The sequence below is a fragment of the Ruminococcoides bili genome, assembly GCF_040093295.1.
Taxonomy (GTDB): Bacteria; Bacillota; Clostridia; order Oscillospirales; family Acutalibacteraceae; genus Ruminococcoides; species Ruminococcoides intestinale_A.
Genome location: NZ_JBBNJY010000017.1, coordinates 1 through 45376, shown reverse-complemented (window position 1 = coordinate 45376; position 45376 = coordinate 1). Strand labels below are relative to the sequence as shown.

Below are 45376 nucleotides of genomic sequence, written 5' to 3'. Positions count from 1 at the left end.
TCTCGGCTTGAACACAACGGCGTTAGCCTTTAAAAGCGATAGCAACAAGAAAGCCATTCGATATATAATGAAAAATTAATCATTTCTTTTATAAAAGGCTGTCGCCTGTTTTTCAAACTATGTGCAAGCACGCAAACAGTCGCGCTGTTTGCGCCTGATAAATTGTTATACCTGAAGATTTTATGGGCGCTGCCCAAACCCGCAATTTTTGAAAAAATTGAGTAAACTTTTTTTGTTTTTGGTAGGATAATTTAGCGTTAGCTAAATTTCAATGCCCGACCGACACTCCGCTAAACCATAATTTACCCCCGTTTCTGACAAAGAACCCCATTAAAAAGTCAAAAAGACTCACAGACAACCTTTTGCAAATGCCAACAACTTAAATATTATACATTAAGTTATTAAATTAAAAACATTTCCTTTGTGCTGTCTGTGAGTCTCATCATTTAAAATATTACCGGGTGAAATTCACCAGTATGTCGATAATACTATACGCAAAAATGCGTACCGATTACTCCCTCTTAACATTAAAATCAGGAATATTTATACAATAAATTGTAATTTTAAAGTCCCATAATCAAGCCGTAAGGCCAGGCAATCAATCCACCTATATCATAAATATCGGTATAGCCGAGCTTGCACAGCGTTTGTGCCGCCATTCTGCTGCGACTGCCTGTTCTGCAATAAACCACAAGCATAGAATCCTTACTCGGTATAACTTCTTTTGCCGATTCGACGGTAATATCATCAACAGGAAAAAGCACTGCGTCTTTCACATGTCCCGTTGCATACTCCTCTTCCTCACGCACATCAAGAATTATACAATTCGGATTTTCATCTATGAGTTTTTTTGCATCCTCAAAGTTGTTTACAGTATGAATTATACACATTAATAATCACTTAGTTTTTCCAATATCGTGGCGGAAGTGCATACCCTCAAAGCTGATTTTATCAACCGCAGCATATGCTTTTGCAAGTGCCTCATCAAGTGTAGGAGCAGTTGCAGTCACACCGAGAACTCGACCGCCGTTGGTGTAGAATTTACCGTTTTCATACTTTGTACCTGCATGATAAACAGTAGCGCCCTCTACCTGACCGTTTTCGTCCATACCGAACATTTCAATGCCTTTTTTATATGCAACAGGATAGCCGCCGCTTGCCATAACTACGCAGGCAGCCGCACCGTTGTCCCATTCAATGTCGAGGTCAGCAAGTTTTTCGTCAATAACTGCCTCGCAAATATCGACAAGGTCGGTTTTAAGTCTTGGAAGAACTACCTGTGCCTCAGGGTCACCGAAACGAGCGTTATACTCAATTACCTTAGGGCCGTTCGGAGTAATCATAAGTCCGAAATAAAGACAACCCTTGAAAGGTCTGCCCTCCGCTACCATAGCGTTGATTGTAGGAATAAAGATTGTGTCCATACATTCCTTTGCGATCTCGTCTGTATAGTAAGGATTCGGGCTGATTGTACCCATACCGCCTGTGTTAAGTCCCTCATCATTATCGTAAGCTCTCTTGTGGTCTTTTGAACTTACCATAGGCTTTACGCACTTGCCGTCTGTAAATGCAAGTACAGAAACCTCCGGACCTGTCAAAAATTCTTCAATAACAATTCTGTTGCCGGATTCGCCAAACTGCTTATCTTCCATAATAGACTTAACGGCATCAACAGCCTCGTCAACAGTCTGTGCAATAATAACACCCTTACCGAGTGCAAGACCGTCAGCCTTGACTACGATAGGAGCAGTATTCTCTGCCTTTAAATATTCAATAGCATTTTCTGCGTTATCAAAGGTTTCGTATTTAGCGGTAGGAATACCGTATTTTTTCATTAAATCCTTTGAAAATACCTTTGATGCCTCAATTACAGCCGCATTTGCATTAGGGCCGAAAGCTCTGATACCGGCAGCCTGAAAAGCGTCAACAAGACCTGCCGCAAGCGGATCATCCGGAGCTACAAAAGCAAGGTCAATATTCTTTTCTTTTGCGAAAGCGACAAGTGCCTCTTTATCCATAACACCGATATTTACGGTTTCGGCATCTCTTGAAATACCGCCGTTACCGGGTGCGCAGTAAAGTTTTGTGCACTTTGGGCTTTCAAGAAGTTTTTTAATAAGTGCGTGCTCTCTTCCGCCTGAACCAATCATTAAAATATTCATATCTTCACCCCGCAGATTAATGGTGGAAAAGTCTGATGCCTGTAAATGACATAGTCATTCCGTACTTATTGCAGGTATCAATTACATTGTCATCTCTGATTGAACCGCCGGGCTGTGCAACATACTGTACGCCCGAACGCTTAGCTCTTTCAATGTTGTCGCCAAATGGGAAAAATGCGTCTGAACCGAGTGAAACGCCGCTGAATGTTGCGAGCCACTCTTTCTTCTCTTCTCGTGTAAGAGGCTCCGGCTTAGTTTTAAAGAACTGCTCCCAAACGCCGTCTGCAAGTACATCCTCATAATCGTCGGAAATGTAAACATCAATAGTGTTATCTCTGTCAGGTCTGCGGATATTGTCAACAAACGGGAGGTTAAGAACCTTCGGATGCTGTCTTAAGAACCAAATGTCAGCCTTGTTGCCTGCAAGACGGGTACAGTGAATTCTTGACTGCTGACCTGCGCCGACACCGATAGCCTGACCGCCCTTTGCATAGCAAACAGAGTTTGACTGTGTATATTTGAGTGTGATAAGAGCAATAAGAAGATCACGCTTAGCCTCTTCCGTAAGCTCTTTGTTCTCTGTAACAATGTTCTGCATAAGCATAGCTTTGTCAATTTTAAGCTCGTTTCTGCCCTGCTCAAAAGTTACACCGAATACATCCTTATGCTCAATCGGAGCAGGAACATAGTTCGGGTCGATTTTTACAATGTTATATGTGCCTCTGCGCTTTGTCTTAAGCACTTCAAGAGCCTCTTCTGTATAATCCGGAGCGATAATACCGTCGGAAACTTCTCTCTGCAAAAGTTTAGCGGTCTGAACATCGCAAGTATCAGAAAGTGCAACCCAGTCACCATATGATGACATTCTGTCTGCACCTCTTGCTGCCGCATATGCAGAGGCGATTGGTGAAAGCTCCAAATCGTCAACAAAATAAATTTTCTTTAATGTATCCGAAAGCTCGGTAGCTACCGCAGCACCCGCAGGGCTTACATGCTTGAAAGACGCAGCTGACGGCAAGCCTGTTGCCGCCTTAAGCTCACGCACAAGCTGCCATGAGTTGAATGCATCAAGAAAATTAATGTAACCCGGTTTGCCGTTGAGTACCTCAACAGGAAGTTCGCCCTCGTTCATATAAATTCTTGAAGGCTTCTGATTAGGGTTACAACCGTATTTAAGTGCAAGTTCCTTCATTGGAGTTCATCCTTTCATAATCAGATTATTTATTCTTATTAATAATTCTTGACTCTGCCGTATCTGAAGCAATGTCAATGTAACGAACAAAAAGTGATACCTTGTTGTCCTCGTCAAGTGCATTCCATACTTTTTCAGCAAAAGTATCAATGTCATCGTTGCCAATCTCTACAAGTGTAGGCTCCCCCTCAAAACTTGGGAGTGGAGTGCCGTCACCCATATAAGTGTGAATATATCTGCCAAGGCCCTGTAAAGGTGTGGAATACATAAATGTATATCTCTGACAGCTGTCAGGAATACCGTCTGCACTCTTAAGGATTGACATAGCATATTCCATAACACCGCCGCTGCACTTTACAATACCCGAAATACGAGGTGTGTAGTTAGGACCGTCAGGCTCAAACTCTCTTGTACGGAGTGATTCCTCAAAAGTTTCACCCTCGTTCATAAGCTCATAAATTGTATCTGTCTGGTCACCGTTTGTAACGATTGTCTTGTTGTCAAGCTTTCTTACAGGTGAGTAGATGATGAGTGACGGGTCAATAAGCTTTGATTCGTCAAAAGCCTGTGTCTTTATGCCGTCCTCGGTTTCAACGAAAATTCTGTTTCTGCTGTTTTCGCTTCTGCCCATAATAAAGTAAGCAATTACAGCCTTTGTGCCGTCAGCACTTCTGCCTATAACAATTCCTCTGCCCGGATAAGTAACAGAAGAGATTTCTTTTTCAAGTGAAATTGGTTTCATTGTTTACCTCCGAATTATTCGGCAATTACTGTAACATTGCCGTTTACCTTTATTTTATCTTCGCAGAAAAGCGAAACTGCCTTTGGCAGAATTTTCCACTCCGCCTGTTCCATAACTCTTTTCTGTAAAATTTCGGGTGTGTCGCCGTTTTGAATTTCAACAGCTTTCTGAATGATGATAGGACCGCCGTCACATACCTCATTTACAAAATGTGCTGTTGCACCTGTCACCTTTACTCCCCTTGCAAGAGCCTGCTCGTGAACCTTAAGTCCGTAAAAGCCCTCGCCGCAGAAAGACGGAATAAGTGACGGATGAATATTTATAATTCTGTTTTCAAACGCTCTGATTACACCTGTACCGAGGATTGTCATAAATCCCGCAAGCACAACCAAATCCGCATTTTTTGACTTTAAAAGCTCGGTTAATGCCTTATCGTATTCATCAAGGCTTGCATAATCCTTTCTTCGGATTATATCGGTAGCAATATTGTGATTTTTGGCTCTCTCAAGTGCATAAGCATTCGGATTTGAAGAAATAACGCAGGTGATTTTACCGCCCTTTATCTCCCCTCTTTCCGATGCGTCTATAAGAGCCTGCAAGTTAGTACCGCCACCGGATACAAGAACAACAATATTTTTCATTATTCAATTACAACTCCGTCATTGCCCTCTACTACTTCACCGATGATTACAGCATCCTCACCGTTTGCCTTGAGAACCTCAAGAGCCTTATCCGCATCGTTTTTATCAACTGCAACGAGCATACCTACACCCATATTGAATGTATTAAACATATCGTGCTCTGAAATACCGCCGACTCTCTGAATAAGGTCAAAAATCGGAAGAACAGGAACTGCGCTCTTGTTAATCTTAGCAGAAAGACCGTCATTTAACATACGGGGAATATTCTCGTAGAAACCGCCGCCTGTAATGTGAGATACAGCCTTTACTTCAACTTCTTTCATAAGAGCAAAGAGTGGTTTTACATATATTTTTGTAGGAGTGAGGAGAGTTTCGCCTAAAGTTTTGTCAAGCTCAGGGTATGTATTATTGATTGTGTTTTCGTTAATATCAAAAACTTTTCTTACAAGTGAAAAACCGTTTGAGTGAACGCCCGAAGAACGGAGTGCAACCAAAACATCGCCTGCTTTAAGTTTTGAGCCGTCAATCATCTTCGGCTTGTCTGCAAGGCCTACGCAGAAACCTGCAACATCGTATTCGTCAACAGGCATAAGACCCGGATGCTCGGCTGTTTCGCCGCCGATAAGTGCACATTCTGACATAACACAGCCGTCTGCAACGCCCTTAACGATTTCCGCAACCTTTTCAGGATAGTTCTTTCCGATTGCAATATAGTCAAGGAAGAATAACGGCTTTGCACCGCAGCAAATTACATCGTTTACGCACATTGCAACTGCATCAATACCGATAGTATCGTGCTTATCCATAAGAAAAGCAAGTTTGATTTTTGTACCTACACCGTCAGTACCGCTGACAAGTACAGGCTCTGTCATACCGCTTACATTTGGGGCAAAAAGACCGCCAAAACCGCCGATACCCGAAACAACGCCGTCAATTTTTGTGCGTGCAACATGCTGTTTCATAAGTTCAACCGACTTATAACCTGCTGTTACATCAACACCTGCTGCCTTGTAGCTCTCTGAAAAACTCTTCATCTTCAATCACTCCAGATTATTTTTTATTAATTTTCTTTGCGAATTTATCAACAAATATAGTTCTCGGAATTTCCGCAGGATACTCTCCTGTAAAGCAACCGTTGCAAAATCCGACATCTGCGCCCTCTGCAATTTGGTTAAGACCGGAAATGCTTAGATAGCCAAGAGAATCCGCACCGATTTTATTGCATATCTCTTCTTGTGAAAACCTATTTGCAATAAGCGACTCCTTGTTGTGAATATCCATACCGAAATAGCACGGACATACAAAAGGCGGAGAGCTTATAAGCATATGAACCTCTTTTGCACCTGCGTCACGCAAAAGTTTTACAATATGATTTGCGGTTTCGCCGCGCACAATAGAGTCGTCAACAATAATAATTCTCTTTCCGCTTACATTTGCCTTAAGGGCAGTAAGTCTTGTTTTGAGAAGTCTTTTCTTTTTATCTTTTCCCGTACCTACGGTTCTGCCAATGTATTTATTCTTAACAAAACCTGTACCGTACGGAATACCCGACGCCTTAGCATAGCCTTGTGCGGCAATAATTCCCGAATCGGGAACGCCGCATACCATATCGGCATCAATCGGATGTTCATTATAAAGCAGTTCACCTGCCTTAAATCTCGCATTATGAACACTTACACCGTCAATAACACTGTCGGGACGGGCAACATAAACATATTCAAAAATACACATAGATGTATTATATGCCTTAATTCTCGACTTGTAACTGTGAAAACCCGTTTCATCAATTACAACCATTTCTCCGGGCTCAACATCACGCAAAAATTCACCGCCAAGACTGTCAATTACACAGCTCTCGGAAGTAATAATATAGCTGTTGTTAAGTTTTCCGATGCAAAGCGGACGGAAGCCGTTTTTATCACGAAAGCCGATAAGTCTTGACGGACCGCAAAGGACTGAGGAATATGCGCCCTCAAGTTTATCCATAGCAAACAAAACCGCTGTTTCAAGTTCGTCCGTGGTACAGCGTTCGGTTGCGATTACATAAGACATAATCTCAACATTTGAGTTAGACTGAAAGATTGCGCCGCCATGCTCAAGCTGTTGGCGAATTTCGGCAAAATTAGTAATCGCACCGTTGCTTGCAATAGCAAGCGAACCGGCAATATATCTCATAACAAGGGGCTGATTTGCCGCTCTGTCAAGGCTTTCGTGCGCACTGTAACGCACATGACCGACTGCAATGTTTCCGTCGCCGAGTTTATCTATAGCCTTATCGTTAAAGACCTCTGACACCATACCGAATTCTTTTACGGTAGTAAAATTTTCATTGTTATTTACAGTAATGCCTGCACTTACCTGTCCCCTGTGTTGAAGTCCGTACAAAGCCTCACGGGTAAGGGATGCAATATTGAAATCATCACTGCTGTCTTTATAAACGCCGAACACGCCGCATTCATCGTTTACCTTGTCTTTGTCATATATATCAACATACTTAATCAAAGTTCTGCCACCTTAAGCTGCATAGCCTCATCCTTTTTGGCTACGCCCTCTTCCATATCTGCTTTCATTTTCTCGAGCTTTTCTGCAAGTGTATCGTCAGAAAGAGCGAGCATTTCGATTGCAAGAATTGCAGCATTCGCAGCGCCGTCAACAGCAACTGTAGCTACAGGAATACCTGTCGGCATCATAACTGTTGCAAGTAAAGCATCCATACCGTCAAAAGCGGCTGATTTGCAAGGAATACCGATTACAGGCAAAGTTGTTTTTGCCGCAAGCACACCTGCAAGGTGAGCAGCCATACCTGCTGCTGCAATGATTACTCCAAAGCCGTTTTTCTTTGCGCTGCCTGAAAATTCAATAGCAGCATCAGGAGTTCTGTGAGCACTCATAACATGCACTTCATATGGAACACCAAATTCCTTAAGCTTTGTGACAGCCTTTGAAACTACAGGGAAATCACTGTCAGAACCCATAATAATAGCAACCTTTTTCATCATTACACTCCTTAACTTTTAACGGCACCGTAAAAACGGTGGCAAAATTGTTTAGACAAAGTTTCTGCAAAGGCAAAAATTCATTGCCCTAAAATCACTTTAATTACCATTATATAAAAAATCAGAATAAAATGCAATATGTGACAGGAATTATTTTGAAATTCATAAGCTAATTTACAGTTTAAACGCAGTTTTGATTAAAAATTTTATAATTGACACAGAAGTCGATGTTTTTTAAACTTTCACAACAAACAATGCGCTAAACCATAAATTAACGGGCAGCAGATATATTTACCTGCTGCCCGAGTTGAACTCTGAATTTTCAATTCACTGCTAATCTTTTTCCGGTGCTTTCATATTCGGAAACAGAAATTCCATTTTCTCATCGTCAAAATGATAATCTATATACTGTATAAAAGCGTTATCCGTTTTTGGGTGTTCTGCCCTGTCCTGCCATCTGTAAACCGCCGCACAAGACATAAATGCATTAAATACCATAAATATTATGAGTACCGCCGTCATTACTCCGCCTGCACGCTTTGGAATTTTCTCAATAAGTCTTGCCATCCACGGATAAACAAAGCGTACCCATACAAGTCCCAGAAAGCCCCAGATAAGCGCATACATAAGGTTTGTTCGTCCGTTAAAATTCAGCGGAGTATCGCTGTAATCCCATGATACCGTACCAAAAACAGTTTCCTGAAACCATGAGCAAAAATACTCAAAACTTGCACCAACCACTGCGCTGATTACAAAAATAAGCGTATCGTTAAGTTTATACAGCTTATAAAGCACAACAGTCAAAAAGCACGCTCCGCCGCCGTAAACGGGAATGAACGGTCCGTACACAAGTCCCACTCTCACCTGAAAATTACCGTCAATCATAAACGCCCACAAAGTTTCAAGTATCGTGCCAAAAAACGAGCCTATCACAAACAGATAAAACAACTTTGTAAAACAAAGTCCGAACGCAAAAGGTCGTTCTTCTTTATTCTCAAAAACAGCCGTATATTCGGTCATATTTTTATCCTTGACCTCGCCCACTTTATCTGAAATCATACCGAGATAAACGCTTGTTTTAAGGTCAGGAAATGCATTTGCAAGTCTTCTTCTTAAAATATTTTCCGTAAAAAGTCTGTTACAGTTTTCGCCTATAAGTTTTATTTTTTCCTCGTCTGCATCATCTCCGAGCAATTCTTCAATATTGCTTAAATATTTTATTCTGCGTTTTAATCTTATAACCGTAATCACAGAAAAAATATAGTCAAGCAAAATTATTGCAAGCAGAGCAAACAAAATTATATAGCTGACTGTAGTCGGAATAAGCATAACAAGTGCGTCGGATACGGGCATAAATACTTTTATAAAACCAAATCCGAAAAGTCCTGCCAACAATGCATAAGGCAAAGATATATAACTGCCGATGCTAAGTTTTGACTGCGAATAATCCCATACTTTAAATCCGAGGATTTTTTCAAACAAAAATCCCGAAAGAACTATTACGGCGGTTGTAAGTGCAATCGAAGCAGCAAGCAAAAGCCACGGATAATTTGCAAGCGGAGTCAAAACCACTCTGCAAATAACAGCCGTAAGTCCGTACATAGGGAAAAACGGAGAAGTCAGAAAGCCGTTATTTTTAAACCTTTTATATACCGCAAGGTTTCGTATAACATTACCGACCCAGCCTAAAAACGAAAATATAACAAATGTCCAAAGAATAAGAACCATTAATTCACTTCCTATAAAAAAGCACCTAAGGGTGCAGATAAAAACTGCACCCTTATGCCATATTTTGATTTAGAATTATACTGTATTACTTCTTTGCAGGCTCATCTTTCCAGATTTCCTTAATTGCGGCAACATTTCCTGCAATTGACTGGAGCTCCGACGGAATAATAATCTTTGTAGCCTTACCGTCAGCTGCTTTTGCAAACGCCTCGAGAGATTTAAGCTGAATGATTCTGTCTGTAGGAGCAGCCTCATTGAGCATACGAAGAGCGTCGGCATTAGCTCTCTGTACTGTAAGAATAGCCTCTGCCTCACCGGCAGCCTCTCTGATTTTCTGTTCCTTAACAGCGTCAGCTTTTAGAATAGCAGACTCTTTAAGACCTTCCGCAATAAGAATCTGACTGCGCTTTTCACCTTCGGCGTCAAGAATCTTAGCTCTTCTTTCACGCTCTGCCTTCATCTGCTTTTCCATTGCGTCCTGAATTTCACGAGGCGGAAGAATGTTCTTAAGCTCAACACGCTTTACTCTGATACCCCATGCGTCTGTAGCCTCATCAAGGATAATTCTGATTTTATCGTTGATAGTGTCACGGGAAGTAAGTGTGCTGTCGAGTTCGAGTTCACCGATTATGTTACGAAGTGTGGTTGCTGTAAGATTTTCAATAGCGTTAAGCGGACGCTCAACACCGTAGCTGTAAAGCTTAGGGTCTGTAATTTCAAAATAAACTACGGTATCAATCTGCATAGTAACATTATCTCTTGTGATAACAGGCTGAGGCGGGAAGTCAACTACCTGCTCTTTTAAAGATACTTTTCTTGAAACTTTGTCGATAAAAGGAATTTTTACATGCAAGCCCGTACCCCAAGTTGAGTGATAAGCACCGAGTCTTTCAACTACATAAGCGTGCGCCTGCGGTACGATTTTAACATTGCTGATTATAGCAATTAAAATGATTAATAAAATAATTGCAATTACAATTAACGGTCCCATTCTGATTTCTCCATTCAATAATTATTCTCCCTGCCAAGGTTCAACTATCATTTTTACACCCTCAATGGCAAGGATTTTGACTTTGTCGTCTTTCTTTACAGGTGTAGGATTTTTCAGCTTTGCGGTCCAGACTTCACCGCTCACCTTTACCTGACCCACTGCTTCCAAAGTGTCAATATCGGTAAGCATTACACCTGTTTGCCCAATAAATCTGTCGGAATTTGTTTTTACCTCCTTATGACCTTTTTTATACTTATCCACAAGCGGTTTTGTAGCAATGAGCGTACCGCAGGTAACTACGATAAACACTATAACCTGAACAAGCACAGACGAAGTAATAAGAGAGGATACGGCAGCGCAAAGTGCACCTACGACAAACCATATTGAAACAAGCTGATTTGTTGCGGCTTCGCCCACAGCCATAACCACTGCAATACCAATCCAGACAAAAGGCATATACTCTTCCATATTCACATCTCCTTTCACAACAACATTCTACCATAAGAACAATATACAGTCAATTATTTTTTCAAATTATACTATAATTTTTAAAATATTTTTAACATTTAGGTTACTATATTATTAAAATATTTTTATTTGCGAAATTTTATGTGTGTTTATTTATAATATTTTCTCCATATCGGCAATTTTTTAAATATGAAAATTCAGCCTTAATTACTGTTAAATTAAAACATAATTAACCGCAAAAGCAATACATATCGGAATATTTTTTCGGTTATTATAAAATTTCTCTACACATTTATATTTTTATATGATATAATTAAATAAATTAAACTGAAATTAGGTGAAACTATGGCTTTTGATACATTTGACGAGGGTATTGTCCCGGGCGGAATGAGGAGCAAATACGAAATTCGTATTCTTATATGCTATCTTTTAAATTCAATTAAAGAACCCGTCAGCAAAGAAATTATTGTTGACTCAATATGTGAGGAAAGCCTTGCAAATTACTTTGAAACAAGTTCATGCTTTGACGATCTTATTGAAAAAGGAAATATAATTGAAGAAGGCTCCGACGGAGATATAAAGACATATACCGTCAGCGAAAACGGAGTTATGATTGCAAATCAGCTCGACACCATACTTGCCTACACCGTAAAAGAAAAAGCGTATGACTGCGCAATAAACCTGCTTGCGCAAAAGAAAAAAGAGCGTGAAAACAGCGTAGAAATCGTTAAAACCGATATGGGTTACAATGTAAACTGCAAAATTTCGGGCGGAAATCTTGATTTGCTGAGTTTTTCGATTTTTGCTCCGGATATGCCGCAGGCACAAATAATCAAAAAGAATTTTTACGAAAACCCAACAACTTTTTATAAAGTAATCCTCGCCATGCTCACACAAAACAAAGAAAGCGTAGGCGAAGCACTCGAAAGTCTTTTATGATTATAAAAGCAATTGATAAGATTAATATTAAGAAACAAGATACCGACTTGCAATTTTAATGCGAGTCGGTATTTTGTTATATCGATTATTCTATAAAAAGCACTTAAAATATAATGAAATCAAGCGATTAAAATATTTTTATTTTGAAATATTTTTTCAACTCGGTAACATCTCTTACAACAATAATGCCGTCTTTGTTTAAATCAGCCATTTTTAAGCCCTTATAATCAAATGAGCCGTTTTCTTTGAAAATAAAAACATTAAGTGCAGAAAAAAGCCTTGCTAATTGATTTTGCAAGGCTTTTGGATAAAAATAAAACAAACAGAAATTGATTTAAAAAAATAAATTCAGTCCAAGCATCAGCGTTACTCCGGGCACTCCGCCAAATGCGGCACAACACACCGACACAAGGCTTACAGGCAGGTACACACCTGTAAAAGAGCCTGTCAGATTTACCGCAATCAGCGTTAAAATTCCTATAGCCATTGAAAGCAGACTTCTTTTAAACGGATGTCTGCTTTTACTTATGTAATGAGCAAATGCAAACAGCAAAAATGCACCGAAAAATATTAATCCTATTCCCCACAAAGGCATAATTAACAGCTCCTTTAGCATAAACAATACTGTAAAACAGAGTCTTTTATATATGTAGGATAAATTGGTTTTGCTCTAAATGTTAGGCAAAATAATTTAAAAATTTAGGTCAAGCCTTTTTAAAGTTCGACCAAACTTTTATAATTAATTTGCAAATCAATTTGCTAAACCATAAAAACAAAAATAGACCGCAGGACTAACCTACGGTCTATAATTATGTTTGAAATTTTAAAAATATTACAAGCTTAATCAGAAACTTTTTCCGACAAAATAAGCAAGTACATTAAGTGCAATTACGATAATTACGAAAATTGCTGCAAAAAACTTTGTAAAACGAGCAAGCTTTGCATCAATCGAGCGAGCCTTATTTTTTGAGAAATAAGAGTCAGCAGCACCGGAAACAACACCGATACCCTGCTGGTTGCCCTGCTGAAGAATAATTACGATGATAATTGCAATGGCTGCTACGATAAGCACTGAACCAAGAACAATACCCCAAACGCCCATATTATACCGTTCCTTTCTGTAATATAAATGTATAATAAGTTCCAAATACAAAAACTAACTAATTTATATTAACATAAAATTATAGATTTTGCAAGATTTTTTTGAAAAAATTTAAATTTTTTTGATATATTTCCAAAGGTGAAATATACAGTTAAATCAGCGTAAGCTGTTCGTCGGTTGAATCTTCATTTGCAGGCATAGCGCCGAGAGTAGGAAGTGTTTTCGTTCTGTATCTCTGCGGCTTTGCAAATGTTCCCTCAACATACTCCGAAATTTCAAACAGTCTGTGACCTTTTTTGAGTTTCATAACCGCCACGCCCTGTGTCGAACGGGTTGTTTTCAGATTAATTGCACCCGAATGAATAAGCAACATTCTGCCTGATGACGCTTTCAACAAAAATTCTTTATCCTCTGTAAAGAATACCATTCCCGCAAGCGGTGATTTATCGGAATAAGCGCCCGTAAGTTTTTTTCGGTTTGTCTTTGTTTGATAAGCCTCAAGCGGCACTTTTGCAAGTTTACCGTTCTCAAACGCAAACAACAGAATACCCTTATAATCCTTTGTTGCAACCATATATACAGCGTTTTCGCCCTCGTCCATACCGAGTTTTGCAGGTACATAGTCGCCGAGTGTGCTTGCCTTTGTATCGGCAAAATCCGCTGCCTTTGCTTTGTAAACCTGACATTTATCGGTAAAGAACAGCAATTCGCCATTATTTGAAAATTCGCAGGTCTGGGCAATCTCATCGCCGTCCTTGAGCTTATGGTTGCTGCTCATTCTAAGCGACTGCGGAGTAATCTTCTTGAAATAGCCTTCCTTTGTAAAGAAAAGATTTACGGGGTAATCAGGAACATCGTCCTTTTCCTCCGTATAACTTACGATATCTTCGTAAATTATAATACTCTTTCGTGGCTGACCGTATTTTTCGGCAATCTCTTTGAGCTCCTTTACAATTATGGTTTTAATTCTTGTCTTGCTCTTGAGAATTTCGTCAAGTTCGGCAATTTCCTTTTCAAGTGCCTCAATTTCTGCCGTACGCTTTAAAATATATTCACGGTTCAGATGACGAAGTTTTATTTCTGCAACATACTCTGCCTGAACCTCGTCAATACCAAATCCGATCATAAGGTTTGGTACAACCTCTGCCTCTTCGTCTGTTTCTCTTACAATTTTAACCGCTTTGTCAATATCAAGCAAAATAGCCTCAAGACCCTTTAAAAGGTGGAGTTTTTCGGCTTTTTTGTTTCTGTCAAAATATGTTCTTCGTCTTACACATTCAATTCTGAATGCAATCCATTCTTCAAGCAAAGCCTTAACACCGAGCACCCTCGGCACTCCGCCGATAAGTACATTAAAATTGCAGGAGAATGAATCTTCAAGCGTTGTAAAACGGTAAAGTTTTGCCATAAGTCGGTCGGGATCGACACCGCGCTTAAGGTCAATCGTTATCTTAAGACCGTCAATACCCGTTTCATCTCGAACATCGGCAATATCCTTTATTTTTCCTGCTTTTACAAGGTCAATAATCTTTTCAATAATAACTTCGCAAGTGGTTGTGCTCGGAATTGAAAGTACATCAATACAGTTTGCCGATTTATCGTATTCATACCTTGCCCTGAGCTTTATACCGCCCTTGCCTGTTTCATAAACCTGGCGCAATGCACTTTCGTCATATATAATCTGACAGCCGCCGATAAAATCAGGTGCAGGCAATGTCTGCATAACATCGTGGTTCGGGTCACGAATAAGCGCCGCCGTGGTTTCGCAAATTTCTTTTAAATTGAAAGAACAGATATTTGACGCCATACCTACCGCAATACCTGTGTTTGTATTTACAAGTACAGACGGAAAAGCAACCGGCAAAAGTGACGGCTCTTTCATTGTATTATCGTAGTTATCAACAAAGTCTACGGTATCTTTATCTATATCACGAAAAAGCTCGTTACAGATTTTGTCAAGTTTTGCCTCTGTATATCTTGATGCCGCCCATGCCATATCACGGCTGTAGAATTTACCGAAGTTACCCTTTGAATCCACATAAGGATGTAAAAGCGCTTCGTAGCCTCTCGAAAGTCGCACCATAGTGTCATAAATCGCCGAATCGCCGTGCGGATTAAGTTTCATAGTTGCACCGACAATATTAGCGGATTTTGTTCTTGCACCGTTTAAAAGTCCCATTTTATACATTGTATAAAGCAGCTTTCTGTGCGACGGTTTAAATCCGTCAATCTCCGGAATAGCACGGGAAAGAATAACGCTCATTGCGTAAGGCATATAGTTTTCTCTGATTGTAGAGTCAATGTTCTGTTCTACAACTTCACCCGCACCGTTGATAACACCGTGTGTTTTTCCCGTTGCGGCAGGCTGTGTTCTTCTTCTTTTTGCCATAAATTCGCACCTCCCGTTAGCTTACATCAAGATTGTCAATGTACTCGTTACCATGAGCCACAATGTAATCTTTTCTGCCCTGAAGATTGTCACCGAGCAGAATATCAAAAATTTCCGCTGTTTTTTCAGCGTCTGTCGGCATAACCTTTATAAGTCTGCGAGTATCAGGATTCATAGTTGTAAGGTTCATCATATCAGGCTCGTTTTCACCAAGACCTTTTGAACGCTGAATTGTGAATTTTTCTTTGCCGATTTCCGCAATAAACTTATCTTTTTCCGCCTCGTCATACGCAAAATACACATCATTTTTAGCTGTAATCTCATAAAGCGGTGATTCCGCAATAAAGACTTTTCCCTCGTTTATTAGCGTAGGAGTAAGTCTGTACAGCATTGTCAAAAGCAATGTTCTGATCTGAAATCCGTCAACATCGGCATCGGTACAGAGAATAACTTTATTCCAACGCAGTGCGTTAAGGTCAAATTCGCTCAAGTTTTTATTGGCCTTTGACTTTACCTCAACACCGCAGCCGAGCACTCTAAGCAAATCCGTAATTATTTCGCTCTTAAAAATTTTGTCATAATCAGCCTTAAGACAGTTAAGTATTTTACCTCTGATTGGCATAATCGCCTGAAAATCAGGGTTTCTTGCCTGCTTACAAGCACCGAGAGCAGAGTCACCCTCTACTATAAAAAGCTCTCTTTCCTCGGCATTTTTGCTGCGGCAGTCAACAAACTTAGCTACACGGTTTGTCATATCAAGACTGCCCGAAAGCTTTTTCTTTATGTTAAGTCTTGTTTTTTCGGCATTCTCTCTACTGCGCTTGTTTACAAGCACCTGCTGTGCGATTTTGTCTGCCTCAAGCGGATTTTCGATAAAATAAACTTCAAGGCTCTGCTTTAAGAAAGCAGTCATTGCGTCCTGAATACCCTTGTTGGTAACTGACTTTTTAGTCTGGTTTTCATACGAAGATACGCTCGAAAACGAAGAAATTACACACACAAGGCAGTCTTCAATATCATCAAATTTTATCTTGCTTTCCGATTTATTGTATTTATTATTTGTCTTTAAGTAATTGTCTATCTGATAAAGAAAAGCAGTTCTCACCGCCTTATCAGGAGCACCGCCGTGCTCAAGCCAGCTTGAGTTGTGGTAATACTCGGTAAGTCTTGTCTGATTTGAAAAAGCAACCGCAACATCAATTTTACATTTATATTCCGGCTTATCGTCACGGTCACGGGTTTTTACCTCCGTTGTCCAATGCTGAACCGAAGTAAAACCGTTTTCGCCGATGACCTCCGCAACATGATCCTCAATACCGTTTACATAGCAATAAGTTGTGGTGTCAAAGCTCTTACCGTTCTGATTTCTGAACACAAATTCAACGCCCGCATTGACAATAGCCTGTCTTTTCATTATGTCAAGAAAATATTCAGGCTGAATGTCTATATCGGTAAATACCTCAAGGTCAGGTTTCCAACGGATTTTTGTACCTGTATCCTTTTTATTGTACGGCTCTTTTTTTAAGCCGCCGACATTCTCGCCCTTTTCAAAATGCAAGGTATAGCGGGTACCGCCACGGCGAATATCAACATCCATATATTCGGAGCTGTACTGTGTTGAGCAAAGTCCGAGACCGTTCATACCGAGCGAAAACTCATAGTTTTCTCCCTCGTTGTTGTTATATTTACCGCCTGCGTACATTTCGCAGAATACAAGTTTCCAGTTAAACTCATTTTCTTTTTCGTTAAAGTCAACGGGAATACCTCTGCCGTGGTCTTCTACCTCGATAGAACCGTCGGAAAACCTTGTTACGGTAATTTTTTTGCCGTAGCCCTCTCTCGCCTCGTCAATAGAGTTAGAAAGAATTTCAAAAACTGAATGTTGACAGCCGTCAATACCGTCAGAGCCAAAAATAACCGCAGGTCTTTTTCGTACTCTGTCTGCGCCTTTAAGGGCAGAAATACTTGAATCACCGTATTCAACTGCTTTGGTTTTAGCCATTTAATCAATCCTCATTTATCGCCACGGAGCTTTTTGATTTTGTCACGCAGATATGCGGCGTGTTCAAATTCAAGCAGCTTTGCGGCAGCTTTCATTTCCTTAGTAAGGCTCTCGATAAGCTGTTGCTTTTGAGCCTTGTTCAGCTTTTTAGCCGATTTAAATTCATCATCTGTATGTGTAGAAATTTCAAGAATTTCACTGACTTTTTTAACAATAGTGGTCGGCGTAATGCCGTGTTCCTTGTTGTATGCCTGCTGAATTTTTCTTCTGCGTTCGGTTTCGGTAATCGCCTTGCGCATAGAATCGGTTACACTGTCGGCATACATTATTACAGTGCCCTCGCTGTTTCGTGCGGCACGGCCGCAAATCTGGATAAGTGAACGCTCACTGCGTAAAAATCCCTCTTTGTCGGCGTCAAGCACGGCAACCAGCGATACTTCCGGAATATCAAGACCCTCTCGCAAAAGGTTGATTCCGACAAGCACATCAAATTCGCCGAGGCGCAAATCTCTGACAATTTCCATACGCTCTACGGTGTCTATATCGTGGTGCATATAGCGCACCTTGATACCCATTGTTTCAAGGTATGCTGTCAAATCCTCCGCCATTTTCTTGGTAAGAGTGGTAATAAGCACTCTCTGCTTTTTGCTCACCCTTATATTAATTTCAGAAACCAAATCATCAAGCTGTCCCTCGGTAGGTCTTACCGAAATTTCAGGGTCAAGAAGTCCTGTAGGTCTGATAATCTGCTCTGCTATTGTCTGTGATTTTTCAAGTTCAAGGTCGCCCGGAGTTGCACTTACAAACACAACCTGATTTATTCTGTCGTAAAATTCGTCAAAATTAAGCGGTCTGTTGTCAAATGCAGACGGCAGGCGGAAACCGTAATCAATAAGATTTTTCTTTCGTGCATGGTCGCCTGCGTACATTCCTCTTACCTGCGGCAAAGTGACATGCGACTCATCAACAAACAACAGAAAATCCTTGGGAAAATAGTCAAGCAAAGTAAACGGCGAAGAACCGGGCTTTCTGCCCGACAAAATTCTCGAATAGTTCTCAATGCCCGTACAAAAGCCAATCTCCTGCAGCATCTCCATATCATAGCGTGTGCGCTGTTCAATTCTTTGTGCCTCAAGCAATTTTCCGTTCTCACGAAAATACGCAAGTCTTTCTTCAAGTTCACGGTCAATTTCTTTGAGTGCGGTTGCCATTTTATCCTTAGAAACAATGTAGTGTGACGCAGGATAAATTGCCGCATGACGCAAAACCGCCTTTAGTTCTCCCGTAAGTGGGTTAATCTCGGATATACGGTCAATTTCATCGCCGAAAAATTCTACTCTTATTATAGAATCGTTAGATGCGGCAGGAAAAATTTCGACCACATCTCCCCTTACTCTGAACTTATTTCTTATAAAATTAACATCGTTGCGCTCATATTGCAGTTCAACGAGTTTTTTCACAAGGTCATCTCGGCTTTTTTCCATACCGGGGCGTAAAGATATTACCATATTTCGGTAATCAATCGGGTCGCCCAAGCTGTAAATACAGGAAACCGAAGCAACTATAATTACATCTCGTCTTTCAGAAAGCGCAAGAGTAGCGCTGTGCCTGAGTTTGTCTATTTCGTCATTTACAGCGCTGTCCTTTTCTATATAAGTATCCGTGTTGGCAATGTATGCCTCCGGCTGATAGTAATCGTAATAAGACACAAAGTATTCTACCGCATTGTCGGGAAAAAACTCCTTAAACTCGCTGCAAAGCTGTGCCGCAAGAGTTTTGTTGTGCGCAAGCACCAGGGTAGGTCTTTGCGTTCTTTCTATTATATTAGCCATAGTAAATGTTTTACCCGAACCCGTTACGCCGAGCAAAGTCTGCTCTCTGTTGCCCGACTCAATGCTGTTTACAAGCTCATCAATCGCAGCAGGTTGGTCACCCGTAGGCTTATATTTAGATTTCAGTTTAAATTCCATAAAATCAAACCTTATTACAATAAAAAAATACTTCCCGACATTTCACTTTCACGCAGGGAAACATAGTCAAACTCCGTCACAATATAATGGTCAACAAGGCTTACTCCTATGCTGTCAAGAGTTCGTCTTATGATTTTTGTAGAAGTCAGATCGCTTTGCGAGGGCAATGCCGAGCCGCTCGGATGATTGTGTCCTAAAAAAGCGGTCTTTGCGTTGTGCCTTAGCGCAAGATCAACGATTTTCCTAAGCGGAACATCCGACGAACTTAGCGAACCTTTGGCGATAATATCAAAGAAAATCATTCTGCCCTTTGCATCTCCGAGCATAAGCGCAACTGCCTCGTTTGTTCTGCCTATAAACTTATTTATAAACATTTCTCCGAGATGATCAAGCTCGATGACATTATGATTTTCCGTTTTTGATTCTTTATACACTCTCGAAAACTCGGGAAGCATTTTCAGAAAAACCGCACAAGACTGCGAAAGTGAAAATTCACGCATAAGCTCGTCAACAGGTGCGTCGCACACACCCGCAACGGTTAAATACCTGTCGAGCAAACGGTGTGCAAGCGCATTTGTATCTTTTCTGGGAATGGCATAGAAAAGGCACATTTCAAGCACCTCGTGCGGCTCAAAGCCGTCAAATCCGTTTTCAAGAAACTTTTTGCGAACACGGTCACGGTGTCCTGTATGCTCATTTGCCACGCCATTCACCTCCGATTAAATTTCTGTTAAGTAATTATTCTTTTACACCGTACTGCTCATAGTACGCGTCAATTGCAGCCTTGAGCTTGTCGTCAATAATAACTTTGCCCTTGTATTCCTTATTGTAAAGGTGCTCAACAACCTCTGCCATGGTAACGATTGCGGTTGTTTTCAAGCCGTATTTCTCTTCAATTTCAGAAAGCGCACTCTTTGTACCCTTGCCTCTCTCCATTCTGTCAACGGATACAACAAGACCGATAGGGTCAACATTGCCCTGCGCCTTGATAATCGGGAGAGTTTCCTCGATAGAAGTACCGGCTGTAGTAACATCTTCGATAATAACTACCTTGTCGCCGTCATTTATAGGACTGCCGAGTAAAATACCCTTATCGCCGTGGTCCTTAACCTCTTTACGGTTTGAGCAGTAGCGAATATCTGTATCGTACTTTTCGCTGATAGCAACAGCAGCGGCAACAGAAAGCGGAATACCCTTGTATGCAGGTCCGAAGAGAACATCAAAATCAAGACCGAATTTCTCTTTGATAGCCTCTGCATAGTAGCCGCCGAGCTTTCTAAGCTGTGCGCCTGTTCTGTAAAAGCCTGTGTTTACAAAGAAAGGTGTCTTTCTGCCGCTTTTTGTTACGAAATCGCCAAATTTAAGCACCTGGCAATCAACCATAAATTCAATAAATTCCTTTTTATAAGCGTCCATAGTAAAATCCTCCGATAAAAATACATAATTTAACATTTAACATCATACCACATATGTTCGGTTTTGTAAATGATAAAACGAAAATTTAACTGTTATTTAACCGTTAAAAAAATCCCTATATAAATAGTATAGAGAATTTTTACGAAAATCCGTGTTTAATATATAATTAAATTAAACCGTCTTTTAAGCAATATATCAACAAAATTATTAAAAAAGTTTTACAATCGGTACTGTTTTTTAATAAATCAAGGGTATTATTATTTTCAACAAATTAATAAAAAAAACGGCATAAAAACTATAAAAATGCACTTGCATTATTTTTACTTTCGGTGTACAATATTTGCTGTAATAATATTTTGCAAAATATTATATTTTGAATGAGGGAGAAAAATGAAAGAAAAAAGAACACCAAATTCACGCATAAGCGTGCGATTTAAATCGTTAGGTCTTGCAAAAAAAATCAAAAGCAAAAAAGGCTTTACATTGGTAGAACTCGTAGTGGTAATTGCCATAATAGCTATTCTCGCAGCTATAGCTATACCAATAGTTGCATCTACTACTAAGTCATCTATAGTAAGCAGGGCAAAAACCAACGCAAACACCATAGAATATGCCTTTAAAGAAGCCGATGCGGCTGTTGCGGGTGAAGATAACACAAAATATATCCATGCAAGCACAAATACTATACAAATTTCTGAAGTTATAGCCGCTAATAAACTTGAGCATATTATTCAGCCCGAACTTCTTTTTGGCACACCGTATTATCCTGTTATCTGTAAAAGCAAGGTGTATTTTGCAGTTGATTCAAATAATGACGGCAAATTTGATGCAAACGACAAAACCATTGACGGTACAAAATTACCCGATGAGGCTATTGCTCTTTACGACCAAGCAAACGGGTGTATAAAAGACGGAAATATTACAACGCTAAATCTTTCAAACAGAAAAAATTAACGGCACTTTTAACAATTTAACGCAGTAAAGTTTGTGCAATGTTATAAAAATGCGTTTTTTAACTTTTTTTGGTAAAAATATATTGCAAGACTTGCAAAAATGTTATATAATAAACTTGTTTAACGGGAACGGTAACGCAAAATCCTATCAGCAACCGTCGTTGCGGTTTCCACAAAACGGCTCACAAATTATTATTAAAAAGAGAGGTAAAAACAATGAACGAAATTCAGGCAGTAAAAACTGCAAAAATCGAAGAAGTTAAGAAGAACAGCAAAAAAGGCTTTACACTCGTAGAGCTCGTAGTAGTAATTGCAATCCTTGCAATTCTCGCAGCAATCGCTATTCCGGTTGTATCTTCAACAATCGCATCATCACAGAGAAGCACTGCACTTTCAGACGCACAGACACTTGAGCTTGCTCTTAAAGAGGCTCACGCTCAGATCGTTGCTAAAGATACATCTGTTTATACTGATGCTGCAACAGTAGCTGATGTAATTTCTGAAAAGTCACTTCAGAGCATTCATGTTGGTGATACTCGTACAATCGGTGGTGATACATATACACTTTCATGGTGTGCAGCTGATGATAAGTGCTATTGGATGAATGGTACTACTAACCTTGATTCTTCAATCACTCCTGGTGGTACAACAGTTGCTATTGCAACTGGAGATGTAGTTTCAACATTATTCTAATTTTTTAATTAATGTAATCTCGGTTTTGCTGATGACCGACAACATACAAGCAAAAGGCTCGCCGAGTGCGAGCCTTTTGAAATATATATAGGCTTTTCGGTGTATTAAACTCAATTTTTGTGTATTGTTAATAACTTTTAGGGGATATGCCCTGTTTGATTATAAAATTATTTTAATTTATTCTTTAAAGTAATTTTATAATCAAATCGGTTTAAAAATTTTTAACGGTTTTGATAAGCTTAAACAAGCATAAAATTTCAGGTGGTGTATTAAATATGAATTATGTACTGGTGCAGATTGCCAAAAGATACCTTTGCATAACAGCCTGCGAAACTGTAGGCGAGGCAGCTGCTAACGGCACTGCAAATAAAGGTAACAGTAAAAAACAGGCTGACCCTAACGAAAAGAAAGCCTACTCTTTCTCCTCCCCTCTTATTATTCCTGTTGACAAGGCTGTATTAAAAGACAAAAGCTCCGTATGGGAAGACCCTGCTTTACTCGCCCGCCTTGTAAAAGACGGACTAAGCACAATGAACCACAGTGAGGTTCGTGATGTTATTCTTATGGTAGAAAGCTACGACCTTACCTGTCAGGAGTATCAGCATATCAGAGGTGCCAAAAGAATAATTGAAGGACTTGCAATTGACAGAATCAGAGATTTTGTCGGCGAGGCGGTTTCCGACTTCTCGGTAATCTACAAGGATTACTCTACATACAAAACAAAAGAAGTCAGCGAAGAAATCACATCTAAGGCTTTTGCAATGCCGAAAGCACTTGCGGATGACCTTGTTGCAGGATTTAAGTCTTTCTCTCTTAATCTTATCCAGATTATTCCGTCAGAGGCGGCAATGATTTATGCTGCTCAAAAGACAATCTACAGCTTTAACAAAACCGTAGCTCTCATCAGTATGGACTATTCGGCAGTCAGAGTTTTTATCGCCAAAAACGGTGTGCCTCTCTACTGTCACGAATTTACATCCCCTGTAGATGAAATTTTACAGGTAATTGAAGAAGACAGAGATTTAAGCACGGCTGCCGCTATTGATTACCTGCGTACCGCCGGATACGGATTTAAAAATGAATGCAGAAATGCGTCTTCAAAAAGAAAGATTGACGATATTGCAGAAAACCTTATAGATGATATCGTCCGCAATGTTCGCCTTGTTACAATGTCGCTCAACATCAGCATTGACCAGTTGTTCTTAAGTGACTTCTTGGCTTACATTCCCCACATCCGCAACTATTTTGTAGGTTTTGGACTTGCAGGCGAGGTTATGCTTGTATCTGATACATTCAATACAGGCTCGGTAATTCCGGAACCGTCGCTTAAGGCAAGAGATGACTTCTACAAAAACGGTTCATACTTCCTTATGAACGAACTTATGAACTGCGGTACAGTATTTGAGAACAACCTTATTTACGGACTAAAGGCTCAACAGGCTAAAACACTTGATGACAGTGCAAAGGCTGCAAAAGTCGGTTGTGTCGGTCTTGGCATACTCTGTGTTGCGGGACTTGCTTTCTTTGGTTTCTACTTTGGCAGAAGCGTTGTAGATGATATGATTTATAACAATACAAAGTACGACTATGCAAAAACTCTTATTCAACAGAGAGATGACATTACCCAGTCTTTGGCAAATCAGTCACAGGATGCCGAGCTTTTACCGAGAACACAGCTTTATTGTGAAGATGTAATTAATCAGCTTGACACACAGGTTGTTAAGAAAATGAAAAGCTTTGGCAGTTACAATATTACTCATACTACTGACGGTGATGAAAGCTACTCTATTCCGATCAGCGGTACAATCAAAGACTTCCCTGCCTTTATTGATTTACAGAACAGCATCAAAGAGGACGGATATTTTATAATGAATGAAACCTTCTCGGTTTCAGATGATCCGGATTCAGGTCTTTATCAGCTTTCTGCACAAATTACAACAGACAAAACAACTGTTGAAGCAAGAAACGCTGCTAATAAATCAACCAATAACAGCAATGCTGAAAATTAAGGGAGGGAAAAATAATGAAGAAAAATAAAATTCCGGGTTCAATTATCGCCTTTTTAGTACTTCTCATTGTTTTTGTAATTATATTGGTTGCACTTGTAGTACCAACTATTACAAAGCTTCCAAAATACAATGAAGATCATGCTACAATTTCAGCTCAAATTGCCGACTGCGACGATGTACTTGCAAATCAGACAAGTGTCGAAGCCAAAATTGACGAAATGACTCAGCAGTACAACGAGAATCAAGAAGCACTTTATATTGACGCAAAATCATCTGTTGAGGATTTACAGTCTATCTTTGCTGACCTCGGCATTGATATGTCATCACTTAACCGTGGTGAAAGTATTCAGGATGACCAGGGCAGAACATCAAAGGGCGGTGTTCCGCTTTTTAAAACAAATCTTTCTTTCAGCTACAACGGCTCAGAAGAGAACACACTCAAACTTGTTCATTACCTTGAACAGGAATCAAAGGGTTGTTACTTTATTAATTCACTCATAATGTCACCAATGGAAGACAGCAGTGATTACTCGACCTCATTCGATGTAACATTGTACTATTTTGACTCAACAAAGCAGGTTGCAACTACTGCACCAACAGAACCAACTACATAATTATAAGGACTTTACTATGGCTAATTTACTTCCAATCGACTTTTCACAAATTTCAACCTATATAACTCTCGCAGTAATTTTAATACTGTCAGTTGTACTCTGTATGCTCGCATACAGGCTTATGAATGTCGTGCCTGCAAAATGGCTGTGCGACTATGATGAAGAGCCGGACGAAAGTCTTTTTGGCACAAGGTATATTTTCAAACAAAGCGGAATTTACACTTCCGCTTTGTTTGCTATATTTAACTTAGGCATCTTTGCGTTTTTCGGCTATTCTTATTACACGATTTTCTTTTTATTAATTTCGATTACAATGCTCCTCATAGCTATGAGTGACTTTAAATATACAATTATTCCCGACCAATTCACAATTGCACTTGCAGTGCTTTGTGTTGCGCTTGCAATAACCGACCTTTTCACGCAGCAAATCTTTATTAAAGAATGGTGGAGTATTCCGCTTGGTGCTGTATGCGGCGGCGGTTCGCTTATGCTTATAAATTTATTTTCTATTGTAATTCTCAAAAAGAACGGAATGGGCTTCGGCGATGTAAAACTTATGCTTGCACTTGGTGCTTGCCTTGGTTTTCCTATGGTATTTTCAGGACTTTTAATCGCCGTATTTATAGCTTTCCTTTATATAATATTTTTGCTTTTCAAAAAAATATTTTCAAAAAACGAAGTTTCAAGCTATTTCCCCTTTGGCCCGTTTCTCTGCATCGGTTCACTTTGCAGCTTGTTCTTAGTCAATGTAATTAACTACGGTTTAGACCTTTACTTCGGTCTTTTCAGCCTTAGCTATTAATCTTGTCAATTCCCGTGAAAGGATGATCATATATGAAAAACTCTGTTTTTAACTTGAGTGACTATCTCGTTAAAAGCGGTACAGTAAGTTTAAAAACATTAAAGCGTGTTGAAATGCTTTATATGGAAGACAATACTCTTACTCTTGAACAAGCGTTGATAAAAGAAGGCGTTGTCACAGAGGATCAGATTTATGACCTTATGGCAAAGAAAATGCATTTGCCGCTTGTTGACCTTACTTCCTACTACATATCAGACGATGTAGCCCAGCTCATTCCGGAGCAGATGATGGAAGACCTCGGCGTTATGCCGCTTACGATTGAAGGCAATTATCTCTTGATTGCCATGACAAATCCGCTTGATTATAAAGCAATTTATACTCTCAACAACTATACAAAAAGAAAAATAAAAACCGCTATATGTACTCCTACACAACTTAAAATCAAACTTGACGAAATTTTCAGTGTGTCGGACAAAGAAGCGGTAATAGACGAGGCTCAGGAATTTGTTCAGAGCCAGATGAAAAAAACTGAGGACACAGTATCCACCGAAGATCAAGAGGATATTGAAGATCAGCCTATCATTAAATTTGTAAACAATATGATAGCCGAGGCTGTAAGACAGCGTGTATCCGATATTCACCTTGAGCCTCAGGAAAAGAAATTGGTAATTCGTTTCCGTATTGACGGTAAACTTATTAAATATATGGACTCAAGCAAGGAGCTTGCTCCCTCTGTAACGAGCCGTATTAAATTTATCAGCGGTATGAACATTGCGGAAAAAAGAATTCCGCAGGACGGTAGAATTCACTATAATATCAATAATCAAAAAATTGATATGCGTGTATCTTCTCTTCCTTGTGTTTATGGCGAAAAAATCGTAATCAGAATTACAACCGCACTCGGTATGAAGCTTGATAAAAAGAACATCGGTTTTCTCCCCGAAAACCTTGAGAAATTCGACCAGCTTTTGACATCAAGCCGTGGTATCATTCTTCTTTCGGGTGCAACAGGTTCAGGTAAGTCAACCACACTTTACGCTGCTCTTTCATCTCTTAACACCGAAGACAAAAACATTGTAACAGTTGAAAACCCTGTCGAAATGGTTTTGCCGGGTGCTACACAGGTTAATATCAATGAAAAAGCAGGACTTACATTTGCAAGCGTTCTTCGTTCTATCCTCCGTCAGGACCCTGATATTATTATGATCGGTGAGATTCGTGACCAGGAAACCGCAGATATCGCAGCAAGAGCCGCTATCACAGGTCACCTTGTACTTTCAACAATCCATACATATAACGCAGCCAGCTCGGTTGTCCGACTTATTGATATGGGTGTTGAACCTTATATGGTATCTTCTTCTATGCTCGGCGTTATTGCCCAAAAGCTTGTAAGAAGACTTTGCCCGGAGTGTAAGCAAGCATATGATGCAACAGATGACGAGCTTAGACTTCTCGGACTCCCTATCACCAAACAGCTCACACTTTACAAACCGGGTCAGTGCCCTGCTTGTAACAACATAGGTTATAAGGGAAGAATTGCCGTTCACGAGGTTATGCCTGTTTCAAGATCTATTAAAAATGCCATTCATCTCGGTAAAACCACAGATGAAATTGACACAATAGCAAGAGAAGAGGGTATGATTTCACTTCGTGATAACCTTAAAAAGCTGTTGTATGACGGTATTATATCATTTGATACATTCATTGACACTGTATCAGAAATCTATCAGGAAGATTAAGGAGTAAGTTTTATGGAATTTGAAGAGATGGTCAGATTTGCCGTTGAAAACGGTGCGTCTGATATTCACCTTGCGAGCAATAACTTGCCTTCTTACCGTAAAAACGGTAAAATTATGAACTACAAAGGCACAGAGATTCTTGACGAGGACACAGTTATGAAGTATATTGACGAGGTTCTTGAGCCTGCCGATTACCTTAAGTTCTGCAACACAGGCGATATCGACTCGGCTTATCAGTTTGGAAACCTCGCACGATTCAGAGTTAATGCATTCAAGCAGCGCCACGGTGCGACGCTTGTAATGCGTGTAATCAAATTGAATCCTCCAAAACTCGGTGATTTAAATTTGCCGCGGTCTATTGCAAAAATTCTTAACCTGCAGGAAGGTCTTGTACTTGTAACAGGTCCTACCGGTAGCGGTAAGTCAACAACACTTGCAGCTCTTATCAATGAAATTAACCATCGAGAAGAACTGCACATTATCACAATTGAAGACCCTGTTGAGTATATGCACTCCCCTGCAAAATGTATTATTAACCAGAGAGAAGTCGGCCAAGACAGTGAAACTTACTCGTCAGCACTTAAATCGGCACTTCGTGAAGACCCTGATATTATCCTCATGGGTGAGATTCGTGACCTTGAGTCAATGTCAATCGCTCTTCGTGCAGCAGAAACAGGCCACCTTGTTTTTTCAACACTTCATACAGAGAGTGCCGCAAAAACAATCGACCGTCTTATAGATATGTTCCCTGTTGAAAGACAGAAACAGGCACTCAACCAGCTTTCAACCACACTTAAGGCAGTAATTTCACAGCGTTTGCTTCCAAGATCAGACCGTCCGGGCCGTATCGGCGCTTTTGAAATTATGTTTGTTAATTCTGCTATCGCTAACCTTATCCGTGAAGATAAGATTCCGCAGATTGAACAGATGATTTCTTTGAACCAGCAGACAGGTATGATTACAAGAAAGTTGAGTATCGAAAACCTCCTCAAAAGAGGACTTATTTCAAAAGAAACTGCCGACAAGTACAGTTACGATGTGGCTGATAACGCAGCACTTACAGGCGGCAACAATTCTCCGCAGCCGGGCGCACCGGGAATACCACAGCAACCACCGCAGCAGTTGACCGCTCCAATGCCACAGTATTCTAATCTCCCGCAAAACAGCACAAACGCTTATCTTAACAGGAGGTAAAAATAATGGAATTTTCTTATGTAGCAGTAAACGAAAAAAATCGTAAATATCGTAACCGTATGACAGCAAACACCAAGGAAGAGGTTAAGCGAAAGCTTGAACAGCGTGGTCTTATCGCTATTTCCATTAATGAAGTAAAAAAAGGTTCGCAGGAAGATATTCCGATCTGGCAGCGTGATCTTGGCGGTTCAAAAGATGTGCATACATTAAAAATCAGTAACAAGCGACTTCTTACATTTATGCACCAGATGGCATTGATGATTCGTTCGGGTATTTCGCTTTCGGTTGCAATGGCCGTAATGTGTGACACTGAAAAAGATAAGAATATGTTGAGAATTTTACAGGAAATAACCGCAAACCTCTACAACGGTATTACTCTTTCGCAGTCGCTAAGCTCATTTAAAACTTTCCCGACTGTTTATGTAAACATTATTCAAACAGGTGAGGCAAACGGTCGACTTGATGAAGCATTTGATAAGTGCGTTAGTCTTCTCAAAAAGGAAATCACACTTAAGAACAAGATCAAGGGTGCAATGATTTACCCTATCTTCCTCCTCATTCTTACAATCGGACTTATCATAGTAATGAGTGTAGTTGTACTTCCGTCATTTAAAGGATTGTTTGAAAGTTTTGACTCCGAACTTCCGATAATGACGCAAATTACAATGGGTATTTCAGATGTACTTATTCATTACGGCTGGCTCATTATTCTTATTATCGTTGCAATTGTAGTTACAATCAGAATTCTTTACAAAAAGAACTATTCATTCTGTATGTGGTGGTCAACATTCCAGCTTAAAATCCCGATTATCGGCGAAGTTTTAAGACTTAACCAGCTTACAAGATTTGCAAATATGATGGCAACACTTACTTCTTCCGGTGTAAACATTCTTTACGCACTTGAACTTTCAAGAGATGTAGTAGGCAACAAATTTATGTCCGACTGTCTTAACCAGGTAATTGAAGATGTAAGAATCGGTACACCGATCAATATTTCCCTTTCAAGATACCCAAAAGCTTTCGATCCGCTCTTTGTATCAATGATAAGAGTCGGTGAGGAAAGCGGTATGCTCAGCGATTCCCTTAACAAAATGGCAGATATGTACGAAGAACAGGCAACCGACGCTACACAGCGTATGACAGATGCAATGACACCTGCAATGACAATCATTATCGCCGGTATCGTAGGTTTCGTTGTAATTTCTATCGTACAGGCAATGTTCGGTATGTATTCAGTTATTAACTAATTGTATTTCAATAATCGAAAGGAGTTTTTTTTATGAAGAAATTCACTACAAAGAAGAGAAAGATTAACAGCAAAAAGGGTTTTTCTATGGTGCTTGCCATAGCCTTGGTTGCAGTCCTTTTCTTAACAACAACCTCTTTTTTATCTATTGCAATGCTCCAGCAAAAAGAAACCGGTACATCAATGAATTCTCGTCAGGCATATGTTTCCTCAAAAAGTGCTCTTGATATAGCTGAGGATTTCTTGAATGACGGCAAGCTTAACTTACCTACAAATATCGATGATTCAAAATATTATGTTTTCTACTATGATGCATCCGGTAATGTTCAGGTAAAGGATTTTTCAAATGCATCTGACGCACAGAATTTTATTGATAGCACAGACTTTACAGTTATTGGCAACGCTTATGTTAAAATAACAAAGACTTCAGACACTGAATATACTATTACAGCTGTAGGTTCAGAAAGCAAGTACAACAACACAAACGGTGGCAACACAGGTGATATTTCAGCTAAATTTGAAGTTACCCAGCATTGGGAAAAGAAAGAATTAGGCACATCACTCAGAATGTCTGAAAAGAAATTTTCTACTCCACCTGCCGCAAGTAGCACAGGTTTCCTTACGCTCGGTGACCAGACAGCTTTCTCTCTTTTAAGATCTCAAATTAAATCTACTTTAAATGAAGAAAGAGATTTCCGTACAATTCAAGGTATGGAAGATAAAGGCGGTTTGGCATATATTCTTCGTAATGAAGCAGAAAAAACACCAATTTCATCATTTTTCCCACTTGTTTTTGATAAGGCAGTAAAAATCACAAGTAGCTCAGGAAGCCGTTGCAGAGCTATTGCATATAACAACGGTATCTATCTTCTTGGTAATTATTCAGGTACTGATGTAAAATCAAGTACAGGTGTAGACTTACAGGATATTTGTTACTATCCTAATTCTGATGCATCATATGGCTGTACTTTGGAGTGCAAATTTCTTGTAATCGGCGGTAATATGGCTTGTAAAACCTCAGCCGGTCAAAAAGGTGCTGCTGTAAAATATGCTGGTAGTGACTTTGCTACAGACAAAGGTGTAGTAATTTACTTTACCAAGGATAATATTATATGTAAAAATCCTAACTATAAAGAGGCAGCCGTATATAATAAAGGATACTATTTTTTACCTATTGAAACAGAAGCTATAAATCAAACAGGTATTGATTTATTTGATCCGGATACGCCAAATAAACTTACGAAAATCAAAGATTTAAGTACGGACAGCCACTATAAAAATCTCAACGGTATTGACAAATATAGTTCCTTGCTCGATTCAAATGGTAATCTCAAAAATATGCACTCAGCATATGAAGAAAAAACTGACTCTGGCAAAAAAACTGTATGTTTTCTTGAGAAAAACGGAACTTTCAAGACAAAAGATAATCCACTTGTATGTACAAATATTCCTAAAAGCAACTACTATACAGGTTGGGAGGATTATTATACTTATTGTGCACCATCTGCAATGCCTACAGCGTCAAACAAAAGCTATATAGACCTGTATGCCGGCACAGAGTTCAATTATCTTTGGTATAATGTTAATCAAATGGATTTAAATTCAAATGTTAATATTAATATTAGAAGCCGTAGTGTCGTTTTAAGTATTGGACCTGAACAGGGAGAGGAATTATACTATAACCGAAACAAGATGTATCCTTATAACTTTAATCAAACCAATCTTCCTACAAGTGATTTTGCTACTGATAGTGGCACTAAAAAAACCACTATTACCTCTTCAGGAGCAAATAAAATCAAGCAAAATGATGCTACAGCTTCATTCAATGTAATGCCATACTTGGGTGAAAGCTCATTTACACTGACAGTAATCAATGACTTTACTGTAGAAACAGCAAACGGAACCACTTACACAGTAAAGGCAGGCAAATACACAGATATACCGAAAGAAGGACTTAATCTTTTCGACGATAACGCAAAAGACTACTTTGATAGCCACTCAACAGAACAGGAAGATTCTGATTCTTCAGGTATTGACTGGGTACAAAGCGGAACTATAAACACTTCCGTTGCCGACAGCAAGCTTAATCAGAGCAGTTCTGTAATTAAGTTTGAAGCTTCAAACGGCGGCACTCTTAAAAACGGTGCATACACAGCAAAAGCAATTTACTGTGACTTTGGCAATACAGTCAAGGGAAACAACGCTACACTCAAGGGCGATGCTATTTCAATAGGTGCAAATAAATTGGATGGCAGTGGTGCTAATAATGGTTTGTTCATTAATACCTATGGTGGCTATTCAGACTCAATATGTGAGCTTATTACAAAAACTACTATAACAAAAACTGACGGTACAACCGAAATTCAGACTAATAAAACACCTAAAGACGGATCTTTGCTCCATATCACCCGTGATACTGAACTTGTGCTTGATGACGGACTGACATATTCACTTAATGAAGGCTACTACTACTTCCCTGAGGAAAAGTCAGACTTCAACATCTTAAGCAGTGCTTTCTGGCAGAAATGGACTGCAACAAATCCTTACTACTATGCAAAGGAAATAAACAAAGACGACACTATAAGCTACAGCATTCACAACGATTTAAAAACAGACAAAGTAAGCTTTGAAGGGAAGTATTTCTAAATGAAGAGGAAAAAACCGATATTGAAAAAACACTTTAAAAGTAAAAAAGGCTTTTCTCTTCTTGAACTTATTTGCGCAATTATGATCATGGCAATAGCCGTTTCGGCTACTGCCACCGGTCTTGCAATCAGCTATGAATCAATTACCAAAAACAGCCTTATGAACAAGGCTTCGGCAAAAGCTCAGATGTATTGTGACATTGTTATGACATATGTTGAAAAGACACCTTCTCACAATCCAACATCAGTATGGGATTCAAGCTTAGACTTATCTAAAAACAAGCTTTTTGCCAATCAGCCAAATACAGGTCTGAAATTTGACTCAATAATTCAAACAAGTATTAATGATGATGTAAACGCTCTTGACAATTCAATGACTGCTAAGCAGTATGATACAGCATCAATCGGCTCAAGAGATTTTGACATATCTGAAATGGCATATGTTGTTGAATTTCAAGGTAAATATGTAAATAGCGAAGGCAAGGAAATGGTATCTTACAAGATAACAACCTATGTTAACTATGGCACAAACGGAACAACAACCTGCGAGGGTGTTGTTACCAAGCCGGAATTTGCAGAGTAAGGAGGATATGCAATGAAAACCAAAAATATCAAAAAATATCTCTCCAAACGCTCTATAAAGGCAAAAGCAGGTGCTACTCTGGTTGAGCTTTTAGCAGTTGTTTGTATCCTTGCTATTATGTCTACAACCTGTATAAGCGGTATGTTTGCTATGGCAGATGTAGCTAAACGAGGTTATGATTTATCATACTGTGAACGCACAAGCGATATGATTTCAAAACAGCTTTCTGTTTATGGTAATTCAGGCAGTGATGTTCAGGGATATGTAAATATGCCAACAGTAAGTGCTTACAACAAAACATCAAATCCCGGCGGTTTTATGGATGCAGAAAATCCGTCAGGTGGCTATGGCAATAAAAACGATTATTTCCTCTATGCTGACCCTAATGTAGAATACAGGCTAATTCTTGCAAGATTTGACACAACAACAAGCCCTTATCAGTTTAAGACCGTTACTACTATTGATAATGTAAAGTCAATTACTTTTAATGTTCAAAAGCTGAATATGAGTGCAGAACGCAAATATATTCTTCAATATACTGTAACAACAGTCGGCACAAACATCTGGGATCAGGCTACTAAGAAGCGTGTTGAATACACAATGTCGAGCGGTGTTGTTCTTAACAACACAAACAGCTCTACACCTGCTATTTCAGCATTAACACCCGGTAGTAATGACACAATCACAATGAAAAGTCCTTCAACTGTTGCAAGCAGTACATGTATCCGCATTCGTACTTCAAGCAGAAGTGATGTAGATATTACTTAATCTAAACCCAATTTAAAAGGTGCTGTAAAAAACAGCATATCAAAAAAGCCGAGATTCACGAAAAAGTGAGTCTCGGTGATTTTTTTCTTATATTCTTGAAATTGTATAAAAATATGAAGAATATTGAATACTTATTGTCTGTGCTTTATACTGCTTTTCTTCCATACCCGGCTGTATTTATTTGCATTGGCAGTTATCTTTGTTTCGTCAAGGTGTTATTTAGATCAATATGACGAAAAACCTCGTTAAATGTATATATCGGATCAGAAATTTCTATTATTTTTTCAATTTCCGGTGGTAATTTTAATTGATACGGTGTATAATGTACCTTGTTTATATGGTTTTTCATTACAAATAAATTATATCACAAAAACGACTGCATTCCTACCTTTCGGTTAGAATGCAGTCGTTTTTTATTTGGGTTGTTTTTTACAGCTCCATAAATTATGTAGCTATTAACTTAGTTTGTTGTAATAAAAGGACGGATAGCTGCCGCTACTGTAGAAATCGGGTGTGACTGCAAGAACACTCTGCCCGGGCCTGTAATAACTGTATTAAACAATCCCTCTCCGCCGAGGAGTACATTTTTAACTCCCTTAATGCGCTGGATGTCCATTTGACAAGATGCATCCATTGCAGCAAGGTTGCCTGTATCAACAACAATCTGCTGACCGGGTGCAAGGTTATACTGCTTGCAGTAGCCGTCAATCTCAACAAAAGCAGTTCCGTAACCCGATAGCTTTTGAAGTATGAATCCTTCGCCTCCAAAAAAGCCTGCACCCGCTTTTTTATTAAAATGTACAGAGAGTTCAACAGTTGCAGAACATGCAAGGAAACCCGATTTCTGAACGATTATAGGCATATTAGGCTGAATTTCAAAAGGAATGATTGAACCAGGGAAAGATGAAGCAAGAGTAATGAAGCCCGGACCGCCCATAGCTGTGTAGCGGTTCTGCATAATAGACTCTCCCGACATCATTTTGCTGAACATCTTGCCTACGCCGCCGCCTGAAGTTTCCATATTAAGGTTAGGTGACATCCATACCATTCCGCCGCCCTGTGTAATAATAGTTTCGCCGTTTTCAAGAGATACCTCCACTATTGGAAGTGAACCTCCCTCAATTTTGTATTGCATAGATAAACCTCCATAAATGTTTATTATCAGCATTATATCATATATCAAATGCAATGTAAATAAAATTATACATATATACATCAAAAGACTTCCATTTGCAGAAGTCTTTTTTACTTATGTTTATTCACCTGTCAAATGTACAACTGTTGCCGTATGCCCTACTGCTTTTAAAAACTTATCAAAAACATATGTTGTTTTTATTTTAAGGCTCGATGTATTCACGCATGGGTGACATCCTACATATTCACCTTTTAAAACATCTTCATCTACAAGCAAAGTGACTGCGTTTTCTTTGTCGTTCATAAGTCCCATAACACTAACCGAACCGGGCAGAATATCAAGGTACTCTTCCATAGCCTCGGCAGACGCAAAAGAAAGTCTTGCCGAATTAATTTGACTTGAAAGTTCCTTTGTTTTAAAAGGCTTGTCCCCCGGCATCATTAAAAGATAAAATTTAGTTTTCTGCCTGTTGCACAAAAACAGATTTTTACAAATAAGTACATCAAGTACCTTGTCAATTTCATTGCACGCCTCCATAGTATCGGCATGGCCGTGATCTGTTCGCAGATACTCTATGCCAAGGCTGTCGAGCAAATCATATACTCTGACTTCCCTGTCAAGTCTTCCCTCAATATTCTGCGGTCTGCCTTTGTATAATTCCACCGCTGTCATCTCCTAACATTTTTACTACTAATATAATAATGGATTACTCTCCCTTTGTCAAAGAAAAACAGAGCGACTGCACAACACAATCGCTCTGTAATTTATTTATCTTTCATATACTGTGTCGTAATCACCATATTCAGGAACATTAAAATACTCAGAGTTTTTATTAAGTGTATAGTCAGCTTTAAGTAAGCCGTACTTTTTGAGTACCTCAATGGTATTTGTATATGACTTCGGTACAAAGTAATACTCAGAATCTGTACTGTTAGTACCGAAAATAAATTTTTTAGCTTTTTCAGGATCATAATTAGTATATTGTAATTGAATTTTGCAGACATAATCCTTAGAATACTTCTCTCTGATATATTTAAGAGAATCAAAGCTGTAAACCGAATCATCGTCATTAGAAGAATCATAATAAATATCATCATTGTAAAGAAGTGCAAACGGATCATACAAAACACCGTTAAGATAAGCAGTGTCAGCCTCAAGGTCTTTTTTAAATGCTGCGTTTATATCATTCATAATACTCTTCTTTGCAGCAATTTCTTTTGGATCTTTTTCTTTTTCATCATATGAATACTCGCCATAGTTTTCTATGGTCGACGAATATACACTGTCCTCGGAATATGTTTTGGTCAAAGCATAAACAGTCACACTGCTTACTTGGAAATCTTCGTTCAGACCGGCATTTGCCACACCCGAGTATTTCATAATATACGGCTTTGATGAAAGCACAGGTTTGGCGGCAGTGTAAATTTGTGTAAATCCAGATGAACTATAACCGTAATCAACATCATATGTATCATCGGTATAATCAATCGGCTCATAACCAAATGTCGCAGCCATTTCAAGCAGATTCTTAGAATAGTATCTTGTCACGGTTCTTCCGCTGTTTAGCTTGTAGGCAACGGTAATTATCTCGTCGCTTGCATATTCTCTGAGGGTATTGTAAAGCATACTGCCCCACACACTTGAAAATTTAGCCTTAGAAGTTGTATTCGTCTTTTTCTTGGTGAGAATTTCATTGTGAACATTAATAATAGATTTAATGTCAGCTTCGTCTGTAAAATCGCCCGCACTCTTTGTGTAATATTTCGATATATTCTTGCCGACAGTGCTATACTCTGAACTAATCAAACCCGCACTCTTTACATCTTCTGATTTAGGCACATAAGTATTGTAGCCGAACACATCAAGATTAATAAGAATCACACCGACAATTACCACAACAGCAAGACCTGCATAAATCGGAATAGTTCTTACAATCTGCTTTAAGCCTTTGTAGAAAATCATATGAACGATAAGGAATGTCGGCGCACTTGCAAGAATAAAACCAAAAACAAAACCGCCTACGCCATTGCCAAAAACATTTATAGCGCCGAACATAGTTCCGAGGAACATACCTGCAAGGAATGAAACTATAACTTTTATTATATGGCAAGGAATGTAATAAGCAAAGGAAGTCTGGGCTCTTTCGGATCTTCTCTTCATAATCAGCAATGTACCCAAAGCAATGCAGACTACACTGAAAATTATCCAATAAATAAGATTGTTGCCAAAGTAAGCAGAAATAGGATTGAGTGCATTTGTTATAAAACTGTCAGAAAAATTACCCGTGTATGAGCCTGTAAAGAAAGCGTCAATATAAGCCCTTACAAAAACCATAGATAACGGATAGCAGGCACAAACCGCAATAAACATAATAACAGTATTAAATGTAGTACCACAGCAAGCAGACAGAAAACCGTATGCGCTTATGCAGGCAAGAGTACCCACAATAAAATTAACATACATATTTGTTACCTGCGGAAGTAAAAGCGTACCCGTACAAACAGACGCAATAGCAATAATGCCCATAAATACAAGCATAGGAATGATAGAGAACAAATAAGCTGCACCGTACTTGGCGAGGAAAAGTCTTGCTCTGCTTATAGGAAGCGAACCGTAAAAATCGACTTTACGCTTGTTGTGCATATACGAGAATATCTGCACAGTATAAATAATAGCAAAAATAAGTGTAAGAAAACCGATAATGGCAGATGAAATAACCTGAAAAACCTGCATTTTTTCGCTTAGAGATATTTTCGGTGAACTTTCAGTTGAAAACAAAGGCGAAAATGAGGTTTGATCTGCCGTAAGCACAAAAACAAGTGTAAAAATTATTACAGTAAATACCGACGCCAAAATCGTATATACCATCAACGAGCCTTTACAGCCTTTCAAATCCCATAGAATAACCGAAAAAATCTGCTTGAGCTTATCTTTAAAGGATACTGTGGATGTCATATCCTGCCGCCCCCATTTCACTAATAAATATTTCCTCCAAAGTAAGAGGTATTGCAGAAACAAAAGCAGGATTAAGTGCCTTAAGCTTTGGCATAAACTCCTCTTCCGTTCCCTTTATTGTAAGATTAAATATATTGCCGTTGCGGGTTATATTAATTGCATTAATACCCTCAAATATATTCGGCTTATACGGCAACTCCGTAAATGCCACCTGTACCTTGCGCAAACCGTGCCTTAAATCGTCAATGCCACGCTCAAGCATCATATGTCCCCTATGCATAAGGCAAAGTCTGTCGCACAAATCTTCAAGCTCTCTCAAGTTATGAGAGGCAATTACAACGGTTGTATTATTGTCTGCCACCTTTTCGGCAAGCAGGCTTTTGAGCATATGTCTTACCACAGGGTCAAGACCGTCAAATATTTCGTCAAGGAATAAATATTTCGGACAGGTTGAAAGCGCCAAAATAAGCGCCGCCTGTCTTTGCATACCCTTTGACATATTAATAATAGGTGCCTTTATGTTAATCGGGAAAATCGAACAAAGTCTGTTATATTCCTGTTCGCTCCAATTCGGATAAAGTCGTCTGTAAAGAAAAGCCGTACTCTCTACCGTACTTGTATTGTAAAAATACGGGAAGTCAGGTATAAAAAAGCATTCTCCTTTAGTTACGGGATTATCAAAATGCTGTATGCCGTCAACTTTTACAGTTCCTCCGTCAGGTGCATATACTCCCGCAAGCATACGCAAAAGTGTTGATTTACCGCTGCCGTTACTGCCTACAAGACCTACAACCGCACCGTTTGGAATATTCACGGTCATATTATCTACAGCATTAACCTTGCCAAACCTCTTGGTAAGTCCGCAAATTTCAATCATCAATGCCACCTCCGTTATAAATATTTTCAATAATTCTATTAAGCTCTGCCTTGTCAACGCTCAGTAAATTTGCTATTTTTGTGCTCTGTTTAAAATCATCGAGCGCCATGGCTCTTTCGGCACAATCCTTTGTCAGTTTATCGGATACATAACTTCCCCGTCCGACATTGGATACAATATACCCGTCATTTTCAAGCAATTTATATGCTTTTGCTACGGTATTAGGGTTAATGCCAAGCTCAGATGCAAGACTTCTTACAGGCAACAATTTATCACCCGGCTTCAATACTCCCGCTGATGCAAGACGAATTATATTGGTACAAATTTGTTCATAAATCGGTACTCTTGATGTCAAGTCAATCTGAATCATTATTCTACCTCCAATCTTATAAATTGCACTCATTGGATTTATTGTATTAATTTAAATAGTACATCTTAAATATATACTATTTAATTATTTTTGTCAATACTTTTTATCATTTTAGTAAGTTTTATTCGATTGTCATTTTTTATTCTGAATATGTAATCTATTATACAACAATATTATATGTGCAAAAAACACAGAAAAAGAAAAAAGCAAGACAAAGTCTTGCTCTTTTCTATGCTCACAAAAATTAAAAGAAAGAAATAACTATAAACTTTTTCAAAACATATAATTGAAAATTTGTTATAATTTATCTTATGGCTTTATTATAGCACATAATCCTTCAAAATCAAGCATATTTTTTAATTTCATTCAAAATCAGCCATTTATATATGTTGTATAAGTTTTGTATGTAATATTTGTGCAATTTGTACATCAGAAGAAATTTAACTCTTTTAAAAAATAAATCCAGCCGAATAAAGTAAAACACGAAAGCATAGTTGTAAAAACTACGGTACCTGCCGATAATTCATAATCGCTGTCCATTTGCCTTGCCATGGTATAAGAAGACACAGCACAGGGCGATGCAAAAATTCCGATAAGCGAAACTAAATCAATTCCCCTGAAACCAATCATAATAGCTATGGAAAGACTGATTGCAGGCACAATAATAAGTCTTGCAAAAATAACCGCAATAAGGTTTTTCTTGTATCTTTTTATGCTTGCAAATTCAAAAGATGCTCCGAGCACAATCAACGCAAGCGGTGTTGCCGCCGACGCCATATCAGAAATAACGCTCTCTGCAATTTCAGGTAATTTAATACCGAAAACCGCAAACAAAATACCTGCAACCGAGCCGATAATCAGCGGATTTGTAACTATACCTTTGAGTATTTTTGTAATTTTTATACTCTCTCCCCTGAATACTTCAAGTGTTATTACAGCCAGAATATTATACATCGGAACAATAACCGTGACAAGCATAGATGTCATACCAAGTCTGCCGCTGCCAAAGATATTACCTACAATCGGCAAACCCATAAGCACAAAATTACTCCTGTAAATCGCCTGGATTAGCGCACCACGACTTTTATTTGATTTTTCAAAAATTAAAGCAAAACCAACCGACAAACCGTAAATAACCGCTACGGCAACAACCGCATACAAAAGAAGTGATGCATTAAAATCTGCCGACAAATCAAAAGCATATATATTGTTAAACATCAAGAACGGAAAGAAAACATTAAAAACGATTTTGTTAAGCACAGGCAAATGAGCCTCTTCAATCACCTTCATTTTTCGCACAGTAAAACCTATAGCAAGCATTATAAACATAGGCAGTACCGCATACAGAGCCACAAAAAAATTAGACATTCTACCATCTCCTAAAAGAAAGCATAGCATATATTTTTTATAAGTACAATATAATGTTAATTACCTTTACAAATTTGTTATGCATTATAAACATCTTTCCCATTCCATTCACTTAAATATCATTGAAAAAAGCGGTGTAATGTGTTAGAATAGTTTATAATATAAGTGAAAGGTTCTGAAAACTTGAAAAAATGTGATTATTGCGCAAAAGAAATATCCTATTTTGAACAATATTGCAGTGAGGAATGTCACGGCAATGCAAATAAATATTACGAAACTACCGAAAAGTACGGTAAATTGTTCAGCATTATAAATATGATTTGCTTTTTCGGTATTCCTATCGGAATTTTTCTTTTTGCGTTTTTGCGAACTGCGGGAATGATAATTACAGTCGCAAGCTGCGATATTCTCGGCATAATGCTTATTTTACTTCCGTTTCCCACCGAAAATATGATTTCAAAGTACAAGCTGAAAAAAGCAACGAAAATTACCCGTATTATCGGACTTGCCGTAATCGGCCTCGGATTTATGTTTTTAATCTTTATGCTATTGTTCCCGATTATTTTTCCTGATTAACTTTCGTTTGAAAATTTTAATGTAAAGGAGTAAAAATTTGAATGTAAATCAAAATACAGGAAGAAACTATTGCATTTCCATACTAAGAGTATTAGGTATGCTATTTATAATACTTTGTCATATTGCAAGTTGGCTTGATATAGCTTTTTTAGAACAATTTTTTAATTATGGCGTATATATTTTTTTATTCATTTCTGGATTTCTTTATGCAAATAAAGAAATAAATAGCCCTTCTAAATGGTTTTTGACAAGAGTAAAAAAACTGTTAATTCCATTTTATTTGTTTGTTATTCCTGTTTCCATAGTGTATTTTAAAATAAATGGATTTGATGGCTTGGAAGCAATAAAATATTTATTTTGCTTGCAAGGCATTAATTTTATAACTCCTTTCATACCATTTTCTGAAATTAAACCTTTAGGAAATTTGTGGTTTGTTACAATTATTCTTATTTGCTATTTACTGACAATATTAGTTAAAAAGATTGAAAAAAAGCATAAACTCAATATAGCTGTAATAATTCTGATACTTGTAGCTGCTTGGTTTATTCCAAAAATAATGATGTGTTTTAACATACCATATATTTCACTTGAATATTTTGTTACATATTTTTTAGGATATTATATTTCTAAATTCAAAGTAAAAAATACACTGCCGATATTCATTATTTATGGCTTGTTTTTATTTTTAGCTTCTATTGGCATCAGATTAGTAGGCAAATATTGTTTTGATAATTCTATTAATAATTTTTATTTACTGATTGTTTCCACTACTCATTTAGGATTAGCCGTATCGACTTATTTCATGTGTAATTATTTGGTTAACAAATTTACAATATTTATAAAAATTGCAAAATCAAATATTTGGATAACTTTTGATAAATTGTCATATCCAATATATATTACTCACTATGCTTTTTTAAATAGTGTAACTTCAGTTGATAATTTTGGATTATCTAAACCGATTTCATTTATACTTTTTATATTAATGACTAATTACAAGCGCACTAATTATATTTTATATTGATAAAGCTATACAAAACAAATTTATCAGAACATAAAAACAACTGAATATTTATTTTAAAAGCGTCAATAATATTTTTACAATTATAATTAAGGAGGATTATTATGATTGATAAAATTGCCCTGACGCTTTTAATTATAGGCGGACTTAACTGGGGCTGTGTAGGTATTTTTCAGTTTGACCTTGTCGCCTGGATTTGCGGCGGTCAGACAGGAATTATAAGCCGAATTGTTTACATTCTCGTTGCGCTCGCCGCAATTTGGTGTATTTCACTTTTATTTAGAGATACCGACTCCGATACTGCGGTTAATAATGATTCCGTGTAACGCAAAAGGTGGCTGTCCGCTACGAACAGCCACCTTATTTTTTATATGTAGTTTTAATTAAAGAGCCTCTACAATTTCCTTTGTATCTCTTGCAATAACAAGTTCTTCGTTAGTAGCAATAAGCTCAACTCTGATTTTTGAGTTTGGAGTTGAAAGTGTGCCTGTAACGCCGCACTTTGCTTTCTTGTTAAATTCCTTATCCATCTCTACACCAAGGCAAGAAATGTAATCGCATACGGTTTCACGGAGCTGTGGCTGATTTTCGCCAATACCTGCGGTGAATACGATTGCGTCACAACCGCCGAGTGCAACATAATAAGAACCGATTGTCTTTGCAATCTGATAATAAAGCATTTCGTGAGCAAGGTGTGCTCTGTGGTTGCCATGCTCCTCAGCTGCACAAACATCACGATCATCTGAGGATATGCCGGATACACCCAAAAGACCCGATTCCTTGTTAAGAATCTTAAGCATTTCTTCGGCAGAAATGTTTTCTTTCTCTGCAATGAAAGTAATTACAGACGGATCAAGTGAACCTGAGCGTGTGCCCATCATAAAGCCGCCGAGCGGAGTAAGACCCATTGATGTATCAATTACCTTGCCGCCCTTGATAGCTGTGATTGATGAACCGTTACCGATGTGACAAGTAATGATTTTTGTATCTTCAATATTCCTGCCCATAAGTTCAGCCATTTTCTGTGATACATAACGGTGAGAAGTACCGTGGAAGCCGTAACGGCGGATACCGTACTTTTCATAGTATTTATATGGAATAGCAAACATATAAGCCTTTTCCGGCATTGTCTGATGGAAAGCGGTATCAAATACTACAACCTGAGGAACATCTTTGCCGAATACCTTTGTACAAGCATTGATACCCTGAATGTGAGCGGGGTTGTGGAGAGGAGCAAGAGGAGCAAGCTCTTCAATCTTCTTGATAACATCGTCTGTTACGAGAACCGACTTATTAAAATAGCTACCGCCCTGCACTACTCTGTGACCGATTGCGCTAACCTCTGACAAATCCTTGATTGCACCATACTGCGGATCAAGAAGTGCGTCCTTAACAGCCTCAAAAGCCTGTGTATGATTAACCATCTCTGTTTTGCGTTCAATTTTTGTGCCATCAGGAGCTTTAAAACCGATAAATGCACCCTCCTGACCGATTCTTTCACAGTTTCCTTTTGCAAGTACCTTTTCGCTGTCCATATCAATAAGCTGATATTTAAGTGATGAGCTGCCTGCGTTAATAACGAGAACCTTCATTATTATTCATCCTTTCAACTATATTAGTTGTCCTAAAGCGATTTTTGATATATAATATATCTGAGGACAATTAAAAGTCACTCTGTGAGTGTTACACTATAATGATAAAACTTTTTATAATAGTTTTCAAGTGATTTTTTAATATCTGACAATAATTTTTTGCTTTTTCGAGGTAATGCTATGGCAATCGGCATAATTTGCGAATTTAACCCTTTTCATAACGGACATAAATATTTAATACAAAAGGCAAAAAGCCTTGTAAACGAGCCTGTTGCGGTTGTAATGAGCACAAGCTTTACACAGCGTGGCGAAATCGCAATTACAGACAAATTCACAAGGGCAAAGTCTGCCCTGCTCGGCGGCGCTGACCTTGTAATAGAACTGCCTGTCGCCTATGCCGTATCAAATGCCGAAGTATTTGCAAAAAGCGGAGTTAAAATTCTCTCATCTTTCTCACGACTCACGCATCTTGCATTCGGTTGTGAAAACAGTAATATTGAACTTTTGAAACAGACAGCCGACGCACATAAAAATACTGCCGTACAATCGCTTGTGGCAAAGGAAATGCAAAACGGTTCGTATTATCCGAAAGCAATTGAATCTGCCGTGCGTGCAATATACGGCGAAAAAACAGCCGAAATCCTTGCCACACCAAACAATGTGCTTGCCGTTGAATATCTTAAAGCATTGCCGAGCAACATATCACCACTGCCAATCCGTCGTGAGGGAGTTGAACACGACAGCGAAAACACTGAAAACGGTTTTGCCTCCGCATCATATATAAGAGAACAATTAAAGCAAGGCAAAAATATTGCGGAGTTTGCTCCTTTTGAACCGACAGAGCTTGCTCTGCCCGGTAATTTGGAAACCGCCTTGCTGTATAAATTGCGCTCCATGTCTGTTCATCAGCTTGCCGATTTACCTGATGTAACCGAGGGACTTGAAAACAGAATTTACACGGCCGTGCACGAATATAATTCTGTTAATGAAATATTGTTTGCCGTAAAATCAAAGCGTTACACACTTGCAAGACTACGCAGAATTTTAATATGCGCACTTTTGAATATAACAAAAGAAATTCAAAACACCGAACCGAGCTATGCAAGAGTGCTCGGCTTTACAAATGACGGTGCAAAAATCCTGAAAAGCTGTACTCTCCCCGTTATAACCTCTGTAAAAAAAGGTTTGTCACTCGGAGGCAATACAGAAAAATTACTTAAAACAGAAATTTTCGCAACAGATGTTTTTTCACTCGCTGTAAATCCGCCTAAAAAGTGCGGAGCAGACTTCACAACGCCGATAATAAAAATATAAAATCAGTTACCGCAAAATAAATATCTGCTATAACTTGCAAATATTTTATTTTGTGGTAATATATATGTATATAGTTAGTTTAGACTAACCTATATGTTGAAAAGAGGTAATTCTATGACAAAGAAAAAATCAATTATAATGCTCTTATGCGGTATTTTAGGTTGCATATGTTTCGGATGCGGCG

The 45376-nt window shown here is 38.7% G+C and carries 41 protein-coding genes; 16 read left to right on the top strand and 25 right to left on the bottom strand.

The window, feature by feature from the left end:
- Nucleotides 1-563: 563 nt before the first annotated feature.
- The 11 genes from AAAY30_RS06965 to AAAY30_RS06915 form a co-directional block, all read right to left on the bottom strand.
- The gene (locus AAAY30_RS06965; protein WP_252558355.1) at nt 564-890 is read right to left on the bottom strand and encodes a rhodanese-like domain-containing protein; all 327 of its coding nucleotides are present in this window, start codon (nt 888-890) and stop codon (nt 564-566) included.
- Between the two features lie 6 nt (nt 891-896).
- Nucleotides 897-2162 carry a phosphoribosylamine--glycine ligase gene (gene purD / locus AAAY30_RS06960; RefSeq protein WP_022234220.1) on the bottom strand — a complete coding sequence of 422 codons (1266 nt, stop codon included), beginning with the start codon at nt 2160-2162 and terminating at the stop codon, nt 897-899.
- Nucleotides 2163-2178: 16 nt separating this feature from the next.
- Complete coding sequence (locus AAAY30_RS06955; protein ID WP_294655834.1) at nt 2179-3354, bottom strand: phosphoribosylaminoimidazolecarboxamide formyltransferase; 1176 nt, start codon at nt 3352-3354, stop codon at nt 2179-2181.
- 25 nt (nt 3355-3379) lie between these two features.
- Nucleotides 3380-4096, bottom strand: a complete 717-nt coding sequence (locus AAAY30_RS06950) for an IMP cyclohydrolase (protein WP_022234218.1) — start codon at nt 4094-4096, stop codon at nt 3380-3382.
- A gap of 14 nt (nt 4097-4110) precedes the next feature.
- The gene (gene purN, locus AAAY30_RS06945; protein ID WP_022234217.1) at nt 4111-4737 is read right to left on the bottom strand and encodes a phosphoribosylglycinamide formyltransferase; all 627 of its coding nucleotides are present in this window, start codon (nt 4735-4737) and stop codon (nt 4111-4113) included.
- Nucleotides 4737-5771 (bottom strand): phosphoribosylformylglycinamidine cyclo-ligase, encoded by a 1035-nt coding sequence (gene purM, locus AAAY30_RS06940; protein WP_022234216.1) that lies wholly within the window; start codon nt 5769-5771, stop codon nt 4737-4739. Before purM ends, purN begins: the two co-directional genes overlap by 1 nt.
- 16 nt (nt 5772-5787) lie before the next feature.
- Entirely contained in the window at nt 5788-7239 is a 1452-nt protein-coding gene (gene purF / locus AAAY30_RS06935) for an amidophosphoribosyltransferase (protein WP_499215899.1), read from the bottom strand.
- Complete coding sequence (gene purE / locus AAAY30_RS06930; protein ID WP_022234214.1) at nt 7236-7733, bottom strand: 5-(carboxyamino)imidazole ribonucleotide mutase; 498 nt, start codon at nt 7731-7733, stop codon at nt 7236-7238. The genes purF and purE overlap by 4 nt, the downstream gene beginning before the upstream one ends.
- Nucleotides 7734-8066: 333 nt before the next feature.
- Nucleotides 8067-9461 carry a putative ABC transporter permease gene (locus tag AAAY30_RS06925; protein ID WP_195410747.1) on the bottom strand — a complete coding sequence of 465 codons (1395 nt, stop codon included), beginning with the start codon at nt 9459-9461 and terminating at the stop codon, nt 8067-8069.
- 85 nt (nt 9462-9546) lie between these two features.
- The gene (locus tag AAAY30_RS06920) at nt 9547-10452 is read right to left on the bottom strand and encodes an SPFH domain-containing protein (RefSeq protein WP_186935246.1); all 906 of its coding nucleotides are present in this window, start codon (nt 10450-10452) and stop codon (nt 9547-9549) included.
- Nucleotides 10453-10473: 21 nt separating this feature from the next.
- Nucleotides 10474-10920, bottom strand: a complete 447-nt coding sequence (locus AAAY30_RS06915; protein ID WP_117705451.1) for an NfeD family protein — start codon at nt 10918-10920, stop codon at nt 10474-10476.
- Nucleotides 10921-11265: 345 nt separating this feature from the next.
- On the opposite strand from AAAY30_RS06915, the gene AAAY30_RS06910 reads away from it, so the two are divergent.
- Nucleotides 11266-11859 (top strand): DUF4364 family protein, encoded by a 594-nt coding sequence (locus AAAY30_RS06910; RefSeq protein ID WP_022234210.1) that lies wholly within the window; start codon nt 11266-11268, stop codon nt 11857-11859.
- Nucleotides 11860-12193: 334 nt separating this feature from the next.
- Here the strand turns inward: AAAY30_RS06910 and AAAY30_RS06905 are convergent, their stop codons facing one another.
- The 7 genes from AAAY30_RS06905 to pyrE all read right to left on the bottom strand — a co-directional run bounded on the left by AAAY30_RS06905 (nt 12194) and on the right by pyrE (nt 20738).
- Nucleotides 12194-12454, bottom strand: coding sequence for a pro-sigmaK processing inhibitor BofA family protein (locus AAAY30_RS06905; protein WP_301965733.1), 261 nt, complete (start codon nt 12452-12454; stop codon nt 12194-12196).
- A 249-nt stretch (nt 12455-12703) separates the two neighbouring features.
- Complete coding sequence (gene secG / locus AAAY30_RS06900) at nt 12704-12961, bottom strand: preprotein translocase subunit SecG (protein WP_022234208.1); 258 nt, start codon at nt 12959-12961, stop codon at nt 12704-12706.
- A 151-nt stretch (nt 12962-13112) separates the two neighbouring features.
- Nucleotides 13113-15350 (bottom strand): DNA gyrase subunit A, encoded by a 2238-nt coding sequence (locus tag AAAY30_RS06895; protein WP_418615617.1) that lies wholly within the window; start codon nt 15348-15350, stop codon nt 13113-13115.
- Nucleotides 15351-15366: 16 nt separating this feature from the next.
- Complete coding sequence (locus AAAY30_RS06890) at nt 15367-17352, bottom strand: DNA gyrase/topoisomerase IV subunit B (RefSeq protein ID WP_499215898.1); 1986 nt, start codon at nt 17350-17352, stop codon at nt 15367-15369.
- Nucleotides 17353-17363: 11 nt separating this feature from the next.
- Complete coding sequence (gene uvrB / locus AAAY30_RS06885; protein WP_195410744.1) at nt 17364-19322, bottom strand: excinuclease ABC subunit UvrB; 1959 nt, start codon at nt 19320-19322, stop codon at nt 17364-17366.
- Between the two features lie 14 nt (nt 19323-19336).
- Nucleotides 19337-20026 carry a JAB domain-containing protein gene (locus AAAY30_RS06880; protein WP_417151793.1) on the bottom strand — a complete coding sequence of 230 codons (690 nt, stop codon included), beginning with the start codon at nt 20024-20026 and terminating at the stop codon, nt 19337-19339.
- Nucleotides 20027-20060: 34 nt separating this feature from the next.
- Complete coding sequence (gene pyrE, locus AAAY30_RS06875; protein WP_022234203.1) at nt 20061-20738, bottom strand: orotate phosphoribosyltransferase; 678 nt, start codon at nt 20736-20738, stop codon at nt 20061-20063.
- A gap of 390 nt (nt 20739-21128) precedes the next feature.
- Between pyrE and AAAY30_RS06870 the strand changes: the two genes are divergently transcribed.
- The 11 genes from AAAY30_RS06870 (at nt 21129) to AAAY30_RS06820 (ending at nt 33984) form a co-directional block, all read left to right on the top strand.
- Nucleotides 21129-21692 (top strand): prepilin-type N-terminal cleavage/methylation domain-containing protein, encoded by a 564-nt coding sequence (locus AAAY30_RS06870; protein ID WP_271229682.1) that lies wholly within the window; start codon nt 21129-21131, stop codon nt 21690-21692.
- Nucleotides 21693-21907: 215 nt separating this feature from the next.
- Nucleotides 21908-22384 (top strand): prepilin-type N-terminal cleavage/methylation domain-containing protein, encoded by a 477-nt coding sequence (locus AAAY30_RS06865; protein WP_296152874.1) that lies wholly within the window; start codon nt 21908-21910, stop codon nt 22382-22384.
- 275 nt (nt 22385-22659) lie between these two features.
- On the top strand, nt 22660-24393 hold the full coding sequence (locus AAAY30_RS06860; RefSeq protein ID WP_296152872.1) for a hypothetical protein: 1734 nt from the start codon (nt 22660-22662) through the stop codon (nt 24391-24393).
- Nucleotides 24394-24407: 14 nt separating this feature from the next.
- A complete protein-coding gene (locus tag AAAY30_RS06855) occupies nt 24408-25007 on the top strand; it encodes a hypothetical protein (protein WP_022234200.1) in 600 nt (199 codons plus the stop codon).
- Between the two features lie 16 nt (nt 25008-25023).
- The gene (locus AAAY30_RS06850; protein ID WP_301954782.1) at nt 25024-25809 is read left to right on the top strand and encodes a prepilin peptidase; all 786 of its coding nucleotides are present in this window, start codon (nt 25024-25026) and stop codon (nt 25807-25809) included.
- Nucleotides 25810-25841: 32 nt separating this feature from the next.
- Complete coding sequence (locus AAAY30_RS06845; RefSeq protein ID WP_295058103.1) at nt 25842-27548, top strand: GspE/PulE family protein; 1707 nt, start codon at nt 25842-25844, stop codon at nt 27546-27548.
- A 12-nt stretch (nt 27549-27560) separates the two neighbouring features.
- A complete protein-coding gene (locus AAAY30_RS06840) occupies nt 27561-28742 on the top strand; it encodes a type IV pilus twitching motility protein PilT (RefSeq protein ID WP_295053681.1) in 1182 nt (393 codons plus the stop codon).
- Between the two features lie 5 nt (nt 28743-28747).
- Complete coding sequence (locus AAAY30_RS06835) at nt 28748-29989, top strand: type II secretion system F family protein (RefSeq protein ID WP_022234196.1); 1242 nt, start codon at nt 28748-28750, stop codon at nt 29987-29989.
- Between the two features lie 32 nt (nt 29990-30021).
- A complete protein-coding gene (locus AAAY30_RS06830; protein WP_499215897.1) occupies nt 30022-32634 on the top strand; it encodes a hypothetical protein in 2613 nt (870 codons plus the stop codon).
- Nucleotides 32635-33216, top strand: coding sequence for a type II secretion system protein (locus AAAY30_RS06825; RefSeq protein WP_022234194.1), 582 nt, complete (start codon nt 32635-32637; stop codon nt 33214-33216).
- A gap of 12 nt (nt 33217-33228) precedes the next feature.
- Complete coding sequence (locus AAAY30_RS06820) at nt 33229-33984, top strand: pilus assembly FimT family protein (RefSeq protein WP_337781908.1); 756 nt, start codon at nt 33229-33231, stop codon at nt 33982-33984.
- A gap of 460 nt (nt 33985-34444) precedes the next feature.
- Here the strand turns inward: AAAY30_RS06820 and AAAY30_RS06815 are convergent, their stop codons facing one another.
- The 6 genes from AAAY30_RS06815 to AAAY30_RS06790 form a co-directional block, all read right to left on the bottom strand.
- On the bottom strand, nt 34445-35119 hold the full coding sequence (locus tag AAAY30_RS06815; RefSeq protein ID WP_499215896.1) for a TIGR00266 family protein: 675 nt from the start codon (nt 35117-35119) through the stop codon (nt 34445-34447).
- Between the two features lie 120 nt (nt 35120-35239).
- Nucleotides 35240-35791, bottom strand: coding sequence for a prolyl-tRNA synthetase associated domain-containing protein (locus tag AAAY30_RS06810; RefSeq protein ID WP_368483804.1), 552 nt, complete (start codon nt 35789-35791; stop codon nt 35240-35242).
- Between the two features lie 96 nt (nt 35792-35887).
- Entirely contained in the window at nt 35888-38074 is a 2187-nt protein-coding gene (locus AAAY30_RS06805; RefSeq protein WP_499215895.1) for an ABC transporter permease, read from the bottom strand.
- The gene (locus AAAY30_RS06800) at nt 38052-38951 is read right to left on the bottom strand and encodes an ABC transporter ATP-binding protein (RefSeq protein WP_249376869.1); all 900 of its coding nucleotides are present in this window, start codon (nt 38949-38951) and stop codon (nt 38052-38054) included. Before AAAY30_RS06800 ends, AAAY30_RS06805 begins: the two co-directional genes overlap by 23 nt.
- Nucleotides 38944-39321 (bottom strand): GntR family transcriptional regulator, encoded by a 378-nt coding sequence (locus AAAY30_RS06795; RefSeq protein WP_186935263.1) that lies wholly within the window; start codon nt 39319-39321, stop codon nt 38944-38946. The genes AAAY30_RS06800 and AAAY30_RS06795 overlap by 8 nt, the downstream gene beginning before the upstream one ends.
- A gap of 429 nt (nt 39322-39750) precedes the next feature.
- Nucleotides 39751-40689: an AEC family transporter gene (locus tag AAAY30_RS06790; protein ID WP_499215894.1), complete on the bottom strand. Its 939-nt coding sequence runs from the start codon at nt 40687-40689 to the stop codon at nt 39751-39753.
- A 183-nt stretch (nt 40690-40872) separates the two neighbouring features.
- On the opposite strand from AAAY30_RS06790, the gene AAAY30_RS06785 reads away from it, so the two are divergent.
- The 3 genes from AAAY30_RS06785 (at nt 40873) to AAAY30_RS06775 (ending at nt 42612) form a co-directional block, all read left to right on the top strand.
- Nucleotides 40873-41265: a hypothetical protein gene (locus AAAY30_RS06785; RefSeq protein WP_186935264.1), complete on the top strand. Its 393-nt coding sequence runs from the start codon at nt 40873-40875 to the stop codon at nt 41263-41265.
- Nucleotides 41266-41302: 37 nt separating this feature from the next.
- A complete protein-coding gene (locus tag AAAY30_RS06780; protein ID WP_499215893.1) occupies nt 41303-42289 on the top strand; it encodes an acyltransferase family protein in 987 nt (328 codons plus the stop codon).
- 101 nt (nt 42290-42390) lie between these two features.
- On the top strand, nt 42391-42612 hold the full coding sequence (locus tag AAAY30_RS06775) for a DUF378 domain-containing protein (RefSeq protein ID WP_022234185.1): 222 nt from the start codon (nt 42391-42393) through the stop codon (nt 42610-42612).
- A gap of 57 nt (nt 42613-42669) precedes the next feature.
- Here the strand turns inward: AAAY30_RS06775 and AAAY30_RS06770 are convergent, their stop codons facing one another.
- Nucleotides 42670-43878 carry an acetate/propionate family kinase gene (locus AAAY30_RS06770; protein WP_271229680.1) on the bottom strand — a complete coding sequence of 403 codons (1209 nt, stop codon included), beginning with the start codon at nt 43876-43878 and terminating at the stop codon, nt 42670-42672.
- A 180-nt stretch (nt 43879-44058) separates the two neighbouring features.
- Between AAAY30_RS06770 and AAAY30_RS06765 the strand changes: the two genes are divergently transcribed.
- Nucleotides 44059-45192: a tRNA(Met) cytidine acetate ligase gene (locus AAAY30_RS06765; RefSeq protein ID WP_303248501.1), complete on the top strand. Its 1134-nt coding sequence runs from the start codon at nt 44059-44061 to the stop codon at nt 45190-45192.
- Nucleotides 45193-45376: the final 184 nt, after the last annotated feature.

Coding starts and splice junctions, on each gene's coding strand:
- AAAY30_RS06965 (WP_252558355.1), bottom strand. CDS start 890: ATGTGTATAATTCATACTGTAAACAACTTTGAGGATGCAAAAAAACTC.
- purD (WP_022234220.1), bottom strand. CDS start 2,162: ATGAATATTTTAATGATTGGTTCAGGCGGAAGAGAGCACGCACTTATT.
- AAAY30_RS06955 (WP_294655834.1), bottom strand. CDS start 3,354: ATGAAGGAACTTGCACTTAAATACGGTTGTAACCCTAATCAGAAGCCT.
- AAAY30_RS06950 (WP_022234218.1), bottom strand. CDS start 4,096: ATGAAACCAATTTCACTTGAAAAAGAAATCTCTTCTGTTACTTATCCG.
- purN (WP_022234217.1), bottom strand. CDS start 4,737: ATGAAAAATATTGTTGTTCTTGTATCCGGTGGCGGTACTAACTTGCAG.
- purM (WP_022234216.1), bottom strand. CDS start 5,771: ATGAAGAGTTTTTCAGAGAGCTACAAGGCAGCAGGTGTTGATGTAACA.
- purE (WP_022234214.1), bottom strand. CDS start 7,733: ATGAAAAAGGTTGCTATTATTATGGGTTCTGACAGTGATTTCCCTGTA.
- AAAY30_RS06925 (WP_195410747.1), bottom strand. CDS start 9,461: ATGGTTCTTATTCTTTGGACATTTGTTATATTTTCGTTTTTAGGCTGG.
- AAAY30_RS06920 (WP_186935246.1), bottom strand. CDS start 10,452: ATGGGACCGTTAATTGTAATTGCAATTATTTTATTAATCATTTTAATT.
- AAAY30_RS06915 (WP_117705451.1), bottom strand. CDS start 10,920: ATGGAAGAGTATATGCCTTTTGTCTGGATTGGTATTGCAGTGGTTATG.
- AAAY30_RS06910 (WP_022234210.1), top strand. CDS start 11,266: ATGGCTTTTGATACATTTGACGAGGGTATTGTCCCGGGCGGAATGAGG.
- AAAY30_RS06905 (WP_301965733.1), bottom strand. CDS start 12,454: ATGCCTTTGTGGGGAATAGGATTAATATTTTTCGGTGCATTTTTGCTG.
- secG (WP_022234208.1), bottom strand. CDS start 12,961: ATGGGCGTTTGGGGTATTGTTCTTGGTTCAGTGCTTATCGTAGCAGCC.
- AAAY30_RS06895 (WP_418615617.1), bottom strand. CDS start 15,350: ATGGCAAAAAGAAGAAGAACACAGCCTGCCGCAACGGGAAAAACACAC.
- AAAY30_RS06890 (WP_499215898.1), bottom strand. CDS start 17,352: ATGGCTAAAACCAAAGCAGTTGAATACGGTGATTCAAGTATTTCTGCC.
- uvrB (WP_195410744.1), bottom strand. CDS start 19,322: ATGGAATTTAAACTGAAATCTAAATATAAGCCTACGGGTGACCAACCT.
- pyrE (WP_022234203.1), bottom strand. CDS start 20,738: ATGGACGCTTATAAAAAGGAATTTATTGAATTTATGGTTGATTGCCAG.
- AAAY30_RS06870 (WP_271229682.1), top strand. CDS start 21,129: ATGAAAGAAAAAAGAACACCAAATTCACGCATAAGCGTGCGATTTAAA.
- AAAY30_RS06865 (WP_296152874.1), top strand. CDS start 21,908: ATGAACGAAATTCAGGCAGTAAAAACTGCAAAAATCGAAGAAGTTAAG.
- AAAY30_RS06860 (WP_296152872.1), top strand. CDS start 22,660: ATGAATTATGTACTGGTGCAGATTGCCAAAAGATACCTTTGCATAACA.
- AAAY30_RS06855 (WP_022234200.1), top strand. CDS start 24,408: ATGAAGAAAAATAAAATTCCGGGTTCAATTATCGCCTTTTTAGTACTT.
- AAAY30_RS06850 (WP_301954782.1), top strand. CDS start 25,024: ATGGCTAATTTACTTCCAATCGACTTTTCACAAATTTCAACCTATATA.
- AAAY30_RS06845 (WP_295058103.1), top strand. CDS start 25,842: ATGAAAAACTCTGTTTTTAACTTGAGTGACTATCTCGTTAAAAGCGGT.
- AAAY30_RS06840 (WP_295053681.1), top strand. CDS start 27,561: ATGGAATTTGAAGAGATGGTCAGATTTGCCGTTGAAAACGGTGCGTCT.
- AAAY30_RS06835 (WP_022234196.1), top strand. CDS start 28,748: ATGGAATTTTCTTATGTAGCAGTAAACGAAAAAAATCGTAAATATCGT.
- AAAY30_RS06830 (WP_499215897.1), top strand. CDS start 30,022: ATGAAGAAATTCACTACAAAGAAGAGAAAGATTAACAGCAAAAAGGGT.
- AAAY30_RS06825 (WP_022234194.1), top strand. CDS start 32,635: ATGAAGAGGAAAAAACCGATATTGAAAAAACACTTTAAAAGTAAAAAA.
- AAAY30_RS06820 (WP_337781908.1), top strand. CDS start 33,229: ATGAAAACCAAAAATATCAAAAAATATCTCTCCAAACGCTCTATAAAG.
- AAAY30_RS06815 (WP_499215896.1), bottom strand. CDS start 35,119: ATGCAATACAAAATTGAGGGAGGTTCACTTCCAATAGTGGAGGTATCT.
- AAAY30_RS06810 (WP_368483804.1), bottom strand. CDS start 35,791: ATGACAGCGGTGGAATTATACAAAGGCAGACCGCAGAATATTGAGGGA.
- AAAY30_RS06805 (WP_499215895.1), bottom strand. CDS start 38,074: ATGACATCCACAGTATCCTTTAAAGATAAGCTCAAGCAGATTTTTTCG.
- AAAY30_RS06800 (WP_249376869.1), bottom strand. CDS start 38,951: ATGATTGAAATTTGCGGACTTACCAAGAGGTTTGGCAAGGTTAATGCT.
- AAAY30_RS06795 (WP_186935263.1), bottom strand. CDS start 39,321: ATGATTCAGATTGACTTGACATCAAGAGTACCGATTTATGAACAAATT.
- AAAY30_RS06790 (WP_499215894.1), bottom strand. CDS start 40,689: ATGTCTAATTTTTTTGTGGCTCTGTATGCGGTACTGCCTATGTTTATA.
- AAAY30_RS06775 (WP_022234185.1), top strand. CDS start 42,391: ATGATTGATAAAATTGCCCTGACGCTTTTAATTATAGGCGGACTTAAC.
- AAAY30_RS06770 (WP_271229680.1), bottom strand. CDS start 43,878: ATGAAGGTTCTCGTTATTAACGCAGGCAGCTCATCACTTAAATATCAG.
- AAAY30_RS06765 (WP_303248501.1), top strand. CDS start 44,059: ATGGCAATCGGCATAATTTGCGAATTTAACCCTTTTCATAACGGACAT.